Raw genomic sequence first — 57671 nt, 5'->3', positions numbered from 1 at the left:
CGAAGGGGCAGCTATTAATGCAAACGCTAAACTGAGTTTTATGACCTTACTGATCAATAAGGTGCCAATAAAGCCTGCAAAACCAATAACAAATAACACCATAGAGACTTGTTGGCTGGTGGCTTGAAACGCTGACTCTAAAAAGGGCCTTACATAGGTAAATAAAGTAAATTGCCCCATAAATAGCAGCGCGACAGCTAGCATACCAAAACAGACGAGTGGCTTTTTAAATAACTTAAATGCAGAAAAAGGTCCTTTTGATTGCTGTTGAGCTGGCATGCTAGGCAAAGCCTGCCATTGCCAAAATACAGCAATAGCGATAAATGGCACTAAACACATAAACGCGCCTCGCCAGCCAAGAACACTGCCTAAATAACTGCCAAGTGGTGCTGCAATTATCATGGCAAGACCATTGCCACCATTAAATACTGCCAGTGCTTTAGGCACTTTTTCCTCGGGAACTAAGCGCATTGCAGAAGCAGTTGAAAGTGACCAATAGCCACCAATGACTAAGCCGATTAACGCACGACCAAGCATATAAACAGCGTAACTATCAGCTATAGAAATTGTTAAAGTTGACAGTAGCATTATCAAGGTCAGAGCGACTAGTAAGGTCTTTCGATCACTTTTAGCAAATAAAGGACTCATGAATAGACTTGTGATCACCGCAAAAAAGCCCGATATTGCTAACCCCTGACCAACCATGCCTTTACTAATTGATAAATCTTCAGCCATAGGTGTTAATAAGCTTACAGGCATAAACTCGCAGGCTATTAAGGCGAAAATACATAATGTCATCGCAAAAACCCCACTCCAATTAGCTTGCTGCTCGATAGGGTGATCATCTTGATAGGTTGAGTAATTTGTCATGCTAGTCCATACAGTTAAATGTGATGGAGTATTTTTTCAAACATAGGTTGAATAGACTAGCTAATGAATACTAATATGCTTTATTAGTAAAACTTATTAATAGACAGGTGGATGATCAAACAAAACCTCAATGAATTGAACTATTTTGTCATTGTGGCAAGAACTGGCAGTTTTACACGTGCTGCTGCTCAGTTAGGCGTAACTCAGTCTGCCTTGAGTCAGGCTATTCGTTCACTAGAAGCAAACTTAGATATTCGTTTGTTAACCAGAACAACTCGAAGCGTATCGCCGACTCTCGCCGGGGAGCGTTTACTCAATGCAATAGGGCATCGTTTTGATGATATCGAAAATGAGTTAGAAGCGTTAACTGAACTCAGAGACAAACCTGCGGGCACGGTAAAAATTACTTGTGGTGATTTTATAATTCAGAGCACATTACTCCCAAAGCTGGCCAATGTATTAAAGCAATACCCCGATATTAATATTGAGTTCAATGTTAACTATGGCTACACAGACATTGTTGCTCAGCGTATCGACGCTGGCGTTCGTCTTGGCGAAACCATAGATAAAGATATGATAGCTGTGCCTATTGGTAAAGAGCTCAATATGGCAGCCGTTGCAAGCCCTGAGTATTTTGCTAAGCATCAAAAGCCTAACACGCCAAAGGAGCTTACTGCACATAATTGTATCAACATTCGCTTTCCTACCCATGGCGGTTTATATGCGTGGGAGTTTGAAAAAGAGGGTGAAGAACTTAATGTGAATGTACGCGGTCAATTAATCTTTAATACCTCTCATCATATTGTTGAGGCGGCGTTACAGGGGTTAGGTATTGCGTTTCTACCTGAAGAGGAGTTTGGTGAGCATATAAAAAATGGTAATTTAATTAAAGTGTTAGCTGATTGGTGCCCCGCATTTCCCGGTTATTATTTGTATTACCCGAGCCGAAGGCAACCGTCTCCGGCATTTAAAATTGTGTTAGAAGCGTTAAAACAGCAATAGAGTGCGGTATTTAGATACCACACTCTATAATTATTACTTATGGCGGCCTTGTAAACAGCTCACCACATCAGCCAGCGATAAGCCTTGGCGCTGCAATAACACAGTTAAGTGATACAGTAAGTCTGCTGATTCATTGGTTAATTCATCGTTATCATGTTTCATGGCTGCAAGGGCAACTTCAACGCCTTCTTCACCCACTTTTTGGCAACTACGGCTTAAGTCTTTTGCAAACAAAGACGCAGTGTAGCTTTTGCTTGGATCATCGTCTTTACGTGAAACAATCACTTGTTCAAGTTCAGCTAAAAACGACAAGCTAGGTTTAGCATCATCGCCGAAGCAGCTTTGTGTACCAAGGTGGCATGTTGGCCCAAGTGGGTTTGCCAGTACTAATAGTGAGTCGTAATCGCAGTCGGTGTGTACTGAGACTACTTCAAGGTAGTTTTCTGATGTTTCGCCTTTGGTCCATAAACGCTCTTTAGAGCGCGAGTAAAAGGTTACTTTTTGTTTGTCGAAAGTGGCAGCTAATGCATCTTGATTCATAAAGCCTTGCATTAAAATCACCCCAGAGCGTGCGTCTTGCACGATAGCTGGGATCAATTCGCTTTTGGCAAAATCGACTTGAGAAAGAGTGTCTTTGGTTAATTGCATAGTCTTGCCGCTACATTATTATCAGTTAAAAATTGTTTTAGTTCGCCAATATCAATGACGTTCTTGTGAAATACGCTGGCAGCGAGCGCGCCATCAACTTGGCTTTGTTGAAACACATCAACAAAGTCTTGCATCGTACCTGCGCCGCCCGATGCAATTAGTGGAATATCGCACAGTGCACGCATTTTTGATAGCTGAACATTGTCGTAGCCTTTACGCACGCCATCTTGGTTCATGCAATTGAGTACGATTTCACCAGCACCTAGGTCTTGCACGCGTTTAACCCATTCTTCGGTTTTATAGCGAGTACGGCTTGATGCATTAGGATCGCCAGTTAGCTGGTACACTAAATATTCGCCAGTGGTTTCATCATAAAAGCTATCAATACCCACAACCACGCATTGTTTACCAAACTCATCGTGTAATTCTTTGATAAGCTCAGGGCGAGCAATTGCAGGGCTGTTAATACTGATTTTATCTGCGCCACGTTCTAAAACACGTGCTGCATCGGCAACAGATTTAATGCCGCCCGCCACACAAAATGGAATATCAATGTGGCGTGCAATGTTCTCTACCCAATTGACATCAAGTAGGCGTTTTTCGACGCTGGCACTGATTTCATAAAACACCAGTTCATCTGCACCGGCATCGCTGTAAGCTTTAGCAAGCGTTAAAATATCACCAACCACTTCATGGCCTTTAAATTTAACACCTTTAACGACTTGGCCGTCTTTTACATCTAAACAAGGGATTATGCGTTTTGATAACATGCTAACGCCTCCTCAACATTAAAGGCACCATCGAGCAATGATTTACCTAAGATAACACCGCCAACACCCAGTTTTTTCAGCTTTGCAATATCATCCAGTGAGCTTACACCGCCTGATGCTTGAACTTTAATCTCGCTGTTGTGGTTGGTTAAATCTTCATAAAGTGCAAACGAAGGGCCGGTCATGGTGCCGTCTTTGCTGATGTCAGTACACAGAAAATCAACCACACCAAGTGCCACGTAAAAATCAACAAGTTCGAACAAGCCAAACTCAGATTCACTTAACCAACCATGTGTTGCTGGTGCCCAGCCGTTGTCAGTTTTATTAACATCTAGTGCGATAACAAAGTGTTCACTGCCAAACTTTTCAATCCAGGCCTTTACTTGCTCACGCTTTTCAACGGCCATTGAGCCAATCACGACTTGGTTAGCACCGGCTTCAAGCCAGTCAGCAACATCTTGCTCAGAGCGAATACCACCGCCAATTTGATATGGGACATTTAGCGCTTTGGTTGCAGCTTGAATATGCTGCCACTGTTTTTTATTTGGATCGCGTGCGCCTTCTAAATCAACTAAGTGCAGTTTGCCTGCGCCGCTATTTGCGTACTCTTGTAAGCGTGCGCCAAGTTCGTAAGGGTAAAATTGTGCGGTATCATACTTACCTTGGTATAAGCGCACAATTTGGTTTTGTAATACATCGAGTGCTGGAATAATCACGTTTATTTCTCTTATTTTTTTGCTGCGCTTACAGCTGCCAATCTAAAAAGTTTTGTAAAAGTCGGGTGCCTACTTTGGCGCTTCGCTCTGGGTGGAACTGCATGCCCGCGTAGTTATCTTTGGCAACAATTGCTGAAAAAGCTTGCCCGTACTCACCGCTAACTAGGGTGGCATCGTTCACTGTGTGAGCAAAGCTATGCACAAAGTACACTTGATCTTGCGCTGATAACCCTTTGGTGAGGGCATGCTCTTTTAATACACTTAGGTCGTTCCAGCCCATGTGCGGTGAAGTTAATGTGCCCACATCTAAGTGCTTAACAATACCTGGAATTTTGCCAAGGCAATCAACATTGCCTTCTTTAGTGCTGTCGCAAAGTAATTGCATGCCTAAACAAATGCCCATCAACGGACGCTGATATTCATCAATTGCTTGTTGCCAACCACCGTCTTTTAGGCGTTTCATGGCAACAGAAGCATGGCCTACGCCTGGTAAAATAGCACGTTCAAAGCCTTTTAGTTGCTCAGGTGAGGTGATCACCTCAGGTTTTTCGCCCAAGCGTTCAAAGGCAAAACGAACAGAGTTAATGTTGGCACAACCTGTATTAATTATGGCAATCATAAACACCCCTTAGAGCTGGCAGTTTGTTGTGAAGCATCTTTTGCAATCGCAGCGCGAAGTGCTCTTGCAAACGCTTTAAATAGACCTTCAACTTGGTGATGACAATTACCATCGCTAACCGACAAAATAAGGCTCATTGCGGCATTATCACTTAAGCTTTTAAAGAAGTGCTCAACCATTTGTACGTCTAAGTCGCCGACTTTTTCACGGCTAAAATCAGCATTTAATACAAACGAGGCACGGCCCGATAAGTCAATTTGCGCTTCAGCTTTGCATTCATCCATAGGGAGTGCAAAACCATAGCGACCAATTTGCGTTTTTGTACCTAGCGCTTGTTTAAGGGCAAGGCCAAGTGCAATGCCGATATCTTCAACTAGGTGGTGCTCATCAATGTGTAAGTCGCCAGTGGCTTGAATATTAAGTCCGATATTGGCGTGTGTGCGAATTTGGTCAAGCATGTGATCGAAAAAGCCAAGGCCAGTGCTAATTTCGCCATTTTTTGTTTGGTCTAAATTAACTTGCACATCGATTTGTGTTTCTTTGGTGTTGCGAGTGACACGGCCTTCACGGTTCGCCGTTGTCAGCTTAGTGACAATGGCATCCCAGCTGCCGTCATACAAAATGCCTTCACAACATAAGTTATTGGCAAGTCCAATATCAGTTTGGCGGTCACCAATCACAAATGAGCGTGCTAAATCGACTTTACCCGAGCGCATAAGCTCAGTAAGTAAGCCTGTTTTTGGTTTACGGCAGTCACAATTTTGTTCATCAAAGTGAGGGCAGATCAGAACTTCATCAAATTTAATCCCTTGGCTGTTTAAGATATCCATCATCTTGTCTTGAGCAATATCAAAATCGGCCGTCGGGAAGCTATCAGTGCCTAAACCATCTTGATTAGATACCATAACAAGGCGGTAACCTGCCGCTTGAAGTTGTAATAGAGCAGGGATCACATTTGGCAAAAACACTAATTTTTCTAGGCTATCAACCTGTTTGTCGGTGATAGGCTCTTCGATAATCGTGCCATCGCGGTCAATAAATAAATATGGGTTGCTCATGATAATTCCTGTTCTACTGTTTTACTGGTCAGTGATAAGCCATCTAACCAAACTTTTACTTGTTCTAGTTCTTGCTCGTTACCGATAGAAATTCGTAACCAATCATCTTCGCTATATAATGTGAAGGCACGCATTACGAGTCCTTGCTCAAGTGCGATATTAAATGATTGTTTGTCTTTTAATTTTAAAGTGACAAAGTTACCTTCACCGCTCAGTACTTTGATAACGGCAGGTGATTGCTCGAGCCAACTTTTTAGTTTGCTTTTTAAGCTATTTAGAATTGTCACCTGACGGCGCATTGAAGCGATGTTGTCACTACTTAATGCGTCTGCTGCAATGCTCGCCACCACCGTTGATACAGGGTATGGCGCAATCACTTTACGAATAGGCGCCAGTAGCTCGCTGTTGGCTAATGTGAAGCCTGTTCTTAAACCCGCTAGTGCAAATGCTTTTGATAAAGTTCTTAGTACCACAAGGTTACTAAACTCGTTGATCAGGCTTGCTGCTGTTTGTTCTGGGCAAAATTCTATATAAGCTTCATCCACTACTACAATCGCTTTACCAGCAAGTTGTTGAGTGATTTTTCTGATTTTGTCTAGGCTTGTCATGCTGCCGGTAGGGTTATTTGGATTACAAATAAACACCAGCTTTGAATCAGCAACCGCAGTTACAACCTCATCAACCGTGCCTTTTAATAACAGCTCTTGAGTTAAACCGTTAATCGCGATGTTGTGGGTATCAGCTGTGACTTTGTACATGCCGTAAGTTGGCAAAAAGAGTGCAATGCTATCTTTACCAGGGCTACAAAAAGTACGTACTAATAGCTCAATACCTTCGTCAGCGCCGCGAGTCATCAGTACTTGCTCTGGCTCTAAATTAGCATAGCAAGCGTAACGATTGATCACTTGCTGAGGCTGCGGATCTGGGTAGCGATTTAAATCAGCTAAATTGATATTTGGCGTACGTGAATAAGGGCTTTCATTGGCATTTAACCACGTTGTGCCGGTTAGCTTTTCACTTTTAGCCGAACTGTAGGCTGTAAGCGCTGCAATGTTATCTGGCAACAGCGTTGTTATTTTTGAATTATCGCTCATTGTTCATAGCCTCAAGACGAATCGAAACAGCATTGGCGTGAGCATCAAGCCCCTCTGCTGCAGCTAAAGGTAAAATTGCTTTAGATAATTCACGTAAGCCATTTTTACTGATGGTTTGCACTGTGTAAGTTCTAAAGAAGTCCAGTAAGTTTAAGCTCGAATAGGTCGCGCTGTAACCATACGTTGGTAGTACGTGGTTAGTACCCGATGCATAGTCACCGGCTGACTCCGGGGTGTAATCACCTACAAATACTGAACCGGCATTTTTCACTAAGCTTAAATAAGGCTGCGCATCAGCAAGTTGTAAAATAAGGTGCTCAGGACCATATTCAGCAGACACCGAAAAGGCTTGCTCAACCGAGTCCACTAAAATCAAGCTTGAGTTAGCAAGGGCTTGCTCGGCAGTGTCTTTACGACTCAACTTTGCTAGCTGCTCTGTTAATGCTTGCTGTGTTTTTTCAATGATGCGTTCGCTGTTACATAGTAAAATAACTTGCGAATCAGCGCCGTGCTCTGCTTGCGACAATAAATCTGCCGCAATAAATTCAGGGTTTGCACGCTCATCAGCAATCACTAGCACTTCAGAAGGGCCAGCCGGCATATCAATCGCCATGCCCGGTATAGTTTGCGCAACAAGTTGTTTTGCCATGGTGACAAAGCTATTTCCTGGGCCAAAAATCTTGTTCACTTTAGGCACTGATTCTGTGCCGTATGCCATAGCTGCAATGGCACCTGCGCCGCCACTTTCTACAATGGTTTTAATACCACATAGTTTTGCTGCATATAAAATGGCAGGGTTGATGGTTTCGTCGGCTTTTACAGGTGTAGTTAGCACAACGGTTTGTGCACCACTTAACTGTGCAAGCACCCCTTGCATAATTACTGAAGATGGCAGTGGAGCACTGCCACCTGGCACGTAAATGCCTACCGCTTCAATGGCTTGATATTTAAGTTCACACAATACGCCAGGTTGAGTTGTTAACTTAATGTCTTTTGGTAATTGTGCTTGGTGAAAACGTTTTACATTGGCATAGGCCGTTTCTATGGCGGCTTTTAATTCGTTTGATAATAACTGCTCAGCTTGGTTTATTTCTTCAACTGGCACTAATAAGCGAGGTGTTTCGCGCTTATCAAACTCTTTTGCCATTTTTAATAACGCTGCGTCACCCTCAGTTTTAACTGCATTTAAGATATCGATGCAAATAGCTTCAACCTCTTTACTTGCAGTAACAGCAGGGCGGGTAAGTACCGCCTGCTGTGCTTGTTGATTTTCCTCATTCCAGCGAAACATGGATAATTACTCCATCATTTTTTCAATTGGCATAACAAGAATTGAGTTGGCACCCAGTGCTTTTAACTGTTCCATTGTTTCCCAGAAAAGGGTTTCGCTGCTAACCATGTGTAGTGCAACATAATCGTCGCTACCAGCAAGCGATAGTAAAGTTGGTTGGCCAGTACCCGGTAGTAAGTCGCACACTTCATCAAGCTTTGCTTTTGGTGCGTGTAGCATGATGTATTTACTTTCTTTTGCTTGGCGTACACCACGTAGACGCGGCATTAACGTGTTGATTAAATCAAGTTTGCTTTGATCAGTAAGGTCTTTGTTTTGTATTAAACATGCATTTGATTCTAAGATGGTGTCGCCTTGCATTAAGCCGTTTGCTTCTAACGTTGCACCAGTAGACACTAGGTCACAAATTGCATCAGCCAAACCAGCACGCGGTGCGACTTCAACAGAGCCCGTTAACATGACTGTGCTTGCGTTAATGCCTTCGCGTTTTAGGTATTGGCTTAAGATTTCTGGGTAAGTAGTGGCAATGCGTTTACCTTCAAACCAGCTTTTATCTTGTGGACCAAGTTCTTGTGGCCATGCAAGTGCAAGGCGGCAGTAACCAAAATCAAGCTTAGAAAGTTTATTTACCTCGAATGCCACGCCTTGGCGTTCGCGTTCGGCTTGAACTTCAACAAGTACGTTTTCACCAACGATACCTAGGTCACACACACCGTCCATTACTAGGCCCGGAATATCGTCATCGCGTACACGAAGTACATCAATTGGCATGTTGGTAGAGTGTGCGATTAAACGTTGTTCACGAAGATTTAATTTAACACCAAGTTGTTTTAGTAACTCTTGGCAGTCTTTTGATAAGCGGCCGCCTTTTTGGATGGCGATTCGTAAACGATTGGTATTGCTCATTATTCATTTTCCTTTAATTCAAAAACTAAAAACCCCGAGGGAACCTCAGGGCGAAAATAAATAATTTGGTTGATTGCTCGCCAGAGGTTCCTTTTAGGAATAACCTCTCAGCGAAAAACCTGACAGGCTATTCCGGTGAATGATGGTGATGATGGATAGTTGTCAGATTGAAGCGCATAATTTTTCCTGTATTGCACTCGTTTGTGTAAACCAGTGCGTATATCTGTTTAAATAAGTTACGTATATAGATAAACATGCTTTGCTAATCTTTGGCAAGCATTTTTTTGCGAAATTAAAGTATATCTTATAACTGCCGATATATAACGGTTAGATAGTAGGTACAGCAGGAGGTGCAAATGGATATCATGATCCCCTTTTTAGGTCGAATTACGCGCTTACAGTTGGAAAGTAAAGGTGCGTTTCATATTGCGGGCGTAAAAGATGCGAACGTGCAGCGAATTGAGCTTGAAAAGCGCCAAAAACGTGAAATAGAACGCCGCAAAAAAGCCGCTAAAAAAGAAGATAAAGGCAACAAAAGTGCCATAGAAGAAGATGAAGAGGGTAATAAACACCTAGATACATGGGCTTAATACTCAATATAAAATTTGTTTTTATGCAACTGTGCGGTTTTTTCTGCTAACGTTAAGAAACACTTGTGTTGTAACTTACAAGGCAATTCAATGGAACGACCCTCAGTGCCATTAAATGAGCAAGCTAGGCTTGAAGAGCTTCGCTCATTAGATGTTTTAGACTCTCAAAGTGAACCCGCCTTTGACCGAATCACTCGCCTTGCCCAGCAATTTTTCTCTGTACCAATTTGTGTTATCAGTTTAATTGACGAGCACAGACAATGGTTTAAGTCATGTGTGGGGCTCGATGTAACAGAGACCGCAAGAGACGTTTCTTTATGCGCCCATGCAATTTTATACAAAGACCCGCTTGTGGTTGAAAATGCCTTAAACGATAAGCGTTTTGCTGATAACCCACTGGTAATGGGTGACCCAAATATTCGCTTTTATGCGGGCTGCCCAATTACACTTAAATCAGGAAATAGAATTGGCACTTTGTGCCTTATCGATCATCAACCGCGCAGTTTTAACAAACAAGAAATTAAAGCCTTACAAGACTTTGCAGCAATCGTCGAGCGAGAGTTTGCAATCATGCAGTTAGCAACTACCGATGAGCTTACTTTATTGCCTAATCGTCGCGGTTTTATTAGCACCGCAGAGCATTATCTTGATTTGTGTATTCGCCAGCATTTAAAAGCAAAATTAGTGTTTATTGATTTAGATAATTTTAAAGCGATTAACGATAAATTTGGTCATGCAGCCGGGGATAAAGTACTGAGAGATTTTGCAGGATTACTAGAGAACTGTTGTCGCAAGGCTGATTTATATGCACGTTTGAGCGGTGATGAGTTTGTGATTTTATTTACAGATTTAAATACCAGCGAATGCGACACCATAATGCAACGCTTGTTGTTGTCATTCAGTGACTTACCTAATAGCTTTAATAACCAAGTTGAACTTGGCTTTTCTTATGGTATTGCCGATTTTTCTGATCAGCAACCTTGTTCACTGACGAAGTTACTCGCTGTTGCAGACACGCGAATGTATGCCGATAAAGCACAAAAAAAGGCCCGATAAACGAGCCTTTAGAGCAAAAAGCTGTGCTTAATTTTTTGCTTCTGCTGATTGAATACTACTTTGGATCAACGGCGAAATTGTTAAACCTTGTACGATAATCGAAAAGATCACAACTACGTAGGTGACAATAACAATTAAGTTGTGAAGATCTGAGCCTGCAATCATTACTTGATCGCGAGGGATGGCAGCTGCCATTGCCAGCGCTAGACCACCCCGCAAGCCACCCCAAGTGAGTATTTTCACTGAGTGCTTATCGTATTGGCGATACTTTTTAAAGAATACAAATGGCGCACCTACACTTATGAATCGCGCTAGCAACACCACGGGTACCATCAGTAAACCTAAGCCAATTTCTTCAAGAGTAATCGGCATAGTGACGATGAGCATACCGATAATCAAAAACAGCAAGGCGTTTAAAAAGCTATCGGTGGCATGCCAAAAGTCTTTCACGTAGCGAGTATCTTCAGGCCCCGTACGCTCTGTTGCTTTTGAACGAGTAATATTGCCAAGTAAAATACCACTGGTGACCATAGCAAGTGCACCTGAGATTTCCCAAATATTCGCTGCTGCAAAGCCGGCTGTTGGAATGGTCAGGGTTAGTAGCAAACGAATGTTAACATCGCGGCTATTAATAATTAAAAAATGCCCGACTAACGCAATCACGAGACCAAACACGATACCGCCAATTGCATCAACTAAGAACAATTCAGCAACGTCAGTAAAGGTGGCTTCGGTGCCATAAAAGGCCACTGAAAAAATCGTTGTGAAAATCACCAAACCAATACCATCATTAAACAAAGACTCACCTTCAACTTGCACAGAAATACCTTCTGGGGCTCGCATTTGTTTAATAATGGCTAACACTGCAATCGGGTCAGTTGGGCTGATTAAAGCACCAAACAACAAGCAGTAAATAAACGGTACTGGCCAGCCTACAAAAGCAAACAAATAATAGCTTAAGTAACCAACAATGATCGTTGAGGTTATGGTTGAAAATAACACTAATGCGGTAATTTCCCACCGTTGTTTACGAAGGGCTGCTAAGTTGATTTCCAGCGCACCTGCGAATAGTAAAAACCCGAGCATGCCTTTTAGTAGCAACTGATTAAAGTTGATACTAGAGACAATTTGGGTCATCTCGAGGGCGGTAGTATCGCCAAGCATTTTAACGGCAAGTATAAGAAGCAAAGAAATAACAACAGAGCCTGTTGTTATAGCAATCGTGGTTTGCATTTTGAGGATATATTGGTTAGCAAAAGCAATAAAAATAGCTAATGCTGAAAGAAAACAAATGAGGTACCAAGCATTCATTGTTTGACCTTAAATATTTGTATAACAAGACGCAGAAAGCAGTCACTTTCTGGCCGCATATAGTACGCCTCTAATATAGGTATGTCACAGTGTTTATGCGATTTTTATGACATTTTAGAGTAAAAATTCAAGGTGCTGATTGCATATGTATAATCGCTGTTAATAATGTCTCAAAAGAGACAAAATAAACCCGACAAAAGCGCAATAGTGATAAGTTCAGTTAGGTCAATCAGCCTGTTTAAACTGGGCTGATTCTTGGCTGGTATTAATAGCTCTGATTGGGTAAGGAATAACAATTCCTTCTTCTGCGTAACGTTGATGTAATGCTTTGATAAACGCAGATTTCACCCAAAAGCGATTAAAATACTCCTTTACTCTTAACATCACCGTAAAATTGATACTTGATTGATCGAATGTATGAAAGACCACAAAGGTTTCGTAATCATCGATGCCCCATTCATGGCTTTTTAAAATCTGTCTTGCTACATCCAACGTTACTTGCTCAACTTTTTCAAGATCAGAGCCATAATGAACACCCACTTCAACGGGGACGCTGAGCTCTTTTTCTGGGTAAAAATAGTTAATGATGCGTGATTTAGACAGCTGACTATTGGGGATGACTATCATGTTATTTGGCAACATTTTTACCCAGGTTGAGCGCCAACCAATTTTCTCAACAAAGCCTTGGTCGCCACTTTCAAGCTCTATAAAGTCGCCGACCCGAATAGGTTTATCAATCACCAACTGAACGCCAGAGAAGAAGTTTTCGAGTGTCGGTTGTAAAGCCAAAGCGACGGCAAGAGAGGTAATGCCCAAAGAGGCAATAATCGGAGTGATTGATATACCCAACGTGCCTAATAACACCAATAAGCCAACACACACAATTGCGCAGCGGATCAAGCCTTTAATGATGCTATGACTGTTCGAAACCACTACAGAGCGGCCGCTGTAATAATCAACGGTGCCAAATAAGAAATGGTCTAAAAATAACACTAAGGCAAAAATACAAATGGCTTTAGCGGTGGCCGCAATAGGTAAGGGGTGCTCAGCCATAAAGCCGGTGGTGTTTAATAACTGACCAAAAATGATCACAAGCACCATCATTGTGCACAAGGTCAATGGTGTAGACAGTGAGTCAACCAGTAATGAGTCGAAAACAAAGTCGGTTCGTTGGGTCCATTTCTTTAAGCAATAGATGATTACAAACTTTAATAAAAACAAAGCTGTGGCGGCTAATAAAGTACCACCAATGACGACCAGCCATGGCTCATTTAGCCATTCGTTTTGTATCAGATCAGTAATCATGCTTAGTCCTTAAATCCTAGATACTTGGCATTGCTGCAAGTTATGTACCCAGACTTTTTTATGGATATCTAATCCTTTTAGCTGTGAATCACAAATAATGAGATGAGCAAAATAAAAACAAATAAAAGGTACAAATGTTTAATAAATGTTATTATTTTGTATCAATAATTTTACACTTTAAATGTATTTATTAACATTTTATAAACCTTTAAATTCCTATCCTGCTGTTAATTATGGCTTTTTAATTTAGAGCTAATACTTTATTTGTAAATTTTTTGTTTCATTTTCAATTTCGCTCCATTCAATCTAGGCTGGTCACTAATCGGGAACAGTGCAGTCCGGTTACTAGGAAAATATTAAATACATAACAATCTAACGGAGCGTAAACGTGAATTTATCTAAAATCACATTAGCAACTCTTGCTGCTTTTGCTTTGACTCAAGCAACAAGTGCAGTAGCTGCGAACAAGAAATACCTAAACGAACAAACAGGGATTAACCAAGCTTTGCAAACCAATGCATCATCTGTATTGAGTGCAAATCCAAATCAGTTAGTTGGTTTAGGTGCAGGGAATGATTTAGTTGTATTAAAAGAAATCAAAACCAGTAACGGCAACACCACGCGTCGTTATCAGCAGATGTATCAAGGTCTACCTGTTATCGGCGATACGGTTAGCCTTACATTTGATGGAAATGGCCAATTAAAGCGCGCACATGGTGCAGCGGTGTATGACATTGCCGCCGACATCGACTCAGTGTCTCCGGCACTAAACAAGAAAAAAGCAATGGCAAAAGGCCTTGCTAACTCACCTGCTGCAATTAAATCAGTTGGGTTAAAAAAACATAATGAACAATCACGTTTGGCTATTTGGCTAGATGAGGACAGTGTTGCACACCTAGTGTATGAAGTATCTTATGTGACGTATGGCGACAACCCATCTCGTCCGTATCAAATTATTGATGCTAACAGCGGTGAAGTTTTATTTAGCTTCGATAACTTACAACATGCTAGTGCAACAGGCCCTGGTGGTAACTTAAAAACCGGTAAATACATCTACGGTACTGACTTTGATAGTCTAGATGTTACTCAGTCTGGCAGCACCTGTACGATGAATAACGCAAATGTAAGAACCATTAACTTAAATGGCGGTACAAGTGGTTCAACAGCGTATTCGTTTACATGCCCAGAAAATACCTTTAAAGAAATTAACGGTGCGTACTCGCCTTTAAATGATGCGCATTATTTCGGTAACGTCATTTTTAATATGTATAACGATTGGGTCGGCACTGCGCCATTAACTTTCCAATTGAAAATGCGCGTTCATTACGGCAATAACTATGAAAATGCGTTTTGGGATGGCAGTGCCATGACCTTTGGTGATGGTCAAAATACCTTCTATCCACTGGTAAGTCTTGATGTATCGGCGCATGAAGTAAGCCATGGTTTTACCGAACAAAACTCAGGCCTTGTTTATTCTGGTAAATCAGGTGGTTTGAACGAAGCGTTCTCTGATATGGCAGGTGAAGCGGCTGAGTTTTACATGAAAGGCTCAAACGACTGGTTAGTGGGTCAGGAAATCTTTAAAGGTAACGGTGCACTACGTTACATGAATAACCCAACCCAAGATGGCAGCTCAATTGACCATCAAAACAATTACTACTCTGGTATGGATGTTCACTACAGCTCAGGTGTATTCAACAAGGCATTTTATAACCTTGCAACCACACCAGGTTGGGATACGCAAAAGGCGTTTGTTGTGATGGCACGCGCTAACCAACTTTACTGGACAGCCAGCACAAACTGGGATTTAGCAGGTAACGGCGTGATGGATGCGGCCTGTGATTTAAGCTATGACCCAGCAGATGTTCAAGCTGCACTTGCGGCGGTTGGTGTGACTTCAAGCTTAAGTGCGGGTAGTAGCTGTGGCACAACTGAGCCACCTCCGGGCGGTGATGAAGAGCTAACCAATGGCGTTGCACGCACAGGGATCAGTGGCGCTGCTAAAGAGCAAATGTTCTTTACTCTTGAGGTGCCAGCAGACGCAACGAATTTACAATTCAATACAACTGGTGGAAGTGGTGATGCAGATCTTTACGTTATGTATGGCGCAAAACCAACACTGAGCAACTTTGATTGTAAAAGCACTTCATCTACTAGCACAGAAAGCTGCGCTATAAGTAATGTACAAGCGGGTACTTACTACGTAATGGTAGAAGCGTGGAATCAAATTTCAGGTGTATCACTTACAGGTAGCTTTGATTCGGGCAGCGGTGGTGGTGTAACACCGATTAACCGTACTGAGTCTAACTTAAGTGTTGGCACAAATAGCTGGAGTCGTTTCACGCAAGACCTAGATGCGGGTTATTCGTCACTTGATGTGACTATTTCTGGTGGCTCTGGTGATGCTGACTTGTATGTGAACTTTGGTTCGCAATCGACCACCTCTAGCTATGACTGCCGTCCTTATAAAAACGGCAATAGCGAAACTTGCACATTTACAAACCCACAAGCGGGTACTTGGTATATCGACCTTCGCGGCTATCGCGCTGCAAGTGGTGTAACACTCACCATTTCGGCTAACTAGCCACCCTTTTAGGGAGCTTCGGCTCCCTTTTTTTATTTTCATTAAAATGCAAATCATAAAAGGATTGATTATGACAACCCGCCTAACACAGTGCCTAGTGGGCTTTGCCACACTGTCACTGAGCCAACTAAGTTATGCAGCGCAAGACGAAACAATTTGGGTCACTATTGATGCCCTTGCTGCAGAGCACTTTCAACAAGATACAGTAAGTAAACGTAAACAAAGCAGTAATTTTGCGATGCAAAAATCGGCTTTGAATCAAGTTAATTTTATGCGCGTTAACAAGCAGGATATCGCTGGGTTAAGTGAGTTTATGCACGATAACTATCATCGCTGCGGTGGTTTTGTAGCCCATGACTCATTAGCAGATGCCGAGCTCTATACTCAGCAATTAAATACTGTAGCTCAGACAGCTATGAATGCGAGCCTAGTAAACTACAGTATTGATAATGCCACGACAGTTAACGCACTAATATCATCGATTGATAGTAGCGAACTGAGCGATACGGTTAATAGCATGATGAACTTTCATAACCGATATTATTCAGTGCAAAGTGGTGTTGATGCAGCTGATTGGTTAAAGAGCCATTGGCAGCAAATAGCCAGTAGCCGCAGTGATATAAGTGTTGAGTATTTTAACCATAGTTTTTCACAATCATCAGTTATTGTGACCATTCCTGGTGCAGAAAAAGCCGATGAAATCGTCGTTATTGGTGGTCATTTAGACTCAATCAATCAGTCTAATCCAAGTAATGGTCGTGCTCCTGGTGCAGATGATAATGCCTCTGGTATTGCAGTGCTCACACAAACCCTCAAAGCAATTGTGGAAAATAACTACCAACCTCAGCGAACCATTCAAATTATGGGGTTTGCCGCTGAAGAGGTAGGCCTTAGGGGCTCAAAAGATATTGCCCAAAGTTATAAAACACAGGGTAAGAATGTTGTAGGTATGGTGCAGTTTGATATGACTGGCAATAACGGCAGCAACACAGATATTGTGATGATGACCGACTACACTAACTCATCGCAAAATCAGTATTTATCGCAGTTGCTCGATGCTTACCAGCCCACAGTGAGCTATGGCTTTGATCAATGTGGTTATGGCTGCTCAGATCATGCCTCTTGGTATCAACAAGGGTTTGCCGCCTCAATGCCATTTGAATCAACAATGAGTGATATTAACCCATTGATCCACACATCAAATGATGCCCAATTTGATGCGGCTCACGCGAGTAAATTTGCAAAATTGGCAGTGAGCTATGTTGCTGAAATGGCAAAGAACGCTGGTGATGTGGTAACTGAGCCGACTAATCAGCTTGAAAATGGCGTAGCTAAAACAGGTTTGTCGGGCGCAGCAAAAGATCTGTTATTCTTTACACTTGATGTACCCGCAATGAGCAGTAACCTTGAGTTTGTAACCGAGGGCGGCTCGGGCGATGCTGATTTATACGTTAAATTTGGCGCTAAGCCGACCTTACAGGATTTTGATTGTAAAAGCACAACCTCTACAAGTAATGAAAGCTGTGTGATGTCGTCAGTTCAAACTGGCACGTATCATGTCATGGTTGAAGCGTGGAATGAGATTTCGAATGTGTCACTCACGGGAAGTTATAGCACCTCAGGTGGCGGTGAAAACGTTGACCGAACTGAGACAAACGTGAGTGTGGCTACCGGAAGTTGGCTGCGCTTTACTCAACAAATACCCGCAGGCCTAAGTAACTTAACGGTGACTATTTCTGGCGGTAGTGGCGATGCAGATTTGTATGTTAATTATGGCTCAGCGTCAACAAGTTCAAATTATCTATGTCGGCCGTACAAAAATGGTAACGAAGAAAGTTGTCAATTTGATAACCCACAAGCTGGCACTTGGTACATAGATTTACAAGGTTACCGAGCTGCATCGGGCGTTACATTAACGATTCAAGGACAATGATTTAAACCCAATCATACTTTTAACCATGAGGAAGCCTTGCTTCCTCATTTAGTCTTGCCCTTGGCAAGTCAGTTACGTAAAATCTGCCCATCACTTTTAATCTATTGGCGAAGTTTATCAAACAACTTTTCAGTGCCACTGGCCCCCTTGCACTTTCTCTTGATGGATATACTCCTCGGCAGCCACAAATTGACATGGCTGTTGCAGTTGATGCTGCCTTAAAAAAACGTCACCAATTAGTGGTTGAGGCGGGCACAGGCACGGGTAAAACCTACGCTTACTTAGCGCCTGCGTTAAAATCAAAAGGCAAAACCATCATCTCAACGGGTTCAAAAGCACTACAAGAGCAGTTGTTTCATCGGGATTTACCCAACTTAGTCAAAGCACTAAGCGCCACTAAAAAAGTTGCCCTTTTAAAAGGACGTGCGAATTATTTGTGTACCTATCGCTTAAGTCAGCATGTTGCGCATGTACCAACAGATGATCCTGATGTAATGCATCAACTCGCGATGGTGGCAAAGTTTGCAAGTGAAACCCGTTCAGGCGATTTAGCAGATTGTATTGGCATAGAAGAAGACGCCAAAGTACTGCCTTATGTTAGCTCAACGGCTGATAACTGTTTGGGTAAAGAGTGCCCCGATTTTCAAGATTGCTATATTCGTAAAGCCCGCTTAAATGCCATGGAAGCTGACGTGGTGGTGATCAACCATCATTTATTTTTTGCAGATATGGCTGTAAAAGATACAGGCTTTGCTGAATTAATGCCTACGGCAGACGCCTATATTTTTGATGAGGCGCATCAGCTCAGTGAAATTGCCAGTGACTATTTTGGTGAAAGTGTTAGCACTAAAAAGCTGGTGGATTTAATTAATGACTTACGAGCAATTTACCGTGCAGATATCCCTGACATGCTGCAATTAGGTAAAACTCTCAACAAGTTAGAAACCAGCGTGGCAGATTTACGCTTGCAGTTTGGGGTTGATGGTAGCCGTGGTGATTGGCGTGAAAAGCTGGCTGATAAAGATATTTGTGCAGCACTGCACCGGGTCATTAGCGACCTCGACTTTTTATACCAAGTATTAAAGTTATGCTTGGATCGTAGCGAAAAAATAGAGCATCCGTTTGAGCGTACGCTGGCCTTTAAAGGTCAGTTAGAGCGGGTATTTGATACAGCCCAAACGGGCTATAGTTATTGGTACGAAACCACTCGCCGATACCTAACGGTAAACATTACACCACTCAATGTATCGGCTAAATTCGCACAAATGATGAAAGACACAGGAGCAGGCTTTGTGTTTACATCGGCGACTCTATCGGTCGATAACGAATTAGAACACTTTAACGCTAGCCTTGGTTTAAAACCAACGCAAAGCATGATTGTTGAAAGTCCGTTTGATTACCAACAACAAGCGCTACTTTGCTTACCGCGCTACTTACCTGAGTCTCATGCGAATAATATGCCCCATGCAATTATCAAGCTGACCCTTGAGTTGATTAAATCAGCAAAAGGTCGCTGTTTTGTGCTGTTTACTAGTTATCGTATGATGCACTTAGTGGCTGAAGGTTTAACCACACAAATGGATTATCCAGTTTATATGCAAGGACAAATGTCTAAACGCATTATCCTTGAGAAGTTTACCCGTCACGGAAATGCCGTTTTACTCGGCACAGCCTCATTTTGGGAAGGCGTAGATGTTAGAGGCAGCACATTAAGTTGTGTTATCATTGATAAATTGCCGTTTGCCGCACCTGATGACCCATTATTGCAAGCAAAAATGCAAGATTGCCAGTTACAAGGCAAAGACCCATTTGCCCATATTCAATTACCCCAAGCGGTCATTGCATTAAAGCAAGGGGTAGGGCGACTTATTCGCGATAGTAAAGATAAAGGTGTGTTGGTTATTTGTGATAACCGCTTAGTAACACGCCATTACGGCCAAGTATTTTTAAAAAGTTTGCCACCCATGCGCCGCACACGCGATTTAGCAATGGCAAACGCGTTTTTAGAACAGATCAATTAGAGTAACTTAGATGATTAAACACAATATTCTTGCCTTAGATGCATCAACTGAAGCTTTATCGCTGGTGCTACATTATCAAGGGCAAACATTTCATCATTTTGAAGAGTGCCCTCAGCAGCACAGTCAAAAGATTTTGCCTTTAATTGATGAGTTACTCGCAAAGGCACAATGTAAACTAGCCGACTTAGATGTGATTGGCTTTGGTCAAGGACCGGGTAGCTTTACTGGCGTGCGTATTAGTGTTGCGATTGCTCAAGGTTTAGCGTATGCCGCACGCTTACCTTTGGTTGGCGTATCAACATTGCAGATGATGGCACAACAAGCGTTTGAGCAAGACCAAGCTAACGATGTGTTTTCTGCGATTGATGCACGTATGGGTGAGATTTATTACGCTCATTATAAAGCTGATGATAATGGCTTAATGACGCTAGTTGATGAAGAGCAAGTCATTAAACCTGAGTTGCTAACGTTACCTGAAACAACAGCGGCAGCGGTGGGTACGGGTTGGCAGACCTATCCTGCACTTGTTACAGGTTTGGCAAATGTAAGCTTAAATGAAAACATTTTACTGCCTGATGCAAAGTACATGCTGGCCTCGGTTGCCACTGCATTCGCTAGCGGTGAAACGGTGACTGCAGCCAATGCACAGCCTAAATATGTTCGTGATACAGTGACTTGGAAAAAGCTACCAGGCCGAGAATAACTGAAAGAATAACGGGACTTGCGTGCCCGTTAGTTATGGCACATAATTTAGTCATGTTTGATTTGGAATTACGAGTTTGACTTTACCTATTGGCTCAGGCTTTTATACCGGTGACATTCCCGGTCAATATAGCCGTAAAAATACCGTTACTGATAAGCCCAAAGCTATATCAGAGCAAACGGCTGAGCAAAAATCGTCAACAGAGTATGTTAAATCAAGCCCTCAAGCTGTTGCTATTGCTGATGAATTTAAAGCCGAGTCGCAAAACTATCAGCAAACAATTTATGACAAACCAAGCAACCCAAAAACCAGTCGTGCTATTTCAACCTATACAGAATTTGCTAACTTAGAGCGCCGCGCCGAAGTGCAAAGCCTTATTGGCGTTGATGTATATGCTTAGCTAATTGGTATAATTGGTGAAACTGAATTCACAAAAAAGCCTAAACAAATTGTTTAGGCTTTTTTTATGATTGGACAGTATTCAATATAAATTACTGTTTAATATAATCAATCAGTTTGTCGGCAATCGCAGTATTGTTTTGCGAACCGTAGAAATCTTCAGCACGTTTACCATAGGCAAATACTTGTACATCAATAGCGGTGTGGCCGCCAGTCGTCCAACCTGTGAAGCTGGCATGATTGATAATATCTTTTACTGCAAGTAGTAGTGCTTTATCACCCATTTTCTTAGCTTGGCTAAGCTTAATGCTGTTTGCATCAGTAAACTCGATATTAGAATACTTTTGCCATACTGCTTTTAAGTCATCGCTTTCAAGTAGATCTTTTGTGATAGTGCCAGCAGTTGCTTTAACACCTTTAACAACGTCTGTTTCCCACTTATATTGACCATGAGCACCAAGTGTTAATCCACCTGTTGAGTGGTCGGCGGTGATAACAAGCAGAGTATCAGGGTTTTTATCTACATACGCTTTTGCTTGTTCAATCGATTTAGCAAAGTCGTCCATTTCGCCCATTGCGCATGCGATGTCGTTTGCATGACCACACCAGTCAATTTGGCTGCCTTCGATCATCACAAAGAAACCTTTGTCGTTTTGACCATCAAGTAAATCAAGCGCTTTCGTTGTCATTTGCGTAAGGCGCGTTGGGTTTTCGTCAAGCGCAAACGGTAAACCGACTTCAGCAAATAAACCAAGCGCTGGAACTTGCTTTAAGTTACTCATTGCTGCAAAGTCATCGCTGTACTGATAACCTGCTGCTTTAAATTCTTCCACTAGGTTACGGTCTTCACGAACGTAATATTTCGTGCCGCCACCTAGCATTAAATCAACCGGTAATTTACCAGCGATTTTGTTATCGATATAGTCGTTAGCAATCTCGTCGTAGTTACGGCGTGATTCGTTATGTGAAGCAAAGCTTGCTGGTGTAGCATGGTTGATTTGCGAAGTAGCTACGAGTGCTGTTGTCATACCGCGCTCTTTGGCAACTTCAAGCATAGTTTTTACTGGTTTTTTATCAGTATCAACAGCAATTGCGCCATTATAACTCTTATGACCACTGCTCAGTGCTGTTGCACCTGCTGCGCTGTCTGTTACATAGGTATGATCGTCAGGGTAGGTATGTGCCATACCACGCAAAATAGTATCGAAAACAGTTGGGTCAACAACTTTAGTATTTGGATCATCTTTAAAGTAACGATATGCAGTTGTGTACGCCGGGCCCATACCATCACCAATCATATAAATGATGTTTTTTGGTGCTGATTCAGCCATTACTGAGCCTGCTGAGCATAATAATGCTAAAAGACTTAATTTTAATTTCATTGATGTAACCTTATTATTGTGCCCTTATTTATACTGCGAGGATTATTGTATACTAGCCAGACGATAAATAAACGCCTTTAAGTTGAAACGCTTAATAAATAGGAGCAATTGTGCAACCTTTTTCTTTTCAAACTGGCACTCAGGCAATGCATGGCCTAACCTTTGGTCATGGCGAAGAGGTTGTGGTTGCCTTACATGGTTGGCTTGATAACGCACATAGTTACATACCTATGTTACAAAACGCGCAGTTAAACCAGCGTTGGTATTGCCTTGATTTTCCCGGCCATGGTTTGTCTGATTGGCGAAGCAGTGACGCCCATTATTACTTTATTGATTATGTTGATGACGTCTATCGGTTTATTGAGTCACTTGATGTAACGAAAGTGCATTTAGTTGGCCATTCTATGGGCGCTATGGTCGCTGGCGTTTTTGCGAGCTGCTTCCCTGAAAAGGTGGCATCGGTAAACTTTATTGAGGGAATTGGCTGCGTTACAACCAACAGCAATGAAGTGAGCGGCCAACTTCGTAAAGCGATATTAAATAGAGCGCGGGTAAACAGCAAAAGCCCTCGTGCATTTGACTCAATAGCGCACATTATTAGTGCAAGGCTTGCAAGTGGCGACCTTGAATACCCACAAGCAGAACTATTAATGACACGAAATAGTTACGAAAAAGCAGGTAAGTGGTATTTAACAACCGATCCTAAGCTTAAAAATCACTCAGGATTTCGCTTTGATGAGGCGCAATGTATTGCAACCATCAAACAAATTACCGCACCATGTCAGCTTATCCTTGGGGATAAGGGTTATCCTTTTGTTAGAGATAACCTAGAGGCATATGGTAAATATTACAAGGAGTTAAAAATTCATGAGATACCTGGAGGTCACCATTGCCATATGCAAAGTCCTGCATTAACCTTAGAGCACATTCATGCATTTATTGGGCAGTATAAAGCAAGTTAATTGTATAATTGCACCAAATGTGGGATTATCTGCACCATTAGAGTATTTACTCCATTGAGAAACGGCCTTAGTTAGATTAAGGTTATTAAAAAATATAATTATAAACAGGAGCTAAGAGTGGAAAAAATCTGGCTTAAACGCTACCCAGAAGGTATGCCTGAAACAATCGACCCTGAGCATTATCACTCGCTACTCGACTTGTTTGAAAAAAGTTTTGCTGACTATAGTGACCTTCCAGCCTTTACCAACATGGGTAAAGTGTTGACCTATAGTGAGTTAGACAGTGCTACAAAACGTGTTGCGTCGTACATTCAAAATGATCTTGGTCTGAAAAAAGGCGATAAAGTAGCGGTGATGATGCCGAATCTACTACAAACGCCTGTGACTATTTTAGGCATTCTTCGTGCAGGCTGTGTAGTGGTAAACGTAAACCCACTTTACACCGTGCGTGAATTAGAGCATCAGTTAAATGACTCTGAGTCATCAGCAATTTTCATTCTTGCTAACTTTGCCGATACCCTAGAAAAAGCATTACCAAAAACCAACGTTAAGCACATCGTGGTTACTCAAGTGGGTGATATGGTGGGAGGCCTTAAAAAGCACATCGTTAACTTTGTGGTTAAGCACGTTAAGAAAATGGTGCCTAGCTATTCATTGCCAAATGTAATCAAATTTGCCGATACACTTGCTGGTAACGAAGCGAACTATAAAAAGCCAAATGTTGATTTAAACGACTTAGCATTCTTGCAATACACGGGTGGTACAACCGGTGTATCTAAAGGTGCAATGCTTTCTCATGGCAACATGGTTGGTAACCTTGAACAAGTATCAGGTTGTTTAGACAAAGTATTAGAGCGCGGAAAAGAAGTGGTTATTACGGCACTGCCGCTTTACCACATCTTTGCTTTGACTGCGAACTGCCTAACATTTATGAAATACGGTGGTTTAAACGTACTTATTACGAACCCTCGTGATATGCCTGGCTTTGTAAAAGAGTTAGCACAACACAAGTTTACCGCGGTAACGGGTGTAAATACCTTATTCAACGGTTTACTAAATACCCCAGGTTTTGCTGAACTTGATTTCTCAAGCTTAAAAATGTCACTTGGCGGTGGTATGGCGGTACAGCGTCCAGTTGCTGAAAAATGGCAAGCTGTAACAAAAACCAAATTAATGGAAGGTTATGGCCTAACTGAGTGTGCACCACTTGTAACTGTTAGCCCTTACGACCTGGAAGGTTATAACGGTTCAATTGGTTTACCTGCTCCTAGCACTGAAATTAAGCTTATGCTTGAAAATGGTGAAGAAGCAGCAAAAGGGGAGCCAGGCGAGCTTTGGGTTAAAGGCCCACAAGTTATGCAAGGTTACTATAACCGCCCAGATGCAACAGCCGAGTGCTTAAAAGACGGTTGGTTTGCAACAGGTGATATTGCAACTTACGATGATGAAGGCTTCTTCTACATTGTTGATCGTAAGAAAGACATGATTATCGTATCTGGTTTCAACGTGTTCCCAAATGAGATCGAAGAAGTTGTTGCTATGCACGATGGCGTGCTTGAAGTAGCAGCTATCGGTATTCCTCATGAGGTCAGTGGTGAACAAGTTAAAGTTTTTGTCGTGAAAAAAGATCAATCTTTAACTGAAAAAGATATAATAAAGCACTGTCGTGATAATTTAACGAACTATAAGGTGCCTAAACTCGTTGAGTTTAGAGATGAACTACCAAAAACAAACGTTGGTAAGATTCTAAGAAGAGCCTTAAAGGACGAACAAAAATAATTAAAGCCGGCATTAGCCGGCTTTTTTATGGTAATGAAAGGGGTATAAGTGCAATATCAACTGATCGAAACGCAAAATCAATTAAATGATTTTGTAGAAAAAATAACAGGAAAACCGGTACTGGCAATTGATACCGAGTTTATGCGTCGTCGTACGCTTTACCCTGAAGTTGCACTTATTCAAGTATACGATGGTGAGCATTTAGCGTTAATCGACCCACTGGCTGAGTTGTCGCTTTTTGATTTTTGGCAAGTACTTAAAAACCCAGAGGTGTTAAAAGTACTGCATTCACCGTCAGAAGATATTGAAGTGTTTCAAAAATACGCTGGCTTTGTACCAACACCGCTGTTTGATACCCAATTTGCACTGCAAATACTAGGTCATGGAAATTGCATGGGCTTTGCCCACATGGTTAAAGAGTTACTTGATATCGAAATTGATAAAAGTGAATCGCGCACTAACTGGCTACAGCGCCCACTCACAGAAAAGCAGCTAGATTATGCCGCTGCAGATACGTACCACTTACTGCCTTGTTTTGAAATTATTAAAAAACAAATTGATGAAGCTGGCTTTTTTGACATTGTGATCAGCGAAAGCGAGTTAGTTGCGCAAAAACGTGCTTACCAACCACCAGCAGATCAGCTTTATAAAGATATTAAAAATGCTTGGCAATTACGACCGCACGACTTAGCTGTATTACGCGAACTTGCCGCATGGCGCCGTGAAAAGGCAGAGCGCAAAAACCTCGCGCTTAATTTTGTGGTAAAAGAGCACAACATGGTTGAAATAGCTAAGCGTAAGCCTGCAAGTTTAAATGCGTTACGCAGAGTGCCGGGTGTTGAGCCAATGGAAGTGAACCGTTCGGGCGTAGAAATTTTAAAATGTATTGAGCGTGGTAAAGCCGTTCCTGTAAGCGAACAACCTGCACAATTAAAACGTTTAATCGATTTTCCGGCATATAAAAAAGCCGCTAAAGATATTAAACAAAAAATTACCAAAGCTGCAAAAGAGCAGGGTATTCCTGAAGATGTATTGGCCTCTAAAAAACAGATTAACCAACTGATCAGCTGGAATTGGAAGCTCGATGCAGATGAGCGTAAAGCTGCATCAAAGCCAGATCTATTCAACTCATGGCGCTATGAGTATGTGAAAGACGTACTTAAAGAGTGGCAAAATTAAGTAACTATTTCAAAGGGCTTTTTATACTTTGACTTGCATTAAAAGCCCTGAAACTTACTGCGTTTACGCGTAACCTCTAACCAATGCAGCAAGTTATTATCATATCGTTTAAGTCGTTGTTTTTGTTTCGACGTTAAATAGTAAAATGGCGCGAATATAAAATAGCCATGACCAATGATTACCACACAATTAAAACCATATTTAGAAAATTGTTTAATTTTTTTAGTTTTGTTCGGTTCAATATGAACATTCCCAAACGCAGAGCTATAAAAAATACCATGGCGACAAATGGTAAGTTTTTTCTTGCTACTTAACATTAAAAATACAACTACAAACGAAATAATTGTAAAAGCCAGTAAAAGTAGCTCGTAGAATGGATGGATTTTTGATGCTGATTTTAATATGAAAAGTAATAAGGCTGCTAAAGTGATAAGCACTGCAAGCGTGCTTTTCTCTGAACTCTTCCTTAAATTCAATACTTTCATTCTCAGTCCTTGAGAGGTTTTTTTAATATATTACTCCGCCACTTAGATAATACAATCTGCCAAAAAAATGAAAGTAAACGCAATTTTTAATGTTTTATTATTAATTTTTAATGCTGTGTTTTATTTAGCTTGTTGAAATTGAATGGGATATTAAAAGTTAAATGGTTGGATATAATAATAAATATAATAGAGCATCAGAAAATCTAAATCCTAGTTCTTCATGTGTTTGAATATAAAGTGTTCTATAGTCTATTTTCTTTTTAGCTGGCAATTAGTTAATGACTCTGGTAGTAATATCCTATTCAGAAAAACGAGCCGCAATGTAGTGGAATACTGCGAAATCCGCTCGGTATAAAATATTAGATTATTGGAGGCTTTATCGAAACGTTAGTATTAATCATCGGCTCAATAATATTCTTTGTTTTGGTCGTAAAATTGGAATCTATGATACCTATTAACTTGATGGATAAGGCGCAGAGAACGTTCGTTGATTTAGGTGATGCCGTAAAAGTGAGGGCAGGTGCGAACGCTCGCTTTTTTAACACCAAAGGGCAATTGATTAAAAAGCAGGATATTGTGAAGATTCAGAAAGCAGGCTGTCTTTCTTTGTTCACTTACTCAAATAATGCAATCGATATCACAGTACACCCCCTGAACAGGAATTCTGTGTTTGACGAGGCTAAACGATTATTTCCAAAGGCTAAAATTGTTGAAATTGACATGGAAAACTAACAAGTTAAAACGTTATGTGCAGGGAAAACGAAGTGAATCAAGGTCCAAAAATGAGTAGCTATTCTATTAGTTAAATATACTTCATAACTCAGTGAGTTTGGTATAAATCGTTTTACGTGACTGGGTTGCTAGCCCTATGTTAGGCTTATCTTCGCTTCATAGCATTATCCACTCTCATCTGAGCGTTAAATTTTAAGGAAGATTCGGTATTGATATCATTAAAGTTAAAAGACTTTCTTCACCCAAGACCTTCTCCAAAGGGGATTGATGTTCTATGTAAGTTACAACATTTTGCGATTATCACTTACGCTGTAGAACCTTCGAGGTTTTGCGGGATTTTTCCAAATCGATTTAAACTTGATACTTTAACAATTAATGGTCAAGAAAAAGCTTTAATATCTGTCGTTCCTTTTATTGATGTTGACTTTACATCAGCGGTATTCCCTTTTCCTAAATTCACTATGGGGCAAACAAATTACCGAATTTATATCATCGATAAAGAAACAAATGAGCGATGCGTTTGGTTTTTGGGTACCACGTTAGATTCATGGACACTGGCGGTGCCAAGATTTTGTTGGGACTTACCTTGGTATAGCGGTAAAGTAAAATTTGATTGTGAATATGATGAAACACAACAAATATACCGTAAATACAAAATGACCACGGATGCTAAATGGGCTCCTGCTAGCGTAGAGTTATCTCAAAAACAGGGAACAACTATAGATTTAGCAGGTTTTCCTGATACAGAAACGGGGCTCGTCTATTTAACCCATCCATTAGCTGGGTTTTATCATCGTCGAGATGGCAAGCTAGGAACTTATCGAGTTTGGCACAAGCAATTAGAGGTTTCTTCAGCAAATCTTGTATCTGCAAATTTTGGTTTATTAAGCAAAACAGGGTTAGTAACTATTGAAGAGCAGCAAGTTGCGCATAGTGTACTTATTGAACCTATTAATGAATTTACTATTTATTTACCGCCTAAAGTGTTGAAATAGAAAATATAAAAAAATGAGTAAATGGACGTTTGAAATTTGGCTAACACCCGTTCTTCGCTATTTTTGCCATACTTAACACTCGCCATATTGTGGTGCTATGCGTAAAGGTGTACATATGAGATTGTTAATTTTCTCTTTTATTATTTCTTTCAGTAGTACAACAATCGCACAAGAGAATGTATGCCCTGTATCAGATAATGAGTCTTTGGATAAATTGAAAGAAAGTGACTTTTCAAAGGAATCATTGGAAAAAACACTCGAGGACCTCCAGAAGTTATTTGATGGAAAAATCGATGTCGCTGATGAATTTATATGGCAAAGCCAGTTGATAATTGAAGGTGCGTACTATCGGATGGAAGTGGATAAGTGGAAGGATGATCCCACCAAATATAAATATTCGGTGGAACGTTTTTGTAATTTCATGAAAGAAAGAGCTCACTACGTGCATTAATACGCAGAACAAGCTGCTGAAGCCACGAAGGCGAAAATAAGTTGTATTTTAGCAAACGGCGTTGGTACGGAAAATAGTGTAATTATTAAGAATGACGACACGCGTCAGATATATAAAAATTTATCTCGAGCTCTGAGACAAATTTCCAAACCTTATCAGAGCCAACTACAAATTGGAGTTTGATTTGTCAGTGAAAGGTTTAAACAATTAATTCCCTTAATTAGCAGCAACACAAAGAAGAGAAGAAAATATGGAAGTTTACGAATACGATTTAGTAGCATTAGTGATTCTTATCATTGGGCTTTATGTTCTAAGCAAGAATGAACTTGAGTTTACTCTGTCTGTAGGCCCAACGAGACTGAATGGGTCTGTGGATGATAACAGTAAGTACACAAAGAGTAGCAAAGCTAATTTGGGAAAGGTTCAGACTAAAATTATTGGCTGCGCGTTTATTGCTACTAGCTTACTAATATATTCCACCGTTAAAGGCGAGCTAGTTTTTTTACTGTGAATCAAGAGTCTATTTGTTATTGAAAATATCCAACTATTAAATTTCCCAATGCAGGAATAATAAAGGTTGACTTGTCGCACGTTTAGCCTGGCATTATATTTTAGAGGTTTAAGCTGTCGTTCAGTCGTTTCCACAGTTTGCTTACGACACGTTAGAGATAGTAAGGAATAAATTTGCGTATTAATTTTCCCAAGGTGAGTCCGAATATGCGGACTTTGTTTTCTTTAAGTGTGCTGCTAATTTTAGCTGCGCTGTTTTACTACGTGGGTCAATTTAACGTTATAAACTCACTATTGTTAAGTTTATGCTGTGTACTTCTAGTAGCTTGCTTTTTAGTTTTATCGCGTTGGAAAGCATATATTAATTTTTTAAAGCAGGTCGGTGAGAAAATCGAACGTGATAGGTTTTATAAAAATGAACACACGGTATCGGCAGTACCATTCAAAAGCCTACCAATAGCAGTTCATGCTTGTGTGGATGATTCAGCCTTATTAATCAAAAAGGCAAATAGCTATATAGCTGTTAATTTTGAAAATATTCACTCGTTTGAGCCAACGGAATATTGTGGGCATCCAATTGCAAAAGTAGTTTTAGTTGAGCAAAAAGATCTGGAGTTTCCATTGTATGTACCTTGGAATGAAGAAATGGCGCAACATGCTACTTCTGATTAAAGCGTAGGATAGAGCAATCTAATGGTACGTTTGCTAATAAATTATCTAAGGAAACAGATTATTAGAGCTATATGCATTAAGTAATAATTGCGTGTATCTAATAGCTATACTACAATATGTGTATCAATCAGATACACAGGAGTTCACTATGGCTACTAAAACAGCACCAATAAATATGCGAGTAGAGCCATCAGTTAGAGATATAATAGATGCTGCAGCAAGTTTAATGAAATTAGACAGAACCGTGTTTATCCAAAAAGCTGCATTAGCTGAAGCACATGAAGTTATTTCTAATCATAGAGACTTTATTCTGGCTGAACAAGCGTATGATGCTTTTGAGCAGGCGCTAACTGCTGAGCCAATAAAAGACAAAGGAATGAATGAGCTATTGAATAGGAAATCACCTTGGGAATAAAGGCCCCAGAATTACTGACAGATGAGCATGTGTTAGATGTGTTTAGTTGCGGTAAACCAGAATTAGACGACTGGCTTATAAAAAAAGCGCTAAAAAACCATAAAAGAAATAACACTAAGGTGTATGTGGTTTGTGATGACAATAATAAAGTAATAGGATACTACGCCATTGCTATGGGGTCAGTGCAAAGAGAAAGCGCTTTGTCATCTCTCAAAAGAAATAGCCCCAATCCAATCCCTATGGTTGTTCTGGCAAGGCTAGCAGTTGATGAAGGATATAAAGGTCGCGGGATAGGTGTGGGCTTATTGAAGGATTGTGTCTTACGCTCTGTACACGCGATGAATGTTGTTGGTGGAGCTGGAATCTTAGTTCACGCTCTCGATGACGAAGCAAAGGCATTTTATAAAAGGTTTGGATTTAATGAATCGCCGATTGATGCTATGACTCTAATGGCGAGAGTTATTGATATCGAAGCTTCACAGACATAAAAATATGTTTTTTATATAGCGCGGAGTAGTGAAACTGTAATATTAAAAATCAATGCTTTAACTCTCTCCTTCAAATTAAATCCAAGCCATGAGCTCACTTGTTTAAAGCGAGCTCATTTCTAAAATAACCCTACAAACCAAGTAAAATCTTATCTAAATTTTGTTTTGATTTAGCAACGCTTTGTAGTGGGGTTAATCCGCTTGGGTATTCTTCTTGCTCAAGCACTAACCACTTGGTATTGCCGTGCGACTCTAAAGTATCGATGATGGCAGGCCAATCAATGTTGTTTTCGCCGATAATCGGGCTCATGTTGCTACCCTCAATCGTACGAACTTTAATGTGCGTAGCAAGCGTGCGGTTAGGGTACTTTTTAATAAAGTAGATTGGATCTTTAGCAGCGTAATTGACCCAGCCAATATCTAACTGCAATGGCATGGTCTTGGGAGTATTACTGGCAATGTAATCCCAAAACGTTGCGTTATTAAATGCATTAAACTCTTTATTATGATTGTGAAAACCGATCTTCATATCAAAACGTGTCGCATAATCACTGACTTTAGTAAGCTCTTTAACCAGAGATTTAACTCCCTCAGGGTGCCATGCTCTTTCATCCCAAGGTACATAAAGTGTAGTAACGCCAAGGGTCTTGTAAAACAGCAGGGTGCTATCAATAGTGTTTTCACTGAGTGCATCAAAGCCTATATGGGCACTACTGGCAACTAAGCCAAACTCACTGAGCTTTGCTTTTAAGGCTGCTGGCTTATTTGAGTATGGGCCAAAGTCTCCGGCAAACTCCACGCCGTCAAACCCCATTTCGGCAAGAGACTTAAGCGTACCATGAAAGTCATTTTTTAAGGTGTCTTTGACTGACCACAGTTGCACACTCACGGGCAGTTTTGCGAATAATTGACCACTAAATACAAGGCTAATAATAAGCAATAAAATGCGGGTTTTAAACATACTTAAATCCTAAAAAAGCAGGGGAGTGACCCCCTGCACTGTGTTACAAATAACACAAGGGGGAAAGTTAATCAGTATAGGCGTACTCACTTAAACCAAGCTCAGCTAAAACTTGATCTAAATGGGCTTTTGCTTCATCAGAAGGGCCTGGGTAATCGCCTGCAATAGGCACATTACCAAGGTAACCTATGTCTTTACAGCCTTCAGGCGTACAGAAAAATGCTGCCAGCACTAACTCTTTAAAGCGTAAAAAGGCTTTACCAATGCGCTGAAATTGCAGAGGTGTTTGCTCGTTTAAAAACGCAATATCGTCTAAAATCGCGCGATGTTGCTTTTCGTTAAGTGCAACAAATTGCTTTTTAAAACGAAGCTGTGCTTCATCGTTAAGCCACGCTAATGAGTTTAAAATTTTAATTCTATCGCGTTGTTGGCCTTCATAAGGTGCGCTTACCCACTCATTAATAACCGCCGGTACTTGTAGCTCACTGGCTGAAGGAATAGCACCTTCGCGCGGCACAATGTAATCAGATAAAAGCGCTACCAACGTGAGTTCGTCTGCTGTTAAGGTTAGCGGCCAAGGTGATTCTGGTGGCATCACTAAATTTGGATCTTGACCATAGCCTTTAGCGGTTACAGGCTTGATATCTAAATCAGGCCAATGCTCTTTTGCAGAGGCTGCAACGTCATCTTCAAGTGCTTTTGTGCAGCCAGCAGTTAAACTAACCGCCGAGCCCGCAGCTAATAGACCAAGCCATTTTAAAGACTCACGGCGGCTCATGTTAGAAACATAGTTATATGAGTCGTGTTCGTTACGATGATGCATAATTAAAGTACCCCGTTATCAATTTGTTGAGCAAGCCAAGTTGAATTACGCATTGCCAGTGTCATGATGGTGAGCGTACAGTTTTTATGAGGGTTAGAAGCAAAGACACCCGCATCCATTACAAATAGGTTATTACAATCCCATGTTTGACCCCATTGATTGGTGACTGAGTCTTTCTTTGAGCTGCCCATTCGTGTGGTGCCCACTTCGTGAATGATTTCGCCACCTTTTGAAATTGCTTTTTCAGCAGGCGGAAGCTCGCCAACGGTCGCACCCATGTTTTCTAGAATTTGCTTCGCAGTTTTTAAACCATGTTCGATTTGCTTTAATTCTCTGTCAGACCACTTAAAGTGGAACTTTGATACCGGAATACCCCATTTGTCTTTAACGTTTTCGTCAATTTCCATGTAGGTATCTTTGTTCGGTAACATCTCGCCACGCAGAGCAAAACCAACATAAGAGCCATATGCATCACGAATTTGCTGTTTAAGGGCAGGGCCATAGCCTTGTTTATCACCCGATACACCCGAGCCCGGTTGTCTAAAGCCACCGCCAATTTCAAAGTGATAGCCACGTGGGAAATCTAATTCATTGTTAGCTTGTGCTTGATGACCCCACCAAGGAATAAATAAGTGGTTAGCGGTATGTCCATCTTCGTTATAACGTGGGCGACCTTTAAGTGCTGGAATTTGCGCACCTAACCATGCACCTGTCGAATCCATTAAGTTTCGACCTACTTGGCCACTTGAGTTAGCAAGGCCTTTCGGGTGCTTTTGATTCTTTGAATTTAATAAAATACGCGCTGATTCACAGGCGCTGGCGGCTAAGATAACCACATCGGCATCAATAGCATGTTCGGTAACCGTGTGTTTATCAACATAGGTGACGCCAGTGACTTTACCTTGCTCATCAACTTTGACTGATTTAACCATGGCATCAGTAATAACTTTTAAGTTGCCGGTGGCTTTTGCCATAGGTAATAGCGATGTCGTAGTTTGGAAAGCAGCACCAATTGAACAACCAGAGCCACAAGGCGTTGCATAAAAACAAGCCATGCGATCATCTTTAGGGCGAGTTAATACCGCACGGTGCATAGGCACTGCTTGAATGCCCATTTTCTTTGCAGAAGCGGCAATTAAAAGCTCTGGAACACGCGGCTTTGGTGGTGGCTGTAAAATACCCGGTGACGAATCTGGCATATCTTCATGGCCTGTATTGGTGCCACAAACACCCACAAGTTCTTCGGTTTTATCGTACCAAGGTGCTAAATCAGCGTATTCAAATGGCCAGTCGGCACCGTGACCATCACGGCTTTTGCCTTTAAAATCGTGTTCACTAAAGCGTAATGAATAGCGGCCCCAGTGGTTAGTTCGACCACCTAACATACGTGCGCGCCACCAATAAAAGTCGCTTCCTTTGGCGCTGGTGTATGGCTCATCAGGTACTTGCCAACCGCCATCAACAGTTGCGTCGTAAAAGCCAAAGTTTTTGTCTTTGTTACCTGCGCCCATAAGTGGGGCTTCGTTGTTTCGACGAAACATCGGGCTTTCTGTTTTCGGGTCATAATTACGGCCCGCTTCAAGTAATAACACCTTGTGACCAAGTTTGGTTAGCGTGTATGCGGCCATTGCACCGCCAGCACCAGAGCCTACAACTAATACCTTATGTTTAAAATCAGACATCTTATAGCTCCTTGATTTTTATATTTTTAAACCACACTTTGTCACCATGGTCTTGAAGCCCGATATGACCTTGTTCAGCCGTTGCAAAGTTTTTCCAAGTTGCAAACTTACTGCCTTTAACAAGGGTGTTCCATGTTGTACTACCAATCACAATGCTGGTCGTGCTAATACCGTTTTGCCAAACTTGTAAGTGGTTGTCTTGCATTTTAATGCGCACATGGTTCCAGCTATTTGCTGGTTTGTGCGCCGCAACTGGTGCAGCAAATAAATCGTAAATTGACCCAGCTAAGTGCGAGTCAATTTCGGTATCTGGGTGTTCCTCGTTATCGATGATTTGAATTTCAGGCGCATGAGAGTAAATCATCTGTCCGGTTTCATCAGCTAATACAAAAATACCGCTATTGCCTTTGGTAGAGATTTTCCAATCAATCTGTAATTCAAAGTTTTGGTACTGCTTTTTAGTAAGCAGGTCGCCACCACCTTTAGTTAATGTCATAGCGCCATCTTCAACGACCCATGCAGAATTTAAAGATTCGCTTTTAAAGTTACGCCATTGCGACATATCTTTGCCGTCAAACAACAACTGCCAGCCAGCTTGCTTTTCTTGTTGTGTAAGCTGATTATCAGCCGCATTAGCGAGTGCACAGCTACTAACGGTGAGCATTAAAGTCAGTGCTTTAAGAGATTTAAACATAGTGTTCCTCGACGATTTACTTGCTTAAGACGCACATTTTTCGGTGCGTTTGTTGTTATTAATTACTAAATGCAACCCAATGAATGCGACGATTAAAATAATTGGGAAGATCAGTAGGTTTTGTAATACAGCCTGTCCGGCTAAAATTTCAATTTGTTCAGCGCTTGCGCCACTTGCCTGTGCTGATGAGCGTGCCGTATCTATCCAGCTACCAATTACAGGGTTCCAGATGCTCATAGCAAACATGCCTGCACCGCCCATTAACGACATACCCAGCGCCCCTGACTTTGGAATGTATTCTGCAACGCAGCCAAGCATGGTTGGCCAAAAGTAGGTAACGCCAAGTGCAAATAATATGGCCGCTATATAAATCATGCTGCCCTCGGCTTGGCTCATCATGAAGATACCTAAACTTGCACAAATGGCAGAGCCAAGTAATACACCGGTAGGGTTGAGCTTATGCACAATGGGGCCTGCAAAGAAGCGACCAACCGCCATTAAGCCAGTGATCAAGGCTAACACCACCATAGGAGAGGCACCCGATGAACCTAAAATACGCTCAATCCACTGCTGTGTGCCAAATTCAGTGGTTGCGGTAAACGTCATGCAGGCAATTAAAAAGATGTATAACGGCGTAAATAAATGGCGAATATTGCTGCTGGTAGAGTGAGTACGCGTATCAAAGCGTGGAAATTGTGCTTTGATCAGCATAGCGCCATAGATAACCGTAGGAATTAAAATTAACGCTACTTGCCATTGCCAGTTTAAACCTGCTCCCGACATAAAATTCGAAGCAAGTGCCCCAATCACAATGCCACCTGGGAACCAAACATGAAAACGGTTTAGCATAGTGGTGGTGTTTTTAGGGTACATTTCTGCAATTAGTGGGTTACAGCCAGCTTCAACAGCGCCGTTGGCAAAACCAATTAAAAAGGTAGAAACCAGTAAGCCCCAAAAACCATCAGCTGTTATGGTCAAAACAAGGCCAAGTAAATGACAGATAAAGGCTAACGCCACTAATTTTTTCGCGCCAATGGCATTATAAATAATACCGCCGACCATAGTCGCAACCGGAAAGCCTAAAAATGCCATGGCATTAACCCAACCTAATTCGGTGTCGGTTAAGCCAAACTCACTGCCAAGTTGACCCAAAATACCAGCACGGATGGCAAAGGTCATAGAGGTCACAATCAGTGCTATACAGCAAAGCCGAAAGACAATGCGGTTATAATTATTGTTGTCCATATTGTGTGTCCTGTGTGTTCTATTGTTGTCGGTTTATAAACCTAAAATTCGATTATTACGCTCAGTGTTTGTTGCGCCACTGGCAAAATCGTCAAAGGCTTTGTCGGTTGGGTTTATTAAGTGTGTTTTAATAAACTCAGCGCCTTCTCTTGCCCCATCCTCTGGGTGCTTTAAGCAGCATTCCCATTCAAGTACAGCCCAACCATCAAAACCATATTGAGTTAACTTGCTAAAAATTTGCTTAAAATCTACTTGGCCATCACCTAAAGAACGAAAACGTCCTGGTCGGTCTTGCCAGTTTTGAAATCCGCCATAAACACCTGAGCGGCCATTTGCGATAAATTCGGCATCTTTGACATGAAACGCCTTAATGCGCGAATGATAAATATCGATAAACGCTAAATAGTCGAGCTGTTGCAATACAAAATGGCTCGGATCATAAAGAATATTAACGCGTGGGTGATTATTGGTTGCCGCTAAAAAGCGCTCAAATGTCACACCATCATGTAGGTCTTCACCCGGATGTAATTCATAACATACGTCCACGCCATGCTCGTCAAAGCAATCTAAAATGGGTAACCAACGCTTAGCTAGCTCACTAAAGCCTTGTTCAACAAGTCCTTGTGGACGCTGTGGCCACGGGTAAAAGGTATGCCATAAAAAAGAACCCGAGAACGTCGCATGGGTTGTTAAACCAAGGTTTTTACTTGCTTTAGCAGCCATCATCAGTTGTTCTGTTGCCCATTTTGTTCGCGCTGCAGGGTTGCCTTTTACATGCTCTGCGGCAAAGTTATCAAACATTTCATCGTACGCAGGGTGCACAGCAATTAACTGGCCTTGCAAATGTGTTGATAGTTCTGAAATTGTAAGTCCATACTCTGTAGCAATACCAGTGACTTCATCGCAGTAATGCTGGCTTTGAGCTGCTTTTTCTAAATCAAAAATAGTCGGGTTTGAGGTTGGCACTTGAATCGCTTTGTAACCTAAACCGCTTGCCCATTCACATAAACCACGAAAGCTATTGAAGGGGGCTTGATCTGAAATAAACTGCGCCAAAAATATAGCTGGCCCTTTGATTTTATTCATTCTTTATTTTCCAATCTGTAATTTGTGCCATTTAGTATCTTGTTTAGCTGAAGCAACAACATGTTCAATAAATGCCATACCCCGCACAGCCTCATTGATGCCTGGCACATCAAATGCTGAATTTGTTGCGTTGTCGCCTTGCTTGAATGCATGAATTTGCGCTGCAAAATTGCTGTAAATGTTGGCAAATGCTTCAAGGTAACCTTCTGGGTGACCGGCAGGGGCGCGCAGGGCATTTTGCGTGTCAGGGTGTAATTCACCTACGCCCGCTCTAAGTAATGTAGCGGCTTGATTGTGGCCTCTTAGCCATAAGCTATTAGGCTCAAGTTGCGACCATTCAAGGCTGGCTTTGTCGCCATAAATACGCAGACGTAAGTTGTTTTCATCGCCAATAGCAATTTGGCTTGCCAGTAAAACGCCTTTACAACCATTATTGAATCTAAGAAGCACAGTGCCATCATCATCAAGGGCTCGGCCTTCAACCACATGGTTTAAATCGGCGCAAAGCTCGGTGATTTCGAGATCAGAGACATACTCGGCTAAGTTAGCTGCATGCACGCCAATATCGCCCATACAACAACTAATGCCAGCCTTACTGGTGTCTAAACGCCAGCTTGCTTGTTTTGAACCCTCGTCTTCACGTTGAGATAACCAGCCTTGGGTGTACTCAACAATGACTTTACGTATGGTGCCGAGCTCGCCTGCTTTTACGCGATGCTTGGCTTCTTTGACCATAGGGTAACCGGTGTAAGTGTGGGTTAACCCATATAAAACCTGCTGTTTTGCAATAATGCTTTGTAATTGCTCTGCTTCTGCAAGTGTGAGCGTTGCTGGTTTATCTGATAACACATGAAAACCATGTTCAAGCGCCATTTGCGCGACCGGAAAATGTAAGTGGTTTGGGGTGACAATAGCCACAAAATCAATACGCTCATCAGCAGGTAATTTTGCTTCTTCGGCAAAAAGCGTTTGGTAACTGTCGTAGCAACGGCTGCTATCAAGCCCAAGTAGTTCGCCAGTTGCTTTACATTTGTTTGCGTCTGAACTGAATGCACCTGCAACAAGCTCTATCATTCCGTCTAATCGCGCTGCAATTCGATGTATAGCGCCAATGAAAGCACCATCGCCACCGCCTACCATTGCCATGCGGATCTTAGCTTTGCTCATCTTAAGCGCTCCTAATTTAAATAGCGTTTGCTACTGTTAATATCATGTTATTGATAATAGGAAAGCTTAACCAATAAGCGCTAATAAAAATTCGGTTGACAATGCAACAAAATCGGCGTTTAAAATATATAGTGCTATTCTTTATAGAGACAAATTTAAGCGATGGATATTCAAGAAATAATAAAAAAAGCAGGCGTAAATCAGCTAATTGCTGCATTTGATTTACTGCCAGATATCCTCTTTTGGGTAAAAGACACAGATAGTAGAATCTTGCATTGTAATCAGCATTTTATTGAGCATCAGGGTTATAAAACACTGGAGCAAATATTGCTAAAAACAGACTTCGATTTTTCACCAAAGCACCTCGCGTTTCAATACGTCAATGACGATAAACGGGTGATGGAAGGCTACATAGTGACTGACCGTTTAGAGCTTAACCAAACCCAACAAGGTGAGCTTGGTTGGTTTTCTACATCAAAGCATGCTTTAAAAGATCATGATGGCAATGTGATTGGCACTTATGGAGTGACCCGACATCTACAAAAAACCTCAAAAGCGCTTTCTCATGTAAGGGCAATTGAAGAGCCGGTAAAATTTATTCGCGAGCATTATCATCGTCAGATCAGCATTGATGAATTAGCAGAGCTTGCACACTTGTCGGTAAGTGCTTTAGAGCGCCGTTTTAAAAAGCACTTAGCAAAAACCCCCAATCAATTTATTAACGAAGTGCGCCTTGAAAATGCCCGCAAGCTACTGATTGAAACGCAACTGCCAATTTCACAAGTGGCCTACCAGTGTGGGTTTTCGGAGCCGAGTTACTTCAGCAAACAATTTCGGCGTTTGTTTGGTGAAATTCCTTCACAAATGCGCTCGCAATTAGGTGATTAAATTGCAGCTCTTGCCATTAAAATAGCCCCTTGCTCTGCACTGGCAAGGGCGGGGGTCAAACGCGCTTTACTGGCATCAGTTAAGTAAGGCGTGATAGCACTAGCAATACCGCCCATCAAAGTAACGTTTTCAATGCCTTGCTTTTCAAAGTAAGCGATATAGCGGGTAATGTATGCGCACGCTTCATTGATTAATTGCTGACAAAAAGCGTCGTCAGAATGACTAAAAACAAGCGGCGCATATTTGGCAAGATCAGCAGGGCGCGCTGATATTAAGCGCTGACTTAACGCTTGGCTTGAGTCGCAGTTAAGCTGGGTGAGTAGGGCATCTATAGCCGCTGAACTTTGCGCAACATCATCAAGTACTTCAAATGCTTTACGGCAAAGTTGTAAGCCTAACCAACCACCACTGGCACCATCGCTCAGTAATAATCCGTAACCACCTAATTCGCTAAATTGGTTTTGTTGTTGGTAACCCGCACAAAAGCCCGTACCAAGGATAATCACCGCACCATCATGATGTTGATGTGCGCCTTTACAGGCAATCAGCATATCTGTTGACAGGGTAAATTTAGCAAAAGGGGGCTGCCATTTGGTCATGGCTTGAAAGGCAGAGTCAATATTAGCTCCGGCAAGTCCTGCATGCGCATAGGTGTTTTTCAGCTCGCTTAAGGCAAGCCCTGCCTCACGAAAAGCAAGTTCAGTAGCGTGAAGTATTGATTCTTGGCTTTGTTTGCAGCTGGTGGCCACGTTTGCTGAACCACTTGTGGCTTCGCTAATTAGTGAGCCGTTTTCGTTTTCCAAACGAACTTTACACTTACTTCCACCGCCATCAATACCTAAAAAATACGTTGCCATGATTAATCCTTTGAAAGAAGCTTATTGATAGCCTCAGCGTTAATTGCCCCGTTTTCGTTGTGCACACATGAGTGTACATGCACAGCTGCATTGGCTGAATGGTTTTTTATTAATTGCCAAATAGCTTCAGCGTTTTCTAAGGTCACACCACCTCCCATAACAATTTCTATTTGATTAGCGCTGTGCGCTAAGTATGTGTTGAGCTGATTTAGACCATCAACAGCACTTTGGCCGCTTTGCCATGGCGTGCCTGCTGTTAAGATGCGCTCAACGCCTAAGCTAATTAGTTCATTGAGTGCGCATAACGGGTTTGTAAGAGTATCGAATGCACGGTGAAAGGTCACCTTCAGGCCATGCTGTTTGGCTGTGGCAACTAAAGAGCGGGTCACCTCTAAATCAAGTTCGCCGTGTTTTACTGCACCAAATACCACGCCATGCGCCCCCGCATTCGCTGCCATTGTTATTTGTTTTTGCATAACTTGGTGACACTCAGTACTAACAATAAAGTTGCCTGTTTCGGGGCGGATCATCACCACTAACTCTGCGTTATTGGTCAGGCTTTTTACAGCGTAATCAATTGCTTTAACAGTTGGTGTCAGGCCACCTAGGTGCAAATTACTGCACAATTCAAAGCGCTTTGCGCCTAAGTTACTAGCCATTGAAATGTTGTTAGCGAGCTGCTTAAAGCACCCTTCGTTTAGGCATACTTCAAGAAATTTACCATTGTTCATGGGCGAGTTTTTACCATATCTATTACACCTACCTTTTAGTTACTCAATCCGTGAGTCATCAATAAATACGCAATATGTTAAATTGTTATTTAGTATCAATGCTTTAAATGTTTTTTTGAGTTTGTTTTTCTGAGCCAGTTAACTTAAATTCGCTGAGCTTAACTATAATTCAGAAAATATAAAAATGAATATAAAATATTCCTAACGCCGATTTTGTCATATCTCTCACCGAATTTTTATTATCACTTTTTGACCACTCACCCTATTCTGAATTTGAGTTTAACAAGCTGTTAACTACCAATAATCAGTTTAAAAACCGACAACAATAAATCGTTTTTGCAGGGGCTAAAGGCTCTTAAACAAAAACCGAACACACAACTGGAGATAGGCATGGGCAAGCAAACTGTAATAAAAACAAAAGGGCAAGGAAGGCATTTTAAGCGTAATGCAATTTTGATTTCGCTACTGGCGGCAATCAATACAAGTTACGCAGCAGAGCAAGCAAATGATGATGTAGAAGTGATTGAAGTACGGGGTATTCGTTCTTCAACTGCAGAAAACTTAGCAATAAAACGACTTTCAACAGCGACAGTTGATGCAATCACCGCAGAGGATATTGGTAAGTTTCCTGATAAAAACGTCGCTGATTCATTGCAACGTGTATCGGGCGTTTTGATTGACCGCGACGGTGGCGAAGGTAGCCGCGTGAGTATTCGTGGTACGTCACCGGATTGGACACTCACCCAATTAAACGGTAACTATATTGCTTCATCAGGTTCTGGTACTCCAACCCGTAGTTTTAATTACACGTTATTGCCTTCAAGCATGATCAAAAGTGTAGAAGTGTACAAAAGTGCAGAAGCACGCATCGATGAAGGTGGCATTGGTGGTACGGTTATTTTACACACCCGAAAACCGCTTGAGATGGAAGCAAACTCCGGGGCGCTAAGTGCAGAGGTGACTTACGATGATGTGTCTGAAGACACTAAGCCACAAGTCAACGTGCTGTATTCATGGAAAAATGACGACGAAAACTTTGGTGTACTGGCCGGCTTTACACGTCAAGATCGCACCGTAACAACCATCACTAACAACGCATCACACTGGCGTTTTCACTCAGATACCGTTGAAGGGGCAGAGCGCCCAGCGCTGGTAGACCAAGCCACTGGCGAAGTGTACAACAATGTGTGGGCACCGCGTGCGATGAGTGTTAATAACTCAAACCAAGACCGTACACGCGATGGTTATCAAGTGGCTGTGCAGTGGGCACCGAGTGACAGACTTGATTTAAACTTTAACTATTTTGGTGCCAAGTTAGGCTACGACCAAACAGGGCAAAGTATTACTTTTGCCGAGTGGAACGATAACCACAACCCGTATTACGGCATTGTGCTTGATGGCGATACTGTGGTTGCCTACGGTAATGGCGATAATGGTTTACTCAATGATAATAACTGGGGTGATGCCGATGTAAATGGTGGTGTGGCTGTTCGCCGTGGTTTGTTATCACCGCAGTTAACAGGGCGTGAGCGTTTTGGCGAATCAAAATCAAATACTTATGATTTTGAAGGCACTTATTATGGTGATACTTACAGTGTTACATTAAAGCTGGGTCATACTGAAGCTGAAGGCGGCACCTCAAAAGAAACCTACGCCAATATTGATGCGCGTTTAGGCTCAGTAAATAGCTGGTTATGGTCAATTGAAAACGGTAAACCAAGCTACGAAGTGTCGACTGATTTAGCCACCGATAAAGAAGCATATCAATATTACGATTGGTTTGACTCTTACTCATCTGAAAATGAAGACTCGGAAGATTACATTCAAACAGATGTAAAATTTGACCTTTATGGCAACTTTTTCACCCGTGTCTATGTAGGTGCTAAATATCGCGACCACGAAATTAAAGGCATTCGTAATGACTTTCGTTGGGATGACGGTATCGCTGACAATGGCGGTTACCGCGGTTACTTACCAGGGACTGAGTGGTTCCATAATCCAGATTTTCACCCAGATGCGCCAACATTGGTAAGCGACCATGTAGTTGATAACAGCGCGGGTGATACAGGCGCATTTAACTTTTTAGCGTTTGATTTTAGAGCGCTGGATGATTACTTAAAAGAAAACTTTAGCCAGACTGTAGTGCCAACACTTTCGGGCACGTACGCCCTTGAAGAGAAAATTTGGTCTGTTTACACTCAAGCTGATTTTGAGTGGCAAGATTTCCGCGGTAATGTCGGTGTGCGTTATGTGAATACAGAGCTAAGCACCTTGACCTACGATGATGTCATTGGCCAAGATGATGACGACACCGATCCAAACGAGCGCAGTAGCGATGGCAGTGAAGTACTACCAAGCTTTAACCTTGCATGGGATGCAACCGAAGATCTTGTGGTGCGCTTTGCCGCAGCACGCACCATGGCAAGAGTGAGCTATTCAGACTTAAGCCAAGCAGAGTCTTACGGTCCTCCAGTTAATATTAACTCGCCTGATTCATGGACAGGCCGTGGTAATGGTACCTCGGTAAACACAGGCCTTGAACCTATGTTATCTGACCAATTCGATTTAGGTATTGAATGGTATTACGGCGATGGCTCAGCACTGGGTGCGACTTTATTTTCTAAAGATATTTCAAACTTACCAATCTCGACAGTAGAAATTGTAGAGCGAGAACACGATTGTTGTAACGGCCCAATCGAAGTCGAAATGAATACCAAAGTGGGTGGGGGTGATGCAAAATCAGAAGGTTTGGAGCTTTTCTTCCAGCACTCATTTGATAATGGTTTTGGTATTTTAACTAACTATACCTACACAGATACCAGCACCAGCGAAGTCTCGACAGACGGACAAAAAACAGAGGCCGAAATACCAGGCACCGCTAAGCACCAATATAATGTGTCGGTGTACTTTGAGAATGACGACTTTAGTGTTCGTGCGTCTTACAACTGGAAAGATGACCGTGCCAACGGTATTCACCAAGGCTACAACTTGTATACCAAAGACTATGGTCAGCTAGATGTGAATGCCTCGTATAACCTAACAGAGGATCTTTCGTTTACTGCGTCAGTGGTAAACCTAACAGAAGAAATAGAAGAAGGCTATTGGAAACAAAGCAATCGCTTTACCTATAACCAATATTCGGGCCGCCGTTTTTACCTAGGCGCAAATTATAACTTTTAACCATAGGCATGTTGTTTGTTACAACCTAAAAAGGTACTTTTATTAAAGTACCTTTTTCTTTTTTAAGACAATAATGATTAAGTTTGTAGCAGCTACAGAGCAAGACAAAGCCTATTTACTCGACTTAAGATTAAATACAATGGTTGAGCACTTAGAAAATCAGGGATTATTTTTATCACTTGAGCAGCATCAAGCACGAGTGGCTGAGCACTTTGAGCACAGTCATTTAGTGTTAAATGATGGGCAATGTGTTGGCGCTGCCAAGTTCATTGTGAGTGACCAAGCAATCAGTTTATTACAGCTACAAATTGCACCTAAAGAGCAGGGCAAAGGGTTAGGCACTAAGGTATTAGATGCACTCAAAGCGCAAACAGCAGAGATAAATTTAACGGTGCTAAAAGCGAATCCAGCGTATGGATTATATCAACGGGCAGGGTTTAAAACTCTAGGCGAAGACGACTATGAGTTTCATATGCAGTGGCAGAAATAAAAAAGGGCGCTGTTAAAAAAACTAAGCGCCCAATTTTGACTATTTCTTTTCTTCGTCAGGTAAGGTGACGTTTAGCTCAAGTACTGCTAAGTCATCTTCGTTTTGGTCAAACTGCACCTGAACTGCATCAGTGTTTACATTCACATATTTACGAATAACATCAAGGATGTCTTGTTTTAGCTGTGGTAGGTAATCTGGTGTACCACGCTGTGAACGTTCGTGCGCGACAATGATCTGCAATCGCTCTTTTGCTAATGACGCACTGCTTTTCTTTTCTGAGCGGAAGTAGTCAAGTAAAGACACATTAACCTCCAAAAATCCGTTTAAATAAGCCTTTTTTCTCTACGTCTAAGAAACGAAAATCAACAGTTTCGCCTAATAAACGATTGATTGCATCTGTGTATGCTTGGCCTGCATCCGATTCACCATCAAGGATAACCGGTTGACCAGAGTTCGATGCACTAAGTACAGCTTGTGATTCAGGAATAACGCCCAGTAGTTTAATCGCTAAGATTTCTTGTACGTCTTCTACCGAAAGCATTTCGCCTTTTTCAACACGCTCAGGATTATAGCGAGTTAGTAGTAGATGTTCTTTTACGCTTTCAAGGCCTTCTTCAGCACGTTTTGATTTGCTGTGTAAAATGCCAAGAATACGGTCAGAGTCACGTACTGATGATACTTCTGGGTTCGTTGTTACAATCGCTTCATCAGCGAAGTACATTGCCATCATTGCACCAGCTTCGATACCCGCTGGAGAATCACACACAATGTAATCAAAATCTTTTTTCAGCTCGTTTAGTACGCGCTCAACACCGTCACGGGTTAGGGCGTCTTTATCACGGGTTTGTGAGGCAGGTAAAATATGTAGCTTATCAACGCGCTTATCTTTAATAAGTGCTTGATTTAAGTTAGCTTCGCCATTGATTACGTTTACAAAATCATAAACAACACGGCGTTCACAACCCATGATAAGGTCAAGATTTCGTAGACCAATATCAAAGTCGATAATAACGGTTTTAAAGCCTTTTAGCGCTAAACCTGTGCCAATCGCAGCACTCGATGTGGTTTTACCAACACCACCTTTACCAGAAGTAACGACAATCACTTTTGCCATGAGATTTATCCTTTAACCAAAGCTGAAATTTCTAATGAATCATTTTTTTGTTGGATTTGTACTGCGCTGCCCCAGTGTTCACCTTGTAGAGAGTCGCTGATCCAATAACTACCATTAATCGAAACAAGTTCTGCTTCTAATTTTTGGCAAAATATATTTGCTTCGTTGTAACCTTTAGCCCCTGCAATTGCACGGCCGCGAAGGGTGCCATAAATGTGCACGTTGCCATCGCTAATCACTTCGGCGCCATGACTTACAGCACCGATTACGATTAGGTCGCGGTCTTTTGCATACACTTGCTGGCCCGAACGTACAGTGCCATGAATAACTTGCGCAGGCAGGTGAACGGTTTTTTCAACGATAGATGTATTTGTTTGTTGTTTAGCGGTTGCACCCTTAACGTCTTGTGAATAATTTAACACCGACAGGCCCGCAGCTTTTGCGCTTTCGTTTTGCTCTTGAGAGCCATTACAAACCCCAACAGGGTTTAACGAAAGGCCGCTTAACATTGATTTTAAGAAAGAGAAATCAAGCGCTTCATCTTGTACGTCGCTTAAGTTGATTACGATAGGCGCACCGGCAAAAAACTTAGGTGCTTGGGCGATTTTCTCATCTAACTGCTTACTTAAAAGGGCTGTATCTGCTGAAAATAAATGTAAAACAGATAACGTAAAAAGGTTCCCTTTTAATTCAAAAATTTGTTCCGACATACACGCTCAATTGAATTGTCTGGATTAGCATCATTTAAGTATAAACACAGGCTGAACAAGGCATATACAGTAAAAATCTAATCTATTTTTTCTAACTTATTATATCACTCATGTTATAGTGTGCGCCTTCGTTAAGCAAGATATTATAGGGCCATAATGCTAACTGCGGTGTATAAAAGTATTAAAAAAGCGGATACATACCTTTTTGTAGAAAAAAGAGATGATTTCTCACGCGTACCTGAACCATTACTAGAAACGTTTGGTCAACCTAAGTACGTGATGATGATTAATCTAGCGAGCCGCGAAAAGTTAGGTGTGGCAGACTTAGACGCGGTTAAGCAAGCGTTAATTGACCAAGGGTTCTACTTGCAATTACCTCCGCCGGAAGAAAATCTGTTAACCCAATTTAAAAAAGACAAGGGAGTTGAGAGTGATTAAAAAACTTGCCGTCATTTTACTCAGTGCTTCACTAAGTACTTCAGTATTGGCAGAACAAAAGACACAAGCTGATTTTGACGTTTACGTTGCAGCATTAAAAAAAGAAGCACTTGAAAAAGGCTATGATGAAGCCTTAGTTGATCAAGCACTTGCAACAGCTAAATTTAAAAAGAAAGTGATCTCAGCTGATAAAAATCAGCCAGAAGTAAAAGAAACCCTCGAAACCTATTTACCTAAACGTGTGCCGCAATGGAAAATTGACCGCGCGCGTAAGTTATACAAAGAAAACCAAGACGTTCTTGAAAAAGTAGCCAAAGAATACGGCGTACAAGCACGTTTTATTGTTGCACTTTGGGGCCTTGAAAGTAACTTTGGTAAAATCCAAGGTGGTCACAGTGTAATTGCATCATTAGTTACACTTGCTTTTGATGGTCGCCGCGAAACCATGTATAAAAACCAACTTTGGGCTGCGCTTGATATTTTAAAAGAGGGTCACATTACCCTAGATAAGTTCAAAGGCTCATGGGCAGGTGCAATGGGGCAAACGCAGTTTATGCCAACCTCATTTAACGCTTACGCTGTTGATTACAACGGTGATGGCCGCAAAGACATTTGGACCACAGAAGAAGACGCATTTGCTTCAATTGCTAATTATTTAAAGCAAGCAGGTTGGAACGATGATTTAACCTGGGGCCGCCAAGTTAAACTACCTGAAGGCTTTGATAACTCAAATATTCTTAAGCGCGGTACTAAAACGCGCAGCCAATGGTTAGAGTATTGGAAAGATTCAGAGCGCAGCCTTGCTGATTGGCAAGCAATCGGTGTTCGTAAAATGGATGGCAGTGACCTACCAAACGTTGATGTTACCGCCGCAATGGTAATGCCAGATGACGTAAACGGTCGTATGTATCTAGCCTACGATAACTACAAAGCACTTATGCACTGGAATCGCTCGTATTACTTTGCAACCAGTGTAGGTTACTTATCAGATCGCATCGGTTACCCAGCGATTAAGTAATCGAGTAATAAAAGTTAGCAAGGTCCAAGGGTAAAGCAATAAGTTTTACCCGAGCAACTTGCTAACTTATTCGGCGTTAAAACGCCTCCTACGCCGAGAAATTGTATTGATGTAGGTCGTTATTTATGGCGACACAATCTTGAACATTTTTTGTAGGAACGGCTTCAGCCGTGAATCTCAAATACTCGGCGTTGAAAAGCCTCCTACAAACTCGCAAACTTTCCCCTCGATACAATTTTTAAACCTTTACTTTGAGTGCTTGTTGCAGTGCACCAGCGTCTTTACAGCCGAGGTATATGTTTTTTCCGTCAGTTAAAGTTATTTTAACGGCTTGTCCAACTGACGCATTGTATAACCAGCCATCAGTTAGCATACGAATGCCAATCCCTTGATACCACTTTGTTTTGTAAGCTGAGGTTTCTGCAATCTGAGATAATTCAACCTGTTTGCTAATGATCCCAAACCCAAAATACCAACGAAGTTTTTGCTCATCGATTACTATTGTCAGTGAAAAAAACAACACAACAATAAGCAGGTTTATCGATATTATAATCAGTTTGAGGTTAGCCAGTTCAGGAGAGAAAATTATAAAGGCACTAATCACTAATAAAATAATAATTAACGTGTAATTAATTTCCGTTTGTTTATATATAGCCTAATATCCTTGTATGTCAGAACGTAAATAGACGCTTAATTATTAGTATAGCAAATGGAAACAAAGTTACGGTTATCTCCTACAAACGCCTAAAGCACGACCTACAAGAGAGCGCGCGAAACAAGTTTCATGGCTACGGTGGAGTCCTGTAGGAACGGCTTCAGCCGTGAATCTTTAGATGTTCGGCGTTAAACGCCTCCTACAAACTTTACTCTCGTAACTTGCTAACTTTCCCCTTGTAACTCGCTAACTTTACTCTCGCCCCTAGTAACTCGCTAACTTATTCCCCTCAATCGCGCTAAAGCACGACCTACAGGACAACGCGCGAAACAAGTTTCACGCCTACGATAGAAAACATTAGGCGCTAGGATTTAGGCTATGGGACGCGATATGAAATCGCTGCTACATGTTCGGCGTTAAAACGCCAGATTTCCTTTTCCTGTGATTACACTTTTACAAACAACGTCATAAATCTCATCATAAAACATTATTTGAAAATGCTTACACCCAGCGATTTCGTCTTGATTGAATGATAGTAGCCAATTCGAATTAAGCACTTCAAATATGGCTGCCACACACTTTGTATTCGCTAGAATACAGTCATGAACATCATCCGTTGCCATTGAATATGCTTTTACGTTATCTAATCTTATATGCTTAAGGTTAGCTAATGAATATTCATCATCAGGATTGAAGTACTCAAAGCCTAAAAGGTCTTTACCATTTCTTTGCCAAATAACCTTTTGTAGTTCAGGTCCTCTGCCATCATGATAAAAGTGTTTTTCTAAAATTGGTTTGGCAGTCATAGTGACCTTTTAAAAGCTAAAATAATTTAAGTTTGTATAGTATTAAGAGCCCAACACCCGTACTCAATAAATGCAGTCTATAGTTTAAAATCGAAAAGGTATTACTCGACACTATTTTTAAATAAGAGTCTTCTTTGTTAGCAACCCCGACAGGTAAAAAGTCATATAAGAATAGAAGTATGCCTGCCAAAATTAATACAATACTGATTATCAAAAGAAGCTTATTCACATGATTATCCTTATTTTTAGCTACTTGTTCGGCGTTGAAACGCCTCCTACAAACTTTCCCCTAGCAACTCGTTAACTTATTCCCCTTTCCCCGGCTTTTTCAAAATCTTATCTTTAAAATCAAGCACCTTGCCAATGCCAGAGCCTAGTTTCATTAGGCTTTGAAGTTGTTCAGGGCTTAAGCGTTGTAGCTCTGCAGACCATTTGGTTACGGTTTCGAGTAGGTCATGAATTTCTTGCATTTGTTGCTGAGCAAAGCGCTCATCATCATTGTGGGCTTCTTCTAAAATGTTATCGCGAAGAAGGCTAAGGGTTGGGTCAATTTCACGTTTTTTACGCTCTTCGAATACGCGGTTGGCCATATCCCAAATGCTGCCAGCAGGGCCGTAGTATTCTTTACGGTCACCCGGAATATGGTGCACTTTAATTAAGCGCCAAGACTGTAGCTCTTTAATGCCCATACTTACGTTTCCGCGCGAGATACTTAAGGTATCGGCAATTTCATTGGCGGTCATTGGTTCTTTCGTAATGGTTAATAATCCACACATTTGACCAATGGTGCGGTTAAAGCCCCAACGGCTACCCATTTCACCGCAGTGCATAACAAAAGCTAAGTTTTTTTCAGATAGGCTCATAATTTTTAGTATTCAAAAATTTCAGAAATTAAATGCTAGCACGCTCGGGGTATAACTAAAAGAAATAGCCACTATGCAATCTGCTACTACTAAAGTGTAGATACGCCATTATTTAAATTTAAGTTATTGAATTTAAATAATAGTTTAATTAAATGCCGCAGTGGTTAGCTATTTGATGTGGATCAATAATAGTGACAGTTAATGAGTTTATCGTATAGGGTGAATCGCAATTAATACCATGGAGGAAGGTTATGAAAGCTGCAGTAAATAAAGAGTACAAAGGTAAATTAACTATCGAAGATATCCCATGCCCAGAGGTGGGAATTAACGATGTGCTAGTTAAAATTGCCGCGTGTGGAGTGTGCCACACAGATTTACATGCTTGTCATGGAGATTGGCCTGTCAAACCTAAAATGCCATTAGTACCGGGCCATGAAGGGGTAGGTACTATCGAAAAAGTAGGCGCAAACATTAAACACTTATCAGTAGGCGACCGTGTCGGTGTTCCTTGGTTATATAGCGCCTGTGGTCATTGTGAGTTTTGTTTAGAAGGTAAAGAAACCTTATGCCTTGAGCAGCACAACACAGGGTATTCAGTTGATGGTGGTTACGCTGAGTACTGTGTAGCCCATGGCGATTACGTAGTGAAAATTCCTGAAGGATTAGGCTTTGCAGAAGCCGCACCTTTGTTTTGTGCTGGGGTTACAACCTATAAAGCGCTTAAAGTGACTGATGCAAAAGCGGGTGATTGGGTGGCAATTGTCGGTGTAGGCGGCCTTGGCCATTTAGCGGTACAATACGCAAAAGCAATGGGTTTTAATGTGATTGCCGTTGATACCGGCGAGAGCAAGTTGGCACTAGCCAAAGAGCTTGGTGCAGACATCACCATAGATTTTATGAAGCAAGTGCCTTCAGAAACCATTTTTGAACAAGTGGGCGGCGCACATGGTGTTGTGTGTACTGCCGTTTCAAAACCCGGTTTTGAGCAAGCATATAAAAGCGTACGCCGTGGCGGTAAATGTGTGCTTGTAGGTTTACCACCTGAAGATATGCCATTGCCAATTTTCGATACCGTGTTAAATGGTGTGTCTGTTGTTGGCTCAATCGTTGGTACGCGTAAAGACTTACAAGAATGCCTAGATTTTGCTGCTAAAGGTAAAGTTAAAGCCATTATTGAAGAAAAACGCCTCGAAGATATCAATGATATTTTTGACGACATGCTAAAAGGTGATATCACAGGACGAATTGTAATGACGCTTTAAGCTGAGTCAGTTAACGCTGTCAGGTTTGGTTGAGTGGCTCAATTGAATCTGACAGTTTTTCTTATGCTAAAAAGCCGTGACTGTAACTAGTTATTGCCCCAAAATGAGTTAGCGTAACTGCTCTAGAGCTCTGTATCAAAAGGAGATTGAAAATTTTCTTTTGATACAGTCTTTATATTCAAAATTTACAACTTTCCCCTATATTCAAGAAAATGAGCAATTTGCGCATTCTTGTCATAAGACCACTTTACCAATTTAAATTATTTTGTTAACTAGCAAAAGGTTAGCTAATTTGATAAAAACGTAGTAATCAGAAAAGTGAGCAGTTGTGTGGTAGAAATATGCGCGATTTGCGCACTATTAAATTGTTAGGGCTATTGAACATCGATGGTGCATGAGTTAAGGAATATATGAAAGCGATGATGTTGCTATCTCCAACACTTGGGATAGCTAGATTTTTCAAAACAAAATACGATAGAACCAAAGTAATTAAATCGTTGAATTCAATTTACCTAGGTATTGCGATTGTAAGCTTTATTGGTTTGCTCATTTATCAAGAGTACACCACGCCAATTGGCAAACTTGAACTGAATAACGAGTTGAGTTATTCGCTCATATTCCTTTGGTCTTATTTTTTACTGTCTCGGTGTAATGAGATTTTCTGGGCGTTTCTAAAAGATGCTTTCGATAAAATGGATAAGGATAAAGAATCTGATAGTAATTTATCTCCAAGCGACAGAATAAAGTTATCCCTTAAAAGCTATCTGGAGTTAATTGTAAATTTTGCAGTGCTCTTTTTGTTACTTCCTCAGACAGAGAAAGTATGGAATTCGGGAAACGCCCCAAGCAATATAGCTGAGGCACTGTACTTCAGTGGCGTGACAATCACAACTCTTGGATATGGGGATATTAGCCCAAGTCATTGGTGGCCTCAATTTTTAACGGTTTATGAAGTGTTTTGCGGCTTTATATTATTAATAGTGTGCTTTGCAATTTACGCAGGCAGATTGGATAAATAGCCCTAACAAGCGAATCAACGAAAGGACTAAAAAAGCTTGGCTTAGTTCGTTCCTCACTAATTATAGCCAAGCTCTTTTAGCTTGTTATTCGGGCGTTAGGTGAAAGGAAGATTCAGTGGATAATCAAATAGCATTTGCACTAAATGATGGAGCATTTTGGCTTTCGATATTTTTCGGGGTTCTTGGAATTATTGTAATTGCAGGCGTCATTTGGTTTGGAAAACAAATCTATACCGCTACATTGTGGGATGCGTTAAGAGTTAAAGAAAGCAGACTTATAGATATGCTGTTGGGAAACTCCCAGCATAACAGTGCAAACGAACTTAAAGCACTAGTTGACTCATATGCAGATCATCGTGATAAAAGAAATGAATTTTGGTCTATCTATGGGCAAACAGTTTTAGCTGTTTTTATCGTTATTACTCTGGCTATTTTGATGATTACTAAAACAATTAGCGCAGAAGCTGGATTACCAATACTTTCAGCTGTTTCAGGCTTTGCAATTGCTAAAGGCACTAGTTCAGGTAAAGGTTCAACCAATAACATTTCACCAGATGATAATGAGCAAAGACGCTAATTTCACCTAACAAGCCATTAAAGCGGGACTGCTAAAGCTTGGCTCGATTCCGCTTCGCTTAACATTTTAGCCAAGCATTTATCAGCCCCTTAATGGGGCGTTATATCTCTAAAGGGAATTCATGAGCAAAGTTAAGATTAAGCTAGTTTCTATTGGTCATTTACCTTTGGAGTTTGATCCAAAGAAACTCAAAAATTTTTCTTCTTCATTATTTGAAGTAGTTGGGAACGTTGATAATCACGAGTTGCGGTGCAATTCTGATGGCATTGATTGGGAGTTTTCTGATGACTTAGTTATAAAACAAATGCCTCATCTAAATAACGCAGACTTTATGATTGCAATTGTAAATGTCCCACTGGAAGGCAATTGGTATTCTCGAAGACTAGGCAATAATCAAGTTGTTTTCACATTTTACGAAATTAAAGACGTCTTAAACTTTTCTAATATTCCTTTGGAAAACGTTATATACCGACTGCTAACTGCTTATACCTTTGCTTACAAAAGAAACAGTAACAAAATTCCAGAATTTCATGAAATGACCGATTTTACTCACGACGAAACGCGTGGCTGTATTTTCGATATGAACGGCATTAAATCCGATTTAGTCGCTTCATGCCATAATCCTATTATCTGTGGTGAATGCAAAGAAAAACTTAGGCGAGATCGTGTGTCAAACGATGACATAGAGTCAGCGGAAAAAGATATTAAAAAGATCCGAAAAGACCTTTATTTTCGCATCTTGGAAAAGGTAAAGCGTCACCCAATTTGGGCTCTATTTCTTTCAAGTTTATTTGCGTTCTTGCTAGGAGTTGCTGGCTCAATTACTGGTTCTTTTGTATTCGAATATTTAAAAAGTGACGAAAGTCAGCAACGAGATATAACAAGTGGTTCAATAGGACAGCCTGCTGCTACGGTTGAAAAAACACCTTCGCAACAGTCTGCCAATTAACCAAGCGTTACTGACTAAATACTCTAACTTGCTTTTGTCCAAAAACAAGTTACTAATCAAAATCTCGCACTAAAAAAACAAAAAAGCGCGACCCAACTAAGCCGCGCTTTTTGCTATCAATTCACAATTAAAGTGTGTAGCTAAAAGTTAATTTAGCATTACGCTCTTCACCTGGCATACCGCCTAAGAACATTGCTTTTGAGTAATAGGTTTTGTTAAACAAGTTATTTAGGTTTAACTGTAGTTTCCAATCATCTGTTTGGTATTGAATTGCGGCGTCGTAAACCGTGTAACTCGGTACGTAGCCATCAGGAATACCAAACGAGGTTGAGTTTGTGCTGCGGTCATCAACATATTGTACGCCTGCGCTAATTGTCAGTGACTCGGCTAAATCAAACCATTTAGCGTCATAGCTTAACCAGCTGCTTGCTGTTACATAAGGCACACCTTTTTGGCGAGTATCGAAAGATGATGAGTTAGGGTTTTTCTTATCGCGGGCGTCTTGATAAACCGCGTTTACGTTAAGTTTCCACTGCTCATTTAAATCGGCATTTAAATCAAGTTCAACACCTTTGGTTTGCTCTTCACCATCGTAAAAGCTTTTTGGTACTGAGGCATCAGATACACCGGCTTCGTAATCTGGGTTGGCATACTCAAGGTTTGTACGAGCACTATCAAATACCACAAGTGATGCTAGTAGTTGATCATCAAAGGCTTTTACACGCATACCAATGTCGTTACTGACTGACTCGGCGTCATCGCGGTCTGCTTCGTTACCCGACACACTACCAAGTACGCTGTAGGCTGTGCGACCTTTGGAGTGGTTTACAAAGAACGAAATATCATCGCTAAGTTTGTATGTTGCACCTAGGTTGTAGGTCATACCGCTGTCTGATGTATCTGCTTCTGGCGTTGGCTCGGCGGCACTAGCGCGGTAGCGCGCATCAACGCCAAAGTGTTCGTAGCTTTGTTTAATACGATTAAAGGCAACACCTACTCGGGTTGTGAAAGTGTCGTGAATATAGGCAACATGTTGAATACCTACACCCCAAGCTTGAACTTTTTTGTTGTAATCGCTGGTTTTTAGCGGGTCGTAATCAAAAAAGCTGCCTTCGCCCCAGTTCGGCTTACGAATATCAAAAATGTAAGGTAATTGACCTTGGTAAATAACCTCTCCATCTTTGTTTTTAATAACCTTGTCGGCATCGTAAATTGAGTATTGTTTAAAACGAATATCGCGGTCTTCGTAGTTGGCGTTTACCAGTAGTTCGTTATCGATTCCGGCAAAGCTAAAGTCATAACGCAAGTCAGCAAAGTATTGCCATGATTTTTCGTCAGCTTCTACTTGGCGGTACTCTTGGCGACGAGCAGCAAATGGGTAAAGTACGTCATCAACCACTAAAGGAGCGCGCGGATCAGCATTGATCACGCCTCTGCGGTTCCAATAAACATAGTTATAAGCACCCGTTTGGCGGGCAAAGCTTGATTCGTAATTACGGTATTGTAGTTGCTGATTTAAAAATAAATTATCAGTAATAAAATAGTTATGGGTTAACTTAAAGCGCAGCTCTTCGCCTTCGTTATCATTCGCCATTGGCGAGATAATACCGTTATGACCAAAGGTATAAGGTGTTAAACCATCATTTGCTGCCAGTGAATCTGCTAATTGCTGACGTTGCTGATCGGTTAGTTGCAGGCCTTTTGCCGTTGCATCGTTAATTAAATCGGCAGCGGTTACTTCACCTGCGGTTTTACCATTCACTGAGTCGCTGTTAAAAATACGAATAGGGTGGCCAATTGAATCAACGGCAATGGCATCTTTGATATAAGCGGCCGAAATCATGATGTCTTGTTTGTCGCTTAATACGTATTTTAACGCACCATAAATTTCATCACGGTCGTCTTTTAAGTCGCGGTAACCATCGCTGCGAGCGGTTTTTGCGTTAACGCGATAAGCAAGGTTGTCGGTTAATGCTGCTGTGCTATCAAAGCCTAATGAGTAGCTATCCCATTGACCAAGCTCGGCATTAACAGTGTGTTTTTCAGTAAATTGTGGTTTCTTTTCAATAAGGTTGATAACACCACCTGCGCTACCCATACCATATAAGCCTGTAGCAGGGCCTTTAAGTACTTCTACAGATTCAACATTGGTCATTGAGCGTGTTGGGTTAAAGGTGTTACCTAGGCCTGCACCGCCGTACATGCCATCGTAAGTATAGTTTGCACCTAAACCGCGGATCACTAAGTTATCGCCAATACCGTAGTTATTACCGGCTTGGGTTACACCACTGATGTTGCGTACTAAGTCTTGTAAGTTTGTTGCGCCTTGCGAGTTGATAAGCTCTTGATCAACAACTACAACCGGGGCTGGCGTTTCCATTAGGGTCATATTTGATTTAGTGGCAAGGCCAGATTCAAGTACTACACGGTTTTGTTTGTCGTAAACGGTAATACGTTCAACTGAATCTAAATCGTTGGCGGTTGCATTGAATGCGCTTAAGCAGGCTAGGGCTAAAATTGAGTATTTATGTGTCGTCATTATAGGTAATTTGTCGAGATTTTTCGGCAATGATAATGCGAGCCATTTTCATTTCAAGTTTTATTTATCTATTTTGGGTAATTTCTTTATTTAGATACAAGTTGCTAACAACTGATTTATGATTGGTAATTTTGTTTACGATATAGATACAAAGAAGGGTTGCTGACTTCACTCATGCAAAGCCAGCATAATAGCTTATTTAAAAACTTTACCGTCTTTCATAACAAATTGTACATCTTCTAGTACTGCAATGTTTTCAAGCGGGTTGCCTTTAACGGCGATAATATCGGCTAAGAAACCGCTTTTGATTTGGCCAAGTTGATCATCAGCTTTAAGTAGTTTGGCACTATTGATGGTGGCAGACTGCAATGCTTGCAGCGGTGTCATACCAAACTCAACCATACGCGAAAACTGCTTCGCGTTATCGCCATGAGGGTAAATCGCTGCATCAGTACCAAACACCATGTTTACGCCTGCTTTTACTGCACGGCTAAAGCTATCGCGTTGCTTTTTAGATACTTGGCGTTCTTTATTTAGGTTTTCTTCTGCAACCCCGTTTTGTTCGCCAAAGGCAAGGGTGTACTCAGTATTGTAAATATCCATTGAGAACCAAGTACCGTGTTTTTTCGCAAGTTTAATGGCTTCGTCATCGACAAAACTAACGTGCTCAACACTGTCTACACCAGCAACAATGGCTGCTTTAATACCACTGGTACCGTGCGCATGGGCTGCAACGGTGAGGCCACGTAAATGAGCCTCGTCAACGATGGCGTTCATTTCGTCTTGGCTATATTGTTGAATACCGACTTTTGTGCCTTTTGAAAATACCCCGCCTGTAGCGCAAAACTTAATGGCATTAGCACCGTACTTAATGTTTTCACGTACTTTAGCGCGCACAGCCCATGGGCCATCAGCAACGCCTTCGGCGGTGTATTTCATTTCTGGTGGTAAACGGTTGTTATCGCAGTGACCGCCAGTAACACCTAAAGAC

General features: G+C 41.4%; 56 protein-coding genes (2 of these 56 cut by a window edge). 26 read left to right on the top strand and 30 right to left on the bottom strand.

The window, feature by feature from the left end; all coding sequences use genetic code 11:
- Window positions 1–870 carry the 5' portion of an MFS transporter gene (locus AN213_RS15305; RefSeq protein ID WP_055199022.1) on the bottom strand. It extends 318 nt beyond the left edge of the window, so only the first 870 of its 1188 coding nucleotides appear in the window; it begins with the start codon at window positions 868–870; its stop codon lies off the left edge, out of view.
- 111 nt (window positions 871–981) lie between these two features.
- On the opposite strand from AN213_RS15305, the gene AN213_RS15300 reads away from it, so the two are divergent.
- Window positions 982–1872 (top strand): LysR family transcriptional regulator, encoded by an 891-nt coding sequence (locus AN213_RS15300; RefSeq protein ID WP_054563889.1) that lies wholly within the window; start codon window positions 982–984, stop codon window positions 1870–1872.
- 33 nt (window positions 1873–1905) lie between these two features.
- On the opposite strand, the gene hisIE is transcribed toward AN213_RS15300, so the two are convergent.
- The 8 genes from hisIE to hisG are packed head-to-tail and all read right to left on the bottom strand — an operon-like array spanning window position 1906 to window position 8974.
- Complete coding sequence (hisIE, locus tag AN213_RS15295) at window positions 1906–2520, bottom strand: bifunctional phosphoribosyl-AMP cyclohydrolase/phosphoribosyl-ATP diphosphatase HisIE (RefSeq protein ID WP_054552013.1); 615 nt, start codon at window positions 2518–2520, stop codon at window positions 1906–1908.
- The gene (hisF, locus tag AN213_RS15290) at window positions 2511–3290 is read right to left on the bottom strand and encodes an imidazole glycerol phosphate synthase subunit HisF (protein WP_054563887.1); all 780 of its coding nucleotides are present in this window, start codon (window positions 3288–3290) and stop codon (window positions 2511–2513) included. The genes hisIE and hisF overlap by 10 nt, the downstream gene beginning before the upstream one ends.
- Window positions 3272–4006, bottom strand: coding sequence for a 1-(5-phosphoribosyl)-5-[(5-phosphoribosylamino)methylideneamino] imidazole-4-carboxamide isomerase (locus AN213_RS15285; RefSeq protein ID WP_055199021.1), 735 nt, complete (start codon window positions 4004–4006; stop codon window positions 3272–3274). The genes hisF and AN213_RS15285 overlap by 19 nt, the downstream gene beginning before the upstream one ends.
- Before the next feature lie 28 nt (window positions 4007–4034).
- A complete protein-coding gene (gene hisH / locus AN213_RS15280; protein ID WP_055199020.1) occupies window positions 4035–4625 on the bottom strand; it encodes an imidazole glycerol phosphate synthase subunit HisH in 591 nt (196 codons plus the stop codon).
- Entirely contained in the window at window positions 4622–5683 is a 1062-nt protein-coding gene (gene hisB / locus AN213_RS15275) for a bifunctional histidinol-phosphatase/imidazoleglycerol-phosphate dehydratase HisB (protein WP_054563884.1), read from the bottom strand. Before hisB ends, hisH begins: the two co-directional genes overlap by 4 nt.
- The gene (gene hisC, locus AN213_RS15270; RefSeq protein WP_055199019.1) at window positions 5680–6777 is read right to left on the bottom strand and encodes a histidinol-phosphate transaminase; all 1098 of its coding nucleotides are present in this window, start codon (window positions 6775–6777) and stop codon (window positions 5680–5682) included. The genes hisB and hisC overlap by 4 nt, the downstream gene beginning before the upstream one ends.
- Window positions 6767–8068, bottom strand: coding sequence for a histidinol dehydrogenase (gene hisD, locus AN213_RS15265; RefSeq protein WP_055199018.1), 1302 nt, complete (start codon window positions 8066–8068; stop codon window positions 6767–6769). Before hisD ends, hisC begins: the two co-directional genes overlap by 11 nt.
- 6 nt (window positions 8069–8074) lie before the next feature.
- The gene (hisG, locus tag AN213_RS15260) at window positions 8075–8974 is read right to left on the bottom strand and encodes an ATP phosphoribosyltransferase (protein ID WP_054563881.1); all 900 of its coding nucleotides are present in this window, start codon (window positions 8972–8974) and stop codon (window positions 8075–8077) included.
- A 356-nt stretch (window positions 8975–9330) separates the two neighbouring features.
- On the opposite strand from hisG, the gene AN213_RS15255 reads away from it, so the two are divergent.
- Together AN213_RS15255 and AN213_RS15250 are read left to right on the top strand one after the other, a co-directional pair.
- Entirely contained in the window at window positions 9331–9564 is a 234-nt protein-coding gene (locus AN213_RS15255; protein ID WP_054563880.1) for a hypothetical protein, read from the top strand.
- A 90-nt stretch (window positions 9565–9654) separates the two neighbouring features.
- Window positions 9655–10620, top strand: a complete 966-nt coding sequence (locus AN213_RS15250) for a sensor domain-containing diguanylate cyclase (protein WP_055199017.1) — start codon at window positions 9655–9657, stop codon at window positions 10618–10620.
- A gap of 27 nt (window positions 10621–10647) precedes the next feature.
- Here the strand turns inward: AN213_RS15250 and AN213_RS15245 are convergent, their stop codons facing one another.
- Both AN213_RS15245 and AN213_RS15240 read right to left on the bottom strand, forming a co-directional pair.
- Complete coding sequence (locus tag AN213_RS15245) at window positions 10648–11931, bottom strand: sodium:proton antiporter (protein ID WP_055021687.1); 1284 nt, start codon at window positions 11929–11931, stop codon at window positions 10648–10650.
- A gap of 225 nt (window positions 11932–12156) precedes the next feature.
- Entirely contained in the window at window positions 12157–13236 is a 1080-nt protein-coding gene (locus AN213_RS15240) for a mechanosensitive ion channel family protein (protein WP_095209774.1), read from the bottom strand.
- A 388-nt stretch (window positions 13237–13624) separates the two neighbouring features.
- Here AN213_RS15240 and AN213_RS15235 point away from each other — a divergent pair, with 388 nt between their 5' ends.
- From AN213_RS15235 to AN213_RS15215, 5 genes are all read left to right on the top strand, one after another.
- Window positions 13625–15820, top strand: a complete 2196-nt coding sequence (locus AN213_RS15235) for a M4 family metallopeptidase (RefSeq protein ID WP_055199016.1) — start codon at window positions 13625–13627, stop codon at window positions 15818–15820.
- A 70-nt stretch (window positions 15821–15890) separates the two neighbouring features.
- Entirely contained in the window at window positions 15891–17753 is a 1863-nt protein-coding gene (locus AN213_RS15230; RefSeq protein WP_095209773.1) for a M28 family metallopeptidase, read from the top strand.
- 104 nt (window positions 17754–17857) lie between these two features.
- A complete protein-coding gene (locus AN213_RS15225; RefSeq protein ID WP_055199015.1) occupies window positions 17858–19774 on the top strand; it encodes an ATP-dependent DNA helicase in 1917 nt (638 codons plus the stop codon).
- A 10-nt stretch (window positions 19775–19784) separates the two neighbouring features.
- Window positions 19785–20477, top strand: coding sequence for a tRNA (adenosine(37)-N6)-threonylcarbamoyltransferase complex dimerization subunit type 1 TsaB (gene tsaB, locus AN213_RS15220; RefSeq protein WP_055199014.1), 693 nt, complete (start codon window positions 19785–19787; stop codon window positions 20475–20477).
- Between the two features lie 76 nt (window positions 20478–20553).
- Window positions 20554–20877 carry a hypothetical protein gene (locus AN213_RS15215; protein ID WP_054563874.1) on the top strand — a complete coding sequence of 108 codons (324 nt, stop codon included), beginning with the start codon at window positions 20554–20556 and terminating at the stop codon, window positions 20875–20877.
- A gap of 91 nt (window positions 20878–20968) precedes the next feature.
- On the opposite strand, the gene AN213_RS15210 is transcribed toward AN213_RS15215, so the two are convergent.
- The gene (locus tag AN213_RS15210) at window positions 20969–22258 is read right to left on the bottom strand and encodes an alkaline phosphatase (protein ID WP_055199013.1); all 1290 of its coding nucleotides are present in this window, start codon (window positions 22256–22258) and stop codon (window positions 20969–20971) included.
- Window positions 22259–22368: 110 nt separating this feature from the next.
- On the opposite strand from AN213_RS15210, the gene AN213_RS15205 reads away from it, so the two are divergent.
- The 3 genes from AN213_RS15205 (at window position 22369) to rnd (ending at window position 26178) form a co-directional block, all read left to right on the top strand.
- Window positions 22369–23220 (top strand): alpha/beta fold hydrolase, encoded by an 852-nt coding sequence (locus AN213_RS15205; RefSeq protein WP_055021685.1) that lies wholly within the window; start codon window positions 22369–22371, stop codon window positions 23218–23220.
- 117 nt (window positions 23221–23337) lie between these two features.
- The gene (fadD, locus tag AN213_RS15200) at window positions 23338–24999 is read left to right on the top strand and encodes a long-chain-fatty-acid--CoA ligase FadD (protein ID WP_055021684.1); all 1662 of its coding nucleotides are present in this window, start codon (window positions 23338–23340) and stop codon (window positions 24997–24999) included.
- Between the two features lie 48 nt (window positions 25000–25047).
- Window positions 25048–26178: a ribonuclease D gene (rnd, locus tag AN213_RS15195; protein ID WP_054552031.1), complete on the top strand. Its 1131-nt coding sequence runs from the start codon at window positions 25048–25050 to the stop codon at window positions 26176–26178.
- Window positions 26179–26216: 38 nt separating this feature from the next.
- Here rnd and AN213_RS15190 read toward each other — a convergent pair whose 3' ends face one another.
- Window positions 26217–26663, bottom strand: coding sequence for a hypothetical protein (locus tag AN213_RS15190; RefSeq protein ID WP_054563869.1), 447 nt, complete (start codon window positions 26661–26663; stop codon window positions 26217–26219).
- 435 nt (window positions 26664–27098) lie between these two features.
- Here AN213_RS15190 and AN213_RS15185 point away from each other — a divergent pair, with 435 nt between their 5' ends.
- The 6 genes from AN213_RS15185 to AN213_RS15155 all read left to right on the top strand — a co-directional run bounded on the left by AN213_RS15185 (window position 27099) and on the right by AN213_RS15155 (window position 30926).
- The gene (locus tag AN213_RS15185; RefSeq protein ID WP_150114725.1) at window positions 27099–27395 is read left to right on the top strand and encodes a hypothetical protein; all 297 of its coding nucleotides are present in this window, start codon (window positions 27099–27101) and stop codon (window positions 27393–27395) included.
- Between the two features lie 209 nt (window positions 27396–27604).
- Complete coding sequence (locus AN213_RS15180) at window positions 27605–28390, top strand: DUF2071 domain-containing protein (RefSeq protein WP_055199011.1); 786 nt, start codon at window positions 27605–27607, stop codon at window positions 28388–28390.
- Window positions 28391–28505: 115 nt separating this feature from the next.
- Window positions 28506–28841, top strand: coding sequence for a hypothetical protein (locus AN213_RS15175; RefSeq protein ID WP_055199010.1), 336 nt, complete (start codon window positions 28506–28508; stop codon window positions 28839–28841).
- A 684-nt stretch (window positions 28842–29525) separates the two neighbouring features.
- Entirely contained in the window at window positions 29526–30023 is a 498-nt protein-coding gene (locus AN213_RS15165) for a hypothetical protein (RefSeq protein WP_150114724.1), read from the top strand.
- Between the two features lie 148 nt (window positions 30024–30171).
- The gene (locus AN213_RS15160) at window positions 30172–30438 is read left to right on the top strand and encodes a DUF1778 domain-containing protein (protein ID WP_055199007.1); all 267 of its coding nucleotides are present in this window, start codon (window positions 30172–30174) and stop codon (window positions 30436–30438) included.
- On the top strand, window positions 30429–30926 hold the full coding sequence (locus tag AN213_RS15155) for a GNAT family N-acetyltransferase (RefSeq protein ID WP_055199006.1): 498 nt from the start codon (window positions 30429–30431) through the stop codon (window positions 30924–30926). Before AN213_RS15160 ends, AN213_RS15155 begins: the two co-directional genes overlap by 10 nt.
- Window positions 30927–31056: 130 nt before the next feature.
- Here the strand turns inward: AN213_RS15155 and AN213_RS15150 are convergent, their stop codons facing one another.
- The 7 genes from AN213_RS15150 to AN213_RS15120 all read right to left on the bottom strand — a co-directional run bounded on the left by AN213_RS15150 (window position 31057) and on the right by AN213_RS15120 (window position 38584).
- On the bottom strand, window positions 31057–31887 hold the full coding sequence (locus tag AN213_RS15150) for a sugar phosphate isomerase/epimerase (protein ID WP_055199005.1): 831 nt from the start codon (window positions 31885–31887) through the stop codon (window positions 31057–31059).
- A gap of 67 nt (window positions 31888–31954) precedes the next feature.
- Window positions 31955–32710, bottom strand: a complete 756-nt coding sequence (locus AN213_RS15145; RefSeq protein ID WP_055199004.1) for a gluconate 2-dehydrogenase subunit 3 family protein — start codon at window positions 32708–32710, stop codon at window positions 31955–31957.
- Window positions 32711–32712: 2 nt separating this feature from the next.
- Window positions 32713–34392, bottom strand: a complete 1680-nt coding sequence (locus AN213_RS15140; protein WP_055199003.1) for a GMC family oxidoreductase — start codon at window positions 34390–34392, stop codon at window positions 32713–32715.
- A gap of 1 nt (window position 34393) precedes the next feature.
- Complete coding sequence (locus AN213_RS15135) at window positions 34394–35086, bottom strand: DUF1080 domain-containing protein (RefSeq protein ID WP_055199002.1); 693 nt, start codon at window positions 35084–35086, stop codon at window positions 34394–34396.
- Between the two features lie 24 nt (window positions 35087–35110).
- A complete protein-coding gene (locus AN213_RS15130; RefSeq protein WP_054563863.1) occupies window positions 35111–36331 on the bottom strand; it encodes a sugar MFS transporter in 1221 nt (406 codons plus the stop codon).
- Between the two features lie 33 nt (window positions 36332–36364).
- Window positions 36365–37417, bottom strand: a complete 1053-nt coding sequence (locus AN213_RS15125; RefSeq protein ID WP_054563862.1) for a sugar phosphate isomerase/epimerase — start codon at window positions 37415–37417, stop codon at window positions 36365–36367.
- 3 nt (window positions 37418–37420) lie between these two features.
- Window positions 37421–38584, bottom strand: coding sequence for a Gfo/Idh/MocA family protein (locus AN213_RS15120; RefSeq protein WP_054563861.1), 1164 nt, complete (start codon window positions 38582–38584; stop codon window positions 37421–37423).
- A gap of 162 nt (window positions 38585–38746) precedes the next feature.
- Here AN213_RS15120 and AN213_RS15115 point away from each other — a divergent pair, with 162 nt between their 5' ends.
- Window positions 38747–39472 (top strand): AraC family transcriptional regulator, encoded by a 726-nt coding sequence (locus AN213_RS15115; protein ID WP_054552042.1) that lies wholly within the window; start codon window positions 38747–38749, stop codon window positions 39470–39472.
- On the opposite strand, the gene AN213_RS15110 is transcribed toward AN213_RS15115, so the two are convergent.
- Window positions 39469–40329, bottom strand: a complete 861-nt coding sequence (locus tag AN213_RS15110) for a BadF/BadG/BcrA/BcrD ATPase family protein (RefSeq protein WP_054563860.1) — start codon at window positions 40327–40329, stop codon at window positions 39469–39471. The genes AN213_RS15115 and AN213_RS15110 overlap by 4 nt on opposite strands.
- A 2-nt stretch (window positions 40330–40331) precedes the next feature.
- Window positions 40332–41060 carry a copper homeostasis protein CutC gene (locus AN213_RS15105; RefSeq protein ID WP_054563859.1) on the bottom strand — a complete coding sequence of 243 codons (729 nt, stop codon included), beginning with the start codon at window positions 41058–41060 and terminating at the stop codon, window positions 40332–40334.
- A 390-nt stretch (window positions 41061–41450) separates the two neighbouring features.
- On the opposite strand from AN213_RS15105, the gene AN213_RS15100 reads away from it, so the two are divergent.
- Together AN213_RS15100 and AN213_RS15095 are read left to right on the top strand one after the other, a co-directional pair.
- Window positions 41451–44240 carry a TonB-dependent receptor gene (locus AN213_RS15100; RefSeq protein ID WP_054563858.1) on the top strand — a complete coding sequence of 930 codons (2790 nt, stop codon included), beginning with the start codon at window positions 41451–41453 and terminating at the stop codon, window positions 44238–44240.
- Between the two features lie 73 nt (window positions 44241–44313).
- Complete coding sequence (locus AN213_RS15095; RefSeq protein WP_054563857.1) at window positions 44314–44730, top strand: GNAT family N-acetyltransferase; 417 nt, start codon at window positions 44314–44316, stop codon at window positions 44728–44730.
- A 39-nt stretch (window positions 44731–44769) separates the two neighbouring features.
- Here AN213_RS15095 and minE read toward each other — a convergent pair whose 3' ends face one another.
- From minE to minC, 3 genes are read right to left on the bottom strand one after another with little or no spacing between them, the layout of a single operon-like run.
- Entirely contained in the window at window positions 44770–45033 is a 264-nt protein-coding gene (gene minE / locus AN213_RS15090; RefSeq protein WP_054552047.1) for a cell division topological specificity factor MinE, read from the bottom strand.
- Window position 45034: 1 nt separating this feature from the next.
- Complete coding sequence (gene minD, locus AN213_RS15085; protein ID WP_054552048.1) at window positions 45035–45844, bottom strand: septum site-determining protein MinD; 810 nt, start codon at window positions 45842–45844, stop codon at window positions 45035–45037.
- A 5-nt stretch (window positions 45845–45849) separates the two neighbouring features.
- Window positions 45850–46554 (bottom strand): septum site-determining protein MinC, encoded by a 705-nt coding sequence (minC, locus tag AN213_RS15080; protein WP_054552049.1) that lies wholly within the window; start codon window positions 46552–46554, stop codon window positions 45850–45852.
- Between the two features lie 156 nt (window positions 46555–46710).
- Here minC and AN213_RS15075 point away from each other — a divergent pair, with 156 nt between their 5' ends.
- Window positions 46711–46992 (top strand): YcgL domain-containing protein, encoded by a 282-nt coding sequence (locus AN213_RS15075; protein ID WP_054552050.1) that lies wholly within the window; start codon window positions 46711–46713, stop codon window positions 46990–46992.
- Window positions 46985–48010 (top strand): lytic transglycosylase domain-containing protein, encoded by a 1026-nt coding sequence (locus tag AN213_RS15070; protein ID WP_054563856.1) that lies wholly within the window; start codon window positions 46985–46987, stop codon window positions 48008–48010. Before AN213_RS15075 ends, AN213_RS15070 begins: the two co-directional genes overlap by 8 nt.
- Before the next feature lie 238 nt (window positions 48011–48248).
- Here AN213_RS15070 and AN213_RS15065 read toward each other — a convergent pair whose 3' ends face one another.
- The 3 genes from AN213_RS15065 to AN213_RS15055 all read right to left on the bottom strand — a co-directional run bounded on the left by AN213_RS15065 (window position 48249) and on the right by AN213_RS15055 (window position 50334).
- Window positions 48249–48614 carry a hypothetical protein gene (locus AN213_RS15065; protein WP_201779633.1) on the bottom strand — a complete coding sequence of 122 codons (366 nt, stop codon included), beginning with the start codon at window positions 48612–48614 and terminating at the stop codon, window positions 48249–48251.
- Window positions 48615–49081: 467 nt separating this feature from the next.
- Window positions 49082–49471: a hypothetical protein gene (locus tag AN213_RS15060; RefSeq protein WP_054563855.1), complete on the bottom strand. Its 390-nt coding sequence runs from the start codon at window positions 49469–49471 to the stop codon at window positions 49082–49084.
- A 305-nt stretch (window positions 49472–49776) separates the two neighbouring features.
- Window positions 49777–50334 carry a GbsR/MarR family transcriptional regulator gene (locus AN213_RS15055; RefSeq protein ID WP_054552053.1) on the bottom strand — a complete coding sequence of 186 codons (558 nt, stop codon included), beginning with the start codon at window positions 50332–50334 and terminating at the stop codon, window positions 49777–49779.
- A gap of 251 nt (window positions 50335–50585) precedes the next feature.
- On the opposite strand from AN213_RS15055, the gene adhP reads away from it, so the two are divergent.
- The 4 genes from adhP to AN213_RS15035 all read left to right on the top strand — a co-directional run bounded on the left by adhP (window position 50586) and on the right by AN213_RS15035 (window position 54141).
- Complete coding sequence (gene adhP, locus AN213_RS15050) at window positions 50586–51596, top strand: alcohol dehydrogenase AdhP (RefSeq protein WP_054563854.1); 1011 nt, start codon at window positions 50586–50588, stop codon at window positions 51594–51596.
- A 410-nt stretch (window positions 51597–52006) separates the two neighbouring features.
- The gene (locus AN213_RS15045) at window positions 52007–52615 is read left to right on the top strand and encodes a potassium channel family protein (protein WP_054563789.1); all 609 of its coding nucleotides are present in this window, start codon (window positions 52007–52009) and stop codon (window positions 52613–52615) included.
- 115 nt (window positions 52616–52730) lie between these two features.
- On the top strand, window positions 52731–53192 hold the full coding sequence (locus tag AN213_RS15040) for a hypothetical protein (RefSeq protein WP_054563790.1): 462 nt from the start codon (window positions 52731–52733) through the stop codon (window positions 53190–53192).
- Window positions 53193–53313: 121 nt separating this feature from the next.
- Entirely contained in the window at window positions 53314–54141 is an 828-nt protein-coding gene (locus AN213_RS15035) for a hypothetical protein (RefSeq protein ID WP_200907877.1), read from the top strand.
- Window positions 54142–54268: 127 nt separating this feature from the next.
- Here the strand turns inward: AN213_RS15035 and AN213_RS15030 are convergent, their stop codons facing one another.
- Both AN213_RS15030 and AN213_RS15025 read right to left on the bottom strand, forming a co-directional pair.
- Entirely contained in the window at window positions 54269–56680 is a 2412-nt protein-coding gene (locus AN213_RS15030; protein ID WP_054563791.1) for a TonB-dependent siderophore receptor, read from the bottom strand.
- A gap of 195 nt (window positions 56681–56875) precedes the next feature.
- A protein-coding gene (locus AN213_RS15025; protein ID WP_054563792.1) for an amidohydrolase family protein crosses the window boundary here: on the bottom strand, window positions 56876–57671 show its 3' portion. It continues 473 nt past the right edge of the window; 796 of the gene's 1269 nt are visible here — the last part of the coding sequence; its start codon lies off the right edge, out of view; its stop codon occupies window positions 56876–56878.

This window comes from Pseudoalteromonas sp. P1-8 (genome assembly GCF_001399985.1).
Lineage (GTDB): Bacteria > Pseudomonadota > Gammaproteobacteria > Enterobacterales > Alteromonadaceae > Pseudoalteromonas.
This window is presented reverse-complemented; position numbering and strand designations above follow the sequence as displayed.

Bases quoted from the DNA above. Each gene is read 5' to 3' on its own strand.
- AN213_RS15300 (WP_054563889.1), top strand. From the start codon at position 982: ATGATCAAACAAAACCTCAATGAATTGAACTATTTTGTCATTGTGGCA.
- hisIE (WP_054552013.1), bottom strand. From the start codon at position 2,520: ATGCAATTAACCAAAGACACTCTTTCTCAAGTCGATTTTGCCAAAAGC.
- hisF (WP_054563887.1), bottom strand. From the start codon at position 3,290: ATGTTATCAAAACGCATAATCCCTTGTTTAGATGTAAAAGACGGCCAA.
- hisH (WP_055199020.1), bottom strand. From the start codon at position 4,625: ATGATTGCCATAATTAATACAGGTTGTGCCAACATTAACTCTGTTCGT.
- hisB (WP_054563884.1), bottom strand. From the start codon at position 5,683: ATGAGCAACCCATATTTATTTATTGACCGCGATGGCACGATTATCGAA.
- hisC (WP_055199019.1), bottom strand. From the start codon at position 6,777: ATGAGCGATAATTCAAAAATAACAACGCTGTTGCCAGATAACATTGCA.
- hisD (WP_055199018.1), bottom strand. From the start codon at position 8,068: ATGTTTCGCTGGAATGAGGAAAATCAACAAGCACAGCAGGCGGTACTT.
- hisG (WP_054563881.1), bottom strand. From the start codon at position 8,974: ATGAGCAATACCAATCGTTTACGAATCGCCATCCAAAAAGGCGGCCGC.
- AN213_RS15255 (WP_054563880.1), top strand. From the start codon at position 9,331: ATGGATATCATGATCCCCTTTTTAGGTCGAATTACGCGCTTACAGTTG.
- AN213_RS15250 (WP_055199017.1), top strand. From the start codon at position 9,655: ATGGAACGACCCTCAGTGCCATTAAATGAGCAAGCTAGGCTTGAAGAG.
- AN213_RS15245 (WP_055021687.1), bottom strand. From the start codon at position 11,931: ATGAATGCTTGGTACCTCATTTGTTTTCTTTCAGCATTAGCTATTTTT.
- AN213_RS15240 (WP_095209774.1), bottom strand. From the start codon at position 13,236: ATGATTACTGATCTGATACAAAACGAATGGCTAAATGAGCCATGGCTG.
- AN213_RS15230 (WP_095209773.1), top strand. From the start codon at position 15,891: ATGACAACCCGCCTAACACAGTGCCTAGTGGGCTTTGCCACACTGTCA.
- tsaB (WP_055199014.1), top strand. From the start codon at position 19,785: ATGATTAAACACAATATTCTTGCCTTAGATGCATCAACTGAAGCTTTA.
- AN213_RS15210 (WP_055199013.1), bottom strand. From the start codon at position 22,258: ATGAAATTAAAATTAAGTCTTTTAGCATTATTATGCTCAGCAGGCTCA.
- AN213_RS15190 (WP_054563869.1), bottom strand. From the start codon at position 26,663: ATGAAAGTATTGAATTTAAGGAAGAGTTCAGAGAAAAGCACGCTTGCA.
- AN213_RS15175 (WP_055199010.1), top strand. From the start codon at position 28,506: ATGAGATTGTTAATTTTCTCTTTTATTATTTCTTTCAGTAGTACAACA.
- AN213_RS15160 (WP_055199007.1), top strand. From the start codon at position 30,172: ATGGCTACTAAAACAGCACCAATAAATATGCGAGTAGAGCCATCAGTT.
- AN213_RS15150 (WP_055199005.1), bottom strand. From the start codon at position 31,887: ATGTTTAAAACCCGCATTTTATTGCTTATTATTAGCCTTGTATTTAGT.
- AN213_RS15145 (WP_055199004.1), bottom strand. From the start codon at position 32,710: ATGCATCATCGTAACGAACACGACTCATATAACTATGTTTCTAACATG.
- AN213_RS15140 (WP_055199003.1), bottom strand. From the start codon at position 34,392: ATGTCTGATTTTAAACATAAGGTATTAGTTGTAGGCTCTGGTGCTGGC.
- AN213_RS15135 (WP_055199002.1), bottom strand. From the start codon at position 35,086: ATGTTTAAATCTCTTAAAGCACTGACTTTAATGCTCACCGTTAGTAGC.
- AN213_RS15130 (WP_054563863.1), bottom strand. From the start codon at position 36,331: ATGGACAACAATAATTATAACCGCATTGTCTTTCGGCTTTGCTGTATA.
- AN213_RS15125 (WP_054563862.1), bottom strand. From the start codon at position 37,417: ATGAATAAAATCAAAGGGCCAGCTATATTTTTGGCGCAGTTTATTTCA.
- AN213_RS15120 (WP_054563861.1), bottom strand. From the start codon at position 38,584: ATGAGCAAAGCTAAGATCCGCATGGCAATGGTAGGCGGTGGCGATGGT.
- AN213_RS15115 (WP_054552042.1), top strand. From the start codon at position 38,747: ATGGATATTCAAGAAATAATAAAAAAAGCAGGCGTAAATCAGCTAATT.
- AN213_RS15110 (WP_054563860.1), bottom strand. From the start codon at position 40,329: ATGGCAACGTATTTTTTAGGTATTGATGGCGGTGGAAGTAAGTGTAAA.
- AN213_RS15105 (WP_054563859.1), bottom strand. From the start codon at position 41,060: ATGAACAATGGTAAATTTCTTGAAGTATGCCTAAACGAAGGGTGCTTT.
- AN213_RS15100 (WP_054563858.1), top strand. From the start codon at position 41,451: ATGGGCAAGCAAACTGTAATAAAAACAAAAGGGCAAGGAAGGCATTTT.
- AN213_RS15095 (WP_054563857.1), top strand. From the start codon at position 44,314: ATGATTAAGTTTGTAGCAGCTACAGAGCAAGACAAAGCCTATTTACTC.
- minD (WP_054552048.1), bottom strand. From the start codon at position 45,844: ATGGCAAAAGTGATTGTCGTTACTTCTGGTAAAGGTGGTGTTGGTAAA.
- minC (WP_054552049.1), bottom strand. From the start codon at position 46,554: ATGTCGGAACAAATTTTTGAATTAAAAGGGAACCTTTTTACGTTATCT.
- AN213_RS15075 (WP_054552050.1), top strand. From the start codon at position 46,711: ATGCTAACTGCGGTGTATAAAAGTATTAAAAAAGCGGATACATACCTT.
- AN213_RS15060 (WP_054563855.1), bottom strand. From the start codon at position 49,471: ATGACTGCCAAACCAATTTTAGAAAAACACTTTTATCATGATGGCAGA.
- AN213_RS15055 (WP_054552053.1), bottom strand. From the start codon at position 50,334: ATGAGCCTATCTGAAAAAAACTTAGCTTTTGTTATGCACTGCGGTGAA.
- adhP (WP_054563854.1), top strand. From the start codon at position 50,586: ATGAAAGCTGCAGTAAATAAAGAGTACAAAGGTAAATTAACTATCGAA.
- AN213_RS15045 (WP_054563789.1), top strand. From the start codon at position 52,007: ATGAAAGCGATGATGTTGCTATCTCCAACACTTGGGATAGCTAGATTT.
- AN213_RS15035 (WP_200907877.1), top strand. From the start codon at position 53,314: ATGAGCAAAGTTAAGATTAAGCTAGTTTCTATTGGTCATTTACCTTTG.
- AN213_RS15030 (WP_054563791.1), bottom strand. From the start codon at position 56,680: ATGACGACACATAAATACTCAATTTTAGCCCTAGCCTGCTTAAGCGCA.